A 57,671-nucleotide genomic window follows, 5' to 3' on the forward strand; every position below is an offset into this window, starting at 1 on the left:
GAAGGCGGCAAGCCGTATTTCCAGCGCAAGTCGTCATTCAGGCTGCCGTCGTTCCAGTCCGAAAGGTTAAACGGCGGATTGGCGAGGATAAAGTCCGCTTTCAGCGTCTTGTGCAGGTCGTTGTAGAACGTATCAGCGTTGTAAGCGCCGAGGTCGGCTTCAATCCCGCGAATGGCGAGGTTCATCAAAGCCATCTTGCGGGTGGTCGGGTTGGCGTCCTGCCCGAAGACGGATAGGTTGTTGATATTGCCGGAGTGATGCCCCACGAAATCGGCGGATTGTATGAACATACCACCGGAACCGCAGCACGGGTCATACACGCGCCCCTTGAACGGCTGAAGCACCTCGACGAGCGTCCGCACCACGCAAGATGGAGTATAGAACTCCCCGGCGCGCTTGCCTTCCTGCTCGGCAAACTTGGCAAGGCAGTATTCGTAGGCACGGCCGAGGATGTCCTTGCTGTCGCCATGCTCTATCATCTGAATGTTGGTAAAGAGGTCAACCACGTTTCCAAGGCGGCGTTTGTCCAACTCGTCGCGAGCGTAGTTTTTCGGCAGGATGTCCTTCAAGCGCTTGTTCTCTTTTTCAATCGCCCGCATCGCATCGTCGATGACTGTGCCGATTTCCTCTTTGTGCGCCGCTTCGGAGATGACGCTCCACCGCGCCGAAGGCGGCACGAAAAACACGTTCACCTCGGCGTAGGCGTCCTTGTCCTCCACGTCGTCGTTATCGGCGAGCAGTTCTTGGTATCGAGCCTCAAACTTGTCCGAAATGTACTTCAGGAAGATAAGCCCCAGCACAACGTGCTTATACTCTGCCGCGTCCATATTGCCGCGCAGAATGTCGGCCGCCGCCCAGATTTGCTGCTCGAAGCCTACCTCCGCTGTGTTGTTCCCACTGTTTACTGCCATATAATTTGCCTCCTTCTTGTTCATCGCCCGTGTTCTCTCGACCGTCTTTTGCAAATCCGATATATCAAGTTATGCGCTTGACGCCGTCAAAGCGCTCTATACCGCAGGCATCATCAATGACAAAAGCGGAGACAAATTCGATCCGAAAGGCAATTCGACCCGCGCCGAGGCGGCGGCAAAAGAGGACTGAGCATACTGTGGATACAGCGGATCCGGATTCGGGTTCGGCAAGTACTTTGATCAAGAGCCGCATCCTCATCACAAGGATGCGGCTCTTGGCCTACTGAATGAAGCACCCCGCAGCAGAGACTGCGGAGTATCACCCGTAAGTTACGGAGACTGTGCAGCAGAGCTGCAACGTCAGTTCCAAATTGGTCTTTGCAGATTCTTCTGCAAAAAATGCCTATCCAGAATGCCTATTCAGGAATGCTGCGAGTTGCTCTTTGCTCACGCCGGCGCTCAGTTTGGATTTTAGCGTTTCCTCTCTCATGCGATATGACGGCACGGCGGAAAAGCCATATGTATCCCAAGCAAGGCGATTGTTTTCCGATAGCATATTCTCATACTGGTTGCTGGAGAGAACTCTATATAGCTCATTGCTATCCAGCAATCCGTCTGCTATATCCATTATGACGCGAATATCTTCTATATCCGCGCGGTCTGTCAGCGCAGCATTGTACATCCTCTGGTGATATTTCTCCACATCCGCACCATGCTCCAATGCGAAGAACATTCCACGGGCACAGAGATCGCTGTGTCGTCCGTATTGTTCGGGGCGGGGGTGTGCCTCACACGGGCGCCATTCGATTGCAATGTCAGGAAATTGTGGCAGTAGTTCCACCAGATATTCATGCCCCTGCAAACAATACGGGCAGACGTAATCAAAAAATACTTCCAGCTTGGGCACAATTATTCACCTCTCCGATTGTATGATTTTGCTTTCTTATAGTCATATTGTATGATGCTTCCCGCTGATGGTTAAGGCTGTCCACTTTGCCTTAACCGCTTGCTAGGGTGAACCCTAATACCCCTCGGAAAACTCATGTTGAGTTTTCCGTTAAGCCCACTTCGCGGTCTGCTGTTATAACACAATGTCACCATCATCAAACGGGTCGCCGCATTCCGGGCAAAACTTTGGCGGTTGAGTTTTATCGTCAGGTTCCCATCCGCATTTGTCGCACCGATATTGCGGTAGGCCGGCGGGTTTGGCGTTGCCACACTCCATGCAGAACTTGCCCTTGTTCTCCGTACTGCAAGCGCAAATCCAGAAGTTGGTATCGACCGTTTCAGCTTCCACAGCTACCACTTCTTCGGCTATCATGCTCTCTGTCTCAATAACAATAGAGACTTCATATTCGGCGAACGCTTCCGGCGACATACGCGCCAAACTTGACAATTGTTTTTGTAGCCTGTGTGCCATTGGTTTGAATGTTGCAAGCGTAAGCCCTCCGGAGAGAACACCTCCGATTATGGGCACAGCTTTCGATACTCCTTTGGCAAAGGTCGCTTTAACCATCCTTTGACCCAGCATCGCCGCAATTTTTTTGACAATCGGATAATACCAAGTCTTGGTCAAGGCTTTAGCGGCAACCTTTTTGGCGACAGCCTTCATAGCGGTTTCGCCGAACAGTTTAGCGACGACTTTGTTGGCAACACCTACACCGGACATTACACCGATGAAGAGAATGAGCTGCGACTCCGTAGCGGCATCAAGCTCGGAGGATTCGGCAAACATCTCACTCCAACCGTATATGTACGCCAGTTCCTGTGCGACACGGATTACAAAGCCATAAAACTGCGCCAAGTCAGCCGGGATAGTCGCCGCCATAGCGAGCCCGCCGGGAATTCCAGCCGCCGTTGAAATGGCAGTCACTTTGGCGGTTTCCGCGTTGATCATAGCGTTCGCCAGACTATCCAATGCTGCAATCGGAACATCAGCGTGAAGCGTTCCCTCTGCGATAGCTGTTTGCAGTTGTTCCGGCGTGCATAGCTTGCCGAGATTTTTTGTCAAAAAGTCGGTACGGTCAATGCGGATAAGCGGAAGCTTCGCCGCACTCTCGACGAGCGAGGTGAATAAGATTTCTTGCGCCATAGCAACCTCCTGTTTGTGTAAGTTTCATCATCAGGCCATGCTCATAATGTGCGCCGGAATCCTCCCTCGCTCGCAATTACTTGACCGGTAATCCATTTCGCGTAGTCGCTGTGAAAAAAGAGAGCCAAGTCCGCAGCATCATCGGGCGTCCCTACCTGCCGGCAGGAAAGAGTTTTCTCGCAAACTCGTATTCTTCACCAAATGAATATGACGTACAAACGCCTTGAATCCACGCCAAAGTATTACTTCGGATGTTCGCCTGAATTACGCTAGGAAAAGCATAAATCCGAACGCCTCTCCGATGATTTTAATATCGGCAGGGTTCGGATTATACGCTGTTGGTGCGGTCGGCGGGACTTGAACCCGCACACCCTTGTCGAGTACTAGCACCTCAAGCTAGCGCGTATGCCATTCCGCCACGACCGCAAGAAGTCACATGCTTTATCAGTATAGCAACTGTTGCCACAGAAGTCAAGCGTACAGGCGGGATTTAAGCAATTTTTTCTTGGCGCCGGCGTCGTGACTGTGCATCGCCACAAATTGGTATCTTATTTCGATGCGCTTTGCGCACACTAGGGTCATGTGTTTGATCACGTGTACTGAATCCTGCATCTATCAGCAGGAGGGCGCCTGCCGTCTGGAACGGGCCGCCTCTGTGGGCCAGGCCGGCAGGGGCTGCGTCCACTTTGTCGGGCGCGCCAAACCGGCAAAACTGCCGCCGCGCGGGGGAGACGCCTAAACAACCCGGTTGCGCCCGCCTTGCTTCGCCTGATACAGGTTGTGGTCGACTCGCTTGATAAGCGTCTCCATGTCGTCGTCCGACTCCATGGCGGCCACGCCGGCGCTCACCGTGATGCGAATGGGCGCGCCCTCATAGACAAAGGAATGTTCCTCGACTTTCTCACGCACGCTCTCGACCATCTCACGGCAGTCCTCCAGGGGCGCTCCCGGCAGGCACAGCAGGAACTCTTCGCCGCCGTAACGCGCCACCCAGTCGGACTGCCGCTTGATATGCGCCTGAACCAGCTGCGCAAATTCGCGGAGGACATAGTCTCCGCAGAGGTGTCCATGGGTGTCATTGATGGACTTGAAAAGATCGATGTCAAACAGGGCTATCGAAAGCGGGCACGAAATGGCCTTGCTGGCGTTAATCGAGATGGGCAGATGTTCGTCGATGTATCGTTTGTTCAAAATCCCCGTGAGGCCATCCGTCTGTGAGAGGGTGTTGAGCTCGGAGATGATGAATTCCACATTTTTATTGATCGTGTCGTCGTAGTAGTCGACCGTCATGCTCTGGGTGATGTCTTTGATCATCTCCACAATGTAGCGCTTGCCGTCCATCAGCAACGGTACGGAGAGGACCAGCAAAATAATGCCCTTGTGATACTCCAGCTTCACCGCCGTCTCGCCCGTGTAGTACGCGCGAATGGATGTGCAGTTTTTGCAACGCTCATTACAGTCAAAAATATCCGTACAGCTGACGTGCGTGTTCACGAATCCGTCAGGCATGAGTTCCATGACCTCACACTTTTCCGCGTCCACAAGCCGGAGCAGATCAAACAGCTCACTGTAGGCGCCGCCGCGCATCAAAACATTTTCTATCTCGTTGCGATTGATCGCTTCCATCGACGGTCCCCCTCTCTCTATCAACCTGCACTCACTCGGCCCCGGGCCGCTTGCCGACCGCCGCGGACCGGAACTCCGCGCGCGAGGTACGCACCTCGGAGAGCGCCTCGGAGAGCGCCTCTTCCGTGCGTTTTAATGTGTTGTCCACATACTCGTTGGCCGCACGCCGCATCTCCTTGGCCTTGGTCTCGGCCACCAAAATGATATCGTTCGCCTTCTGCCGCGCAACCACCAGGACCTCTTCCTGGCTGACGAGCTGCCGCGCGCGTTCCTCCGCCTGCCGTTTGAGAGCCTCGGCCTCCCGCTTCGCGGCGCTGATGATGTCGTTGCGCCCCTCTACGATGGAACGCGCCTGCTTTAAGTCCGTGGGCAGAATAGCGTTGATCTCGTCCACCAAACCGAGCAGTTTGTCTTTGTCCAGAATACAGCGATCCGAGCCGAACGGCAGCGAGAAGGCGTTTTGCACCATCTCGTAGAGCATGCCGAGAAGCTCTTCCACTCCGCCTGCCATGGTTGATGTCCTCCTTTATCCTCTTCTCAGTTTGCACGCGACATCGCCGCAGATCTCGGGCGGGACAAAGTGTGAGATGTCGCCGCCGAGCGAGCCAATTTCCTTGACAATGCTGGAACTTAGATACTGGTGCGTCTCCCCGGTGGTCAGAAACACCGTGTCGAGATGTGGATTGAGCTTGCGGTTCAGCAGCGCCATCTGAAACTCCAATTCGAAGTCCGACACGGCGCGCAGCCCCTTGACCAACACCCGCGCACCACGGGCGGCGGCGTACTCGGCGAGGAGAATCGGCGAAGTGTCGATCTCCACATTGGGGAGAACCTGCGTCACACGGCGCAGCAGCGCCACCCGCTCCTCGGCGGAAAACAGTACGCTCTTGCGCGGATTCTGCATGACTGCCACGACCAGCCGCTCAAAGATGCCGGCCGCACGCACGATGATGTCGAGATGTCCATTGGTCACCGGGTCGAAACTGCCCGGATAGATCGCCAGACTCATAGCCGATCCTTTCTCAGCGCCGCGGCGCTGCGTTTTCTCCGTCAGACAAAGACGCCGCCGGGCATCTCTTTTTGGTAGAGCGTGACCGCTTTGGCACCGTACCGGTACGTACGCCCGCACCGGTACGGCACGGGCAGCGCCGGCGGTTCAAAGCTGCGGTCCGCCTCACAAATTATTATACCACCAGGGTTCACAATGTCAAATAGGACAATGGCATCCAGCGCCTTCGGCAGCAGGCGGGCATTGTAAGGCGGGTCGAGAAACACGATGTCGAAGGGTTCCGGGCGCGTGGACAGATAACCCAGTGCGTCTGCGGGGACAAGGACGGCGGCGGCGTGCAACCCCGTGTGCCGCAGGTTTTCTTGGGTGACAGTCAGCGAGGCGCGGCTGCTGTCCACAAACACTGCCGCGCGCGCGCCCCGGCTGAGCGCCTCAATACCAAGCTGGCCGCTGCCGGAAAAGAGATCCAGCACGCGGCGGCCCTCGATGTCGAACTGGATGACGCTGAAGATGGCCTCTTTCACCCGCTGCGACGTGGGGCGCACTGTGTCGCCCGGCACGGTACGCAGGTTCCGGCCGCGCGCGCGGCCCGTGATGACTCGCATGGCGTTCCTCCTGTGACGGTCTGCACCCCGGCGACGCGCCCGGCGGGGTCGCGTCACGCGTCGGGCACGTTCGGTATCTTCGGCATCTCCGGCGCGCCCAGCGCCTCCGGAGACGGGTGAAAACGTATATAGACGGCCTGCGCCACCGGTTTGGGCAGCACGGCCGCAAGTTCTTCCGGGCTCGCCGCCCGGATATGCCGGATCAGCTTGAAATGGCGCAGCAACGCAGCCCGGCGCGCCGGTCCCAGGCCCGGGATACTGTCGAGCCCGGAGCGGATTGACTGCTTGCCGCGGCGCACGTGGTGGTAAGTGACGGCAAAGCGGTGTGTCTCCTCCTGGATACGCCCGATGAGCGAAAACAGCGCTGGGATCGCTTGGATCCCCACTTCCCGTCCCTCCGGCGAAATCAGCGCCCGGGTGCGGTGCCGGTCGTCTTTGACCATACCGTAAACCGGGATGTCCAATCCGCACGCCGCAAGGACGGACAACGCCACCGCCGCGTGCGCCTGTCCCCCGTCGATGAGGAGCAAATCGGGCGCCTCCGCAAAGCCTTTGTCTCCCGCCTTCAGGCGGGCAAACCGGCGGATCAGCATCTCGCGCATGGCGTCATAATCGTCCGACGCGCCGCTCGCCCGGATCAAAAAACGGCGGTAGTCTTTTTTGCGCGGCGCCGTATCGGTGAAGACCACCATGGCGCCCACCGTGTCTCGTCCGCCGGTATGCGAGATGTCGTAGGCCTCCAGACGGCGAGGCTGGTAGGCAAGACCGAGCATGCGCTGCAGGGCCGTCGTGAGCGCACTGACGCGCTCCTCGGCAGTCGTCAGCCGGACGGCCTCCTCACGGGCGTTGTTCTCCGCCATCTCGACAAGCCGGCGCTTCTCACCCCGCTTCGGCACGACGAGTTCCACCCGATACCCGGCCAAACCGCCCAGCCACGCGGCGACGGCCTCGCCGTCCTCCAGCGTGCAGGGCAGCAGAATCTGGCGAGGAAAGGCGCGGCGCGGCAGATAAAACTGTTTGACAAACGAGGAAACGGTGTCGCATGCCTCCCCGGAGAGTTCCTGCCCCACGACGGTCACATCGCGGTCGAAGAGCGCCCCGTCGATGAAGTGCAATACGGCCAGGCAGGTCTTGGCCTCGGTGGCGCAGACGCCGATCACATCGGTGTCCGCCATACTGCCCGAGACGACTTTCTGACGGGCGCCTAGGCGGACAATCCCATTCAGTCGGTCGCGGAGCTGGGCCGCCTTTTCAAAGAGCAACGCCTCGGCGGCGCGCTCCATCTCCGCGCGCAGTTCGTCCGCCACGGCGAGATACTTTCCCTCCAACACGGAGACGGCCTGCCTCACGGCAGCCCGCATCTCCTCCGGAGCGACGCCGCCCCGGCAGGGGGCGAGACAGCAGCCCATGTGGTACTGCAGGCACGGCCTCTCGCGGCCGATGTCCCGCGGGAACTGCCGTCGACAGACAGGCAACCGAAACACGCCGCACACCGCTTCGACGACGCGCTGCGTGGTCTGCCGGCCGCCGTAGGGCCCGAAATAGCGCGCGCCGTCGTTCTTCCACTTGTTCGCCAAGGTGAAACGCGGGTACGTCTCCTGCGCCGACAGACGAATGAACGGATACCCCTTGTCGTCTTTCAGCAGGATGTTGTACCGGGGCTGGTGGCGCTTGATCAGGGAGCATTCGAGCACCAGCGCCTCAAATTCACTGTCCGCCACAATGGTGTCGAAGTCGTCCACCTGCGACACCATGGCGGCCGTCTTGGCACTGTGAGCCGCCGAGTCCTGAAAATATTGGCTGACGCGGTGTTTCAGCATCTTGGCCTTGCCGATGTAAAGGATCTCGGCACTCGCGTTCATCATGATGTAGACGCCGGGGCAAAGCGGCAGCGAAAGCGCCTTTTGTTTTAGGCTTTGGAGTTTGGTCATGGGGCGTCCCTCCCGCCGCATAACAAAAAGCGCCGCCGGGCGGCGGTGCTCTGTGTCGTTTTGGCGCTACACCTCTGCGAAATTGGAGGAAATGAGTTCCTCCAGCGCGTCCACCGCGTCCTCTTCATCGGCGCCGTCGGCCATGATGTTGATCTGCGTCCCCCGAATGATACCCAAGGACAACACACCAAGCAAACTCTTGGCGTTGACGCGGCGCTCCTCTTTTTCCACCCAGATGCTGCTTTTGTACTCATTGGCCTTCTGTATAAAAAAAGTAGCGGGCCGGGCGTGCAGCCCCACCTGATTGTTGACCGTCACTTCACGGGAAACCATCGTACCATCTCCCTCACTGGCGTGATCCGTCTTTTTACGATATTACTTATACTTACTATACCAATCGCAACGGGATAAGTCAACTATTTTTTGAGAGCACACGGATACAGATGCGCATTTAGGCGTCGGAGCCCTATTCATTTCAGTTCGACAATCGTCACGCCCTGCTCCCCCTCCCCATAACGACCCGGCCGGAAAGCGGCCACCTGACGGCAACCGCGCAATGCCGTCTGGACAGCTTTGCGCAGTACCCCGGTGCCTTTTCCGTGGATGATGGTCACGGTGTGCAACCCAGCCAGCACCGCCTGATCGAGAAAGCGGTCCAGCTCCAGCAACGCCTCGTCGGCCGCCTGCCCCCGCAGATCCAGTTCTCGCGCGGCGGCCTCCAGTCTAGGGCCGACGGGCGAAGATGCACCCGGCGCGATCGGCGCCGGACGCCGGTCTCGGTCCGTCTCCCACGTGACTTTGGGCGCGTCCACGAGACGTACTTCGTCCTCTCGGACTGTCACTTTCAAAAGGCCGGCCTGCAACGTGAGCATCTGCCCCTGCCGGGCCAGTACGACAGCCCGCGTGCCCACCTTCGGCAGTTCCACCGTGTCTCCCGGCACGACGGGGCGCGCGGGCTTCTCCGCCGCCGGCGCCTCGTCCGGCCGGCCATCGGAGACCGCCTCGTCCGCCTCGCGCAGGCGGCGGCGGAGCGCGGCGCGCGCATCATTGTACTCCTGCGCCTGCATGGCTCCGTCGGCGCGCGTCTTCAGCTCCTTGGCCTCCCGCAGCACCTCGTCGGCCGCCAAACGCGCCTGCTCTATGATGAGACGCGCCTCCGCGCGGGCGCGGTCCGCCGTCTTCTCTTGTGTGCGCTCCGCGAGAGCGCGGGCCTCCCGGCTCCGACGCAGGTGTTCCTCCGCCGCCAGGCGGTCTGCGTCCGCCTGCTGTCTGGCGTGCTCCATGGCCTGGCGCTCGGCCTCAAGCTTGGCCAGCACCTCTTCGAAGGAGGCGTCCTTCGCCCCCACCTGCGCGCCGGCGCGCGCGATGATCTCCTCGGGCAGGCCGAGCCGGCGGGAGATGGCGAAGGCATTGGAGCGCCCGGGTACGCCAATGAGCAGCCGGTAGGTCGGCCGCAGCGTCTCCACATCGAATTCGCAGGAGGCGTTTTCCACTCCCTTCGTGCTCAGCGCGAACGCCTTCAGTTCGGCGTAGTGCGTCGTGGCGGCCACGCGCGCGCCGAGCATGCGGGCGTGCTGAATGATCGCCACGGCCAGCGCCGCGCCTTCCACCGGGTCCGTACCCGCGCCGAGTTCATCGAACAGCACCAGCGTAGACGGACCGGCCCGGTCCAGAATCGACACGATGTTCGTCATGTGCGACGAAAACGTCGAGAGCGACTGCTCGATGCTCTGCTCGTCACCGATGTCGGCCAGCACCGCATCGAAACGCGACAGCACGCTGCCCTCCAGTGCCGGGACATGCAGCCCACAGGCGGCCATGAGCGTGAAAAGACCTAGAGTCTTGAGCGTCACCGTCTTGCCACCGGTGTTCGGACCCGTGATGATCAACGTGTCGAAAGTCTGCCCCAGCCGCACCGAGACGGGTACCACCTGCCCGCGGGCGATAAGCGGGTGTCTCGCTTCGCATAGCGAGATCTCACCCGTCTCGTTCAGCGCCGGCCTGACAGCATCCATCTGCAGCGAGAGCTTGCCCTTCGCGAAGATCAGGTCCAGCGCCACCAGTGCGTCATAATCGTTCTCCATGTCGTCGGCGTGTTCCGCCGCCTGTGCCGAGAGCTCCGCCAAAATACGCTCGATCTCGGCCTTCTCCTTGGCGGCCAGTTCCCGGAGCTCGTTGCTCATCTGCACGACGGGCAGCGGCTCGATGAAGAAGGTGGCGCCGGATGCCGACACGTCGTGGACAAGCCCCGGCACTTCCCCGCGGGACTCGCTCTTTACCGGGATGACATAGCGATCCGACCGGATTGTGATGATGGGCTCCTGCAGATGCCGCGCGTACAAAGAGGAAGAGATGATGCGCTGCAGCGTCTCCCGCGCACGCGCGCTCACCGCGCGCATGTGACGGCGGATGTCGGAGAGCGCGGGAGACGCAATATCGGCGATCTCCTCCTCGCTCAGAATCACCGTCGTGATGCGCTCTTCCAGATACTTGTTCGCCTTCAGAACAGCAAACAGGTGGTCGATGTCTGTCTTCACATGCCCATCTTGGCTGCCGTAGTCTTTCACGGTGCGCGCCGTGTGCAGCAGGGAGGCGATGTCCAACAGCTCCCGGGGTGTCAATACGCCCCCCAACCCCGCCCGGCGCAGGGAGAGACCCACCGCACGGACGCCGGAAAAGACAGGGCTGCCACGCAGCCCGATGAGGGTGTGCGCGGCGTCGGTCTCCCGCTGGCGGCGCTCGGCCTCCCAGAGGCTGTCCGCCGGCCTGAGCGCATGGGCCGCCTCGCGGGCCGCCTCGCAGACGGCCTCTCCGGCAAGCAGCGCCAGCACGGCCGGCAGTTCTAGTGTTTTGTAAGATTTTTCCACCAAAGCGTCCGCCATCGTCTGTCCTTTCGGTTTGGCGCCTGAACGGGCGCCTATTTACCATTGTTTTGTAATTTTTTGTAAAAGTGCAACGTGTGAAACCCGCGTTCGAGTTGGGCGAGCACGAAAGCCTCTGCGGCGGCCGAGAGAGCGGCCAGCGCGTCGGCGGACAAGGCAAAAGCAAACAACCGCTTGGCGTCGCCGTGCACAATGTGCCGCAGGGCCTGCCAGGCGTCCGTGCCGAGGGGCAGCGACAGCCCTCCCTCCAGCCCGGCACGGCAGGCGGCACAATGCACGCTCCCCTGGCTCAAGTGGAGGCAAGGTTCCGCAGGGGGCGCACGCCCGCAGACGGGGCACGCCTCTACCGCCGGCTGAAAACCGCAGACCGACATCATTCGAAACTCTGTCGCCGGTTTGATAAGCGCCGGCGGCTTTTTGAAATGAGCCAGCGCATGACAGGCGTTGAGGATCAGGTTTAGCAGCGCCGGGTCCGCCACTTCCCCGGCAAGCGTCTCGCAGAGTTCCGCCAGATACGCGGCCAAAGACAGCCGCTCGATGTCCGCGCGCAACGCATGGAACGAGTCGATGATCTCGGCATCGTCGAGCGTACAGCGCCCCCTGTGTTCAAAGAGCGTCATATGCGCGTAGACAAAGGGTTGCGCAGCCGCCATCAACGGGCCGCCGCTGCGGCGCGCGCCGCGCGCCGCCACCGTGCGCTTGCCCTCCGCGCGGGTGAGTACAGTGAGGATCTTGTCGCTTTCCCGGTAGAGCGCTTCACGCAGTACGAATCCCTCCGTCTGCCAGTGCATCCCTCACATCCCCCGGTCTCGGATCCCGGCGCCCCGTGTGTCGTTCATCGCGCTACAGATCGAAACCGAGGTCCCGGATCTGACTCGGTTTGTCGCGCCAATCGGTCTTGACCTTGACCCAGGACTGGAAGTGGACAGACCCGCCGTACATCTCCTCCAACTCGGCCCGCGCCTCCTGTCCCACTTGTTTCAGCATCGCGCCGCGCCGGCCGATCAAAATGCCCTTGTGCGACTCGCGCTCGCAGATGATCGTCACACCGACGTCCACAAGGCCGTTTTCCCGTTCGCGGAGCGTATCCGTCACGACGGCCACCCCATGGGGCACCTCCTGCTCGAGGTGGTTGAGCAACTTTTCCCGCACGATCTCCGCGATCAGCATCCGATCCGGCTGGTCAGTGACCTGCCCCTCCGGGTAGAGCGCCGGCCCCTCCGGGAGCAGCGGCGCCAGCTCGTCAAAAAGAAACGCCACGCCGTCCCCGGCGCGCGCGGAGAGCGGGATGACGGCAACCCAGGGCAGGGCCGATCGATAGACCTCGATGACGGCCAGCAGCGCATCCTTCTTCACGGTGTCGATCTTGTTGATGACCAGCACGGCGGGCGGTGCCTCCCCGGCGCGTGCGCGGACGATCTGCTCGATAAGCAGCGTCTCCGGCGTGCCGATGCGGGCCACCGGCTCCACCATGAGAACGACGACGTCTACGCCAAGAGCCGTCTCCCGGACAAGCCGCACCATGTGTTCCCCCAAACGGTTGCGCGGCCTGTGAAAACCGGGGGTATCTAAAAAGACGAATTGGCACGCCTCGCGCACTGCTACCGCCGTGATGCGGTGCCGGGTGGTCTGCGGCTTGTCGGTGACAATGGCAACCTTTTCCCCCGCCAGACGGTTGAGCAGCGTCGACTTGCCCACATTGGGCCGCCCTACCAGCGCAATGAGGCCGGATTTTTGTATCTCCATCACATATCCTCTCGCAGAAGTTTGGGTTTGACGGGGCATAAACTTTATTTGCGAAACAGCCGCCGCCCCGCGATGAACATCGCGGCCAGCAGCAACGGCGCGCCCAGCGCCACCCATCCGTAGATGTCGGCGCTGAACGCGGCCCAGATCCGCGCCAGTACGGGCCGGCGCAAAAAGACGGCCAGCCCCACGGCTACGGAACACAGGGCAGTCACCAACACGCCGCCGGCGGCCATGTCTTTGCAGTCGCGGATTTTATCGTCCCACACACTTGACACACGGTTCGCGAGCTGTTCCAACGCACAGTTGCTCATCTCGGCGCCAAGCGTCGCGGCAAAGCAAACGAAACAGACCACCCAGGCCCATGTTTCCAGCCGGCCAAGCAAACCGAACAGCAACACAAAGAGTGCCGCTGAAAAATGGATGCGCAGGGTGATATTGGTGCTAAGGGCACGGGCGATGCCGTGAAACGCGTCGGAAAACCGACGGATCACGGTGTGACCCCGCGCGTAAGGCCGAGGGAGATGAGCACCGCTTCGGCGTGCTCCCGCATCGTATGCTCCTCCTTGGGGCCGCCCTCATGGTCATACCCCAGCAAGTGAAGGGTGGCATGCACGATCAGAAACGCCACTTCTCTGTCAAAGGTGTGGCCGTACTCCTCGGCCTGGGCCCGCGCCGCCGGGAGCGACAGCGCGATGTCCCCCAAGGGCAGCCGGCCGGTATCCGGGTCCACGGGCAGATCGGTCGCCTCCGGCATCTCCCCCGGTGTGAGTGTAAGCAGCGGAAAGGACAGCACGTCGGTCGGCACATCTTTGCCACGGTGCTCCCGGTTGAGCGCGCGAATGCCCTCCTCATCCATATAAAGGACATTGACTTCACAGAGGACAGGGACCTTTTCCATGGTCAGCGTAGCGCGCACACAGCGTTTGACAAGCGACGTCAACGACCGCCCGCCCGTGTGAGGCCGCTCGGCGCGTACCCATACGGCATGGTTCATCGTTTCATTCTCCTCTTCTTTATGGTCAAGCTTTCCAGCTTGTTTTCGTAGGCCTCGTAGGCCTTGATGATGCGCTGCACCAGCACGTGGCGCACAACATCCCGGGCGCTCAGCTCGCAGATGGCGATGTCCTCCACGCCCCGCAAGATGCGAAGAGCCTCTTTGAGCCCAGATACTTTCTCCCGCGGCAGATCAATCTGCGTCACATCCCCGGTGATAACCACGCGGGAATTGAAACCGATCCGGGTGAGGAACATCTTCATCTGCTCGCGCGACGTGTTTTGCGCCTCGTCCAGAATGATGAAGGAATCGTCCAGCGTGCGCCCGCGCATGTAGGCGAGCGGCGCCACTTCGATGTTACCGCGCTCCAGATATTTCTGGTAGGTTTCGCTGCCCAGCATGTCGAAGAGCGCGTCGTAGAGGGGACGGAGATAGGGATCCACTTTGTTTTGCAGGTCCCCAGGCAGAAAGCCCAGTTTCTCACCGGCTTCCACGGCGGGCCGGGTAAGGATGATGCGGTTGACCTCCTTCTGCCGGAAGGCTGTCACCGCCATGGCCACAGCCAGGTACGTCTTGCCCGTACCGGCCGGCCCTACGGAGAGCGTCACCGTGCTTTTAGCTATGGCGTCCACATACTTCTTCTGGCCTATCGTCTTGGCCTTGACCGGTTTGCCCTTGGCCGTCACACAGACAACATCGCGGGCCAGCGCGGAGATCTTGTCTCCAATCCGATCCTCCCCGCCGTCGTCCACCAGTCCCAGCACATAGCGCACATTTTGCGCGGTCACCGCCTCGCCGTGGGCAGAGAGCGACAGGAGCCCCTCGATGACCTTGACCGCCTTGATAACCTGTTCGTCCTCACCGCTCACCTTGAGTTCCGTGTCTCGATTGACGACGCGCACGCCCAGCGTCTGCTCAACGATTCTCATATTTTCATCGAAAGAACCGAAGAGATTGATGAGGTGTTCCAGCCTGTCGACATGAATCGTTTGTTCGATCATCACTTGTCCCTTCCACGGCGGCCGGCCCGCGCTACCCCAGCGGAACCTGTACGGCCACCTGTTCCTCGCACTCGGCCAGCAGACGCACCGTGAGTGCCGTCGCACTCTCCGTTTCGGCAAAACCCGCTTTGAGGACGACGCCCTCCCCGCCGAGCGCCGCCGCCAACCTCCGCTTCAGCGCCTCCCGCAGCAGGGCTGCCGCCACCGCCCCGTCGCGGGGAACTGTCCGCGTCGTATACTCGCGGGCGGTCTCCGTGACGAGAGAAACCGGCAGCGCTCCTCCAAAGGGAAGCTTCAGCGTGCTGGTTTTAATTACTTTATCACATTTCTCAAAGAATTTGAAGCCCAAAACAGAAATTTTTGTGCGATAACCGGCGATAACCAACGTACGTTGTTTTGAGACTCGGCCCGTATACTGTTTTTCCGCCGTTTGCAGCGGCGTCACGGCCGTCATATCGCGCCAGACGCGAGCAAACACGCGGGCCCGCGCATGCAAAAAACGGACGCCCACCTGCCGGGAATCGACGACTCCGCTGACGAGGAGCTGGCCGCGCGTCACCGTCTGCCCCGGCGCCACCTGAGGCGTCCCCGCCAGCGTCTCCACGCGCGTGACGACGCCGTCGCAGGCGGCCACGACATTGCAAGGGACGTCGAGCGCTCGGATCTCGGGTTTCGGCGCGCGTTCGCGCACCTCGACGACGGCGCGGCTGCCGCGAATGTTGACCGTCAGCCACGACAGCTCGCCAATGCGCAGCAGCATCTCATTTTTCACAGTCTCGATGTCGACAGAGGGGCCGTAGACCCCGGGTTTGACCCCCAGCTCGGCCAAATGATGCAAGATCGCGTCCGCCCCGACCGTCCGGTTGCCCCGGACCTCAAACTCCCAGACAAAGCGTGACAAAAAGAGGAGCGCCGCGACGCCGGCCAGCGCGCCGGCGAGCAGCACGGAGCGCTTTTTGAGCCGCCGCCACAACACCGGTGCGCCCCGGCGCCCCAGAAGCGTCAGAGTACACAGCGCTTGCCCGGCGCACGCCTGCGCACGCCGGTAACCGGAGAGATGCATGCGGGCGCGGAGCCGGACGTCGTCCTGCCGTCTCAAATCCCAAAACGCGACGCCCTGCTGCGAGCAGAGATTGAAGAATCGCTCCGGAAATGTCCCCTCGATCTCCACCTCCACCTGTCCGCGCAGGTAATTGACGATGTCCATCACACGCGTTCCCTCCCCCCAGCAGCCATCAAGTGTCAAATGAACTTTTAACGCCCTGTTAAAAGACAAATTCCACGCTGCGGATGACGCCGTCCAGGGCCAGTTCGACGGCGTTCATGGCGCGCAGCTCCAACTGCTGCCCCCGCACGCGGACGACAACCTGCCCGCCATTTATGTCGATGGCCTCCCCGCCATACGCCAAAATGCCCCTGTGGTTTTCCATCAGCAGCCGGCGGCAGCCCAGGATCTCCACGCGCGGCAACCCGGCTACGACGTCGACCGGCAGGTCTAGGAGATTGGCGGTCCGCTCCCACAGTTTCTGTTTCGGCGCGCGCGCCTCCGGGCCGCTCGGCATAGCTTCCCCTCCCGTTTCCCGCGTTTTCGCCCGCCGTAGCGGGCCCTCTCCCCTATTTCTATGCCCCCGCCGAAAACATCATGCGCCGCCCGGCCGCATAGGTTAAGACAGGGGGCGGCCCGCCGCCCATGGAGATCCTTTGAGAGGGGGATGGGATGATACGCCGGCATCTGCGAGAGATGATCACAGGCGTCTGTCTGCTGTGCGCTCTGGTTGGGTTTCTTTCCTTTCCAACCCAGGCCGCCGACGGCGCGCGGGAGGGGCTGACACTGTGTCTGGATGTCATCGTGCCGTCCCTGTTTCCGTTTTTTGTGCTCTCGGCCCTGCTCATCGAGCTGGGCCTGGCCGACTGTCTGGGGCGCGCGCTGGAGCGGGTCATGCGTCCTGTGTTCAATCTGCCGGGGGTCTGCGGCGCGGCCGTGGCGCTGGGTTTTTTAGGCGGCTATCCGGTGGGCGCGCGCACTGCCATGGCCCTGTATGAGAGGGGGCTGTGCAGCCGGCCGGAGACAGAGCGACTGCTGAGCTTTTGCAACAACTCCGGGCCGGCTTTCATCTTTGGGGCCGTGGGAGCCGGTCTCTTTACGAGCGGCCGCGCCGGGCTTCTGCTCTATCTGGCCCACGCGCTGGCCTCGCTGACCGTCGGCGTCCTGTTTCGTTTTTATCGGCGCGACGCCACGGCGACCGCGCGCGCTGCACATCGGCCCGCCGCGCCATGCGCGCGTTTGCCGCTGGCCTTTGTGCGCTCGGTCTCCTCCTCGTTTCGGGCGGTACTCGGCCTGTGCGCCTTTGTCGTCTTTTTCGCGGTGGCCGTGCGGATGCTGTTCCTGTTCGGCGTTATCCCCGCCGCCGCGCGGGGTCTCGGCCGGCTCCTCGCGCCGCTCGGGCTGCGGGCCGACACGGCGGAACAACTGATCACGGGACTTCTTGAGATCACCTCCGGTCTCTGGCGCCTAGAAGGTTCCGCGGCTTCGATCGGCAGCCGGATTGCACTGGCGGCCTTTCTCCTCGGCTGGGCCGGTCTTTCGGTCCACTGTCAGGTGCTCTCCTTCATTGGAGAGAGCGGCCTGCGCACCTGGACCTATTTTGCGGGCAAAGCCCTGCACGCCTGCCTTTCCGCCCTCTACGCCCATCTGATGATCGGTCTGTTCGGTTTTGAGGCCCCGGTGTCCGCCTATCTGACCGAGCAGATGGACGCCCTGGCGCGCCTAAAATTTCACGGCGCGCTCCGCCCCACCCTCATCGCCGCCGCCGGCATCTGGCTCGGCTTTCTCGCCGTGGCCTGGCGCCTCTCCGCCCGCCGGCACCGGCATCCGGTGGTATAGTAAAGCGGCCCTACCGCAAGGCAACGTCATAAGAAGTGCTTACAAACGCAATTCCAGCGCCCTCACAATATCATGTCAGGGAGTACATGTCAACACTCTTTCCACAAAATTTTTTGAAGCATGTGGATTTTTTGTAGAAAAAATGCCCAGATTTCCACAAATTGGGCATTGCACAACAAAATAAATGGTTCACCGCAAATCGGTTCACCGTGGGCAACAGGCTGCCGCGGCAGAGGATACCAATTTCGTGTGGGGGTCTGTGCAACTCACACAAAAATAGCGGCTTTGACGTTGACTTCAAAGCCGCCGTTTTTGTTGCGCCGCACTCGGTCATGCTTGCCGGCTGTCCAGCCAATATCAGCCCTTGCCGTCAGCGGCTGACAGCACTTGTACGGATTCGCCCGTCGCGGCGGAAGCGCGTCCCCTTTACGCCATTTCACATTTACACTTGACAAAAGTGAAATTTTGTGATACAATTGTGAAAATGTGAAACAAAGGTGATATTCGTGCATGAAAACAACAATACCGAATTTAAGCGGGCATACACCGACGATATAAAAAAGGCGGTGATGGCCTTTGCCAACTCGGAGGGCGGCGTGATTTACGTCGGGCGTGACGATAGTGGGAATCGCTGCCCCTTAATCGACATGGACGGAACGCTGACACAGATCACCAACAGCATACGCGATGGACTGCTGCCCGACGTAACCATGTTTGTCCGGTACGAAGTGAGCGAGGGCGACATTGTTATCACCGTACAGGAGGGAACGCACAAGCCATATTTCCTGCGGGAAAAAGGCTTGAAGCCCTCAGGCGTGTATGTGCGTCATGGTGCGTCTTCAGTTCCCGCGAGTTTTGAGCAAATCCGAGAAATGATTAAGCTGACGGACGGCGACAGATTTGAAGCCGCCCGCTCTTTGACGCAGGATTTGACCTTTCAGGCGGCTGCAGAGGAATTTACGCGGCGCGGCGTGGCATTCGGCGAGAGTCAGATGCGGACGCTGGGCATGGTGGGCACGGATGGGCTGTATACCAATTTAGGTTTGCTGTTGTCTGACCAATGCACCCACAGCGTCAAATTTGCCGTGTTCAACGGCACAAAAAAGAGTGAGTTTAAGACCCGTAAAGAAGTTGACGGCTCTGTTCTGAAACAAATGCGCTCGGCATTCGACTTTCTCGCTCTCTCCAACAACCTCGCGGCCACCTTTGCCGGCCTTGACCGCATTGAACAGTACGACTACCCGGAGGAAGCCATCCGCGAAGGGATACTCAACGCGATCATTCATCGGGATTACGCCTTTTCCGGCAGTATCATCGTCAATCTGTACGATGACCGCATAGAGTTCGTATCGCTGGGCGGTCTCATGTCCGGACTGCAGGTGGAGGATTTGTTCCTGGGCGTGTCTCAACCTCGCAACGAGAAGCTGGCCAATGTTTTTTATCGCTTGAGACATATCGAGGCATATGGTACGGGCCTGCGGCGCATTTTGCAAAATTACGACGATTTTGAGGTGAAGCCCGAGATCACCGTGACCCACGGCGCATTTATGCTGACTCTGCCGAATATGAATTACGCCCGTCCACTCCGCTCCAAACAACGACAAAAACCACAACACAAGGTCGTATTGGACTATTTGAAAAGCCATGCATTTATCACGAACGAGATCGTACAGGAACTTCTCTTTGTAAAACAGACGCGGGCCTACCAAGTGATCCGCGAGATGGCGGATGAGGACCTGATCGTCAAGTGCAGTCCGAGTCGGGACGATAACGAATATGTTTTGAAATACGCTTATCTTGATAACCCGTGAAATTCAACGGACAATAGACGCGTTTTTGCCGCTACGACTCCACCGTCAGATACGGACCGGCGGATTTGTGCATCAGACGTTTGGTGCCTTTGCTGTCGAAGGCGATCTCCAGCAGGGCGTCTCCGCCCATCGGCTGGGACGAGAGAACCATGCCGCGGCCAAAGACCGTATGGACGACCATCTGCCCCACTTGCAGCGGCGCCGGCGGCGCAGCGGCCGCTGCCGGGCGGGGCCTTGCCGATCCTGCGGCCGCTGCGGATTTTGGCCGGCCCCGGAAACCGGCGCCGCTCCGCGCGCCGGCGCCCTTGCCTGCGCCCGCCGCGCCGTCCGACAGGGCGTGCACCGGCAGCTCTTTGACAAACCGGGACACCGGGTTGTGCGCCGTCTGCCCGAAGAGCATCCGCTCATACGCGCAGGTGATGTACAGTTCCTCCCGCGCCCGCGTCATCGCCACATAGCACAACCGCCGTTCCTCCTCAATGGATTTTTCATCCTCCTGGCTCTGCCGGCCGGGGAAGAGACCCTCCTCGACCCCCGTCACAAAGACCACCGGGAACTCCAGCCCCTTGGCGGCGTGCATCGTCATCATAACCACCGCGTCGGCATCGGCGTCGTAACGCTCGATGTCGGTGAAGAGCGCCACCTCGTCTAAAAAGCCCCCCAGCGTCGGCGTCTCCGCGTTTTCCTCGTACTGCGCCACATTGGATTGCAGCTCCCACACGTTCTCAAGGCGGCCCGCCGCCTCTATCTCCCCTCGGTCGGCCCGCTCGGTGAGCTGCGCCGCGTAGCCGGTGCGCTCGACGACTAATTTGTAAAAATCTGCCATCTTCAGGGTGGGCAGCGCTGCCGCGAGCATGCCGATCAGCGACGTGAAGCCCCCAATCGCCCGCGCCGCCCGGCTCAGCTCCGGATACTCGGCGGCCTCCTGCAGCACTGAGAAAAGCGGCCGGTTGTCCCGGCGAGCCAGATAGTCGGCCATCTCCACCGTCTTGTCGCCGATGCCACGCGCCGGTACGTTGAGAATGCGCTTCAGCCGCACCTCGTCGTCCCGGTTGTGGATGACGCAGAGATACGCCAGTATGTCCTTGATTTCGGCTCTGTCGAAGAAGCGGACGCCGCCGATGATGCGGTAGGGAACGCCGTTTCGCCTGAACGCATCCTCCATGCGGTTCGACAAGGCGTTGAGCCGGTAGAGTACGCAAAAATCCTTAAAAGGCCGCCCGCGTTTGACACCCTCCAAAATACGGCCGGCCACATAGGAGGCCTCGTCGCCGTCGCTGTAGGCGCTGTGGACGGTGACCGGCTTGCCGGAAGGGTTGTCTGTCCAGAGCGTCTTCCCCTTGCGGCCCCGGTTGTGAGCAATCAGATGATTTGCCGCCGTCAAAATAGCGCCCGTGGAGCGGTAGTTCTGCTCCAGGCGGATGACCATGGCGTCCGGATATTGCGTTTCAAACTGCAAGATGTTTTCGATCGTCGCGCCGCGGAACCGGTAGATGCTCTGGTCGTCATCCCCCACGACACAGAGGTTCCGCGTCCCGCCGGCGAGCATCGACGTCAGCAGATACTGCAGGTGGTTCGTGTCCTGGTACTCGTCCACCAGCACGTACTGAAACTGGCGCTGATAATGCATACGAACCTCCTCAAAGTCCCGCAGCAATGTGACCGTATGCAGGATGAGATCGTCGAAGTCCAGCGCGTTGGCCGCGCGCAGGCGCTGCTGATAGACCCGGTAAACCTGGGCTATCTGCCCGTCGCGGAAGTCGCCGGTCGCGCGCGCCTCGTACACCGACGGGGTAAGCATCTCGTTCTTGGCCCGGCTGATGACGCCGAGTACGGCCTTCGGCGCGAGCCGGCTGTCCGACGGGAACAGCTCGCCCAAAATCAGCTTGATCACCCGTGCCGCGTCGTCGGCGTCGTAAATCGTAAACGAACGGGTAAACCCGAGACGTTCGATCTCTCGGCGCAAAATCCGCACGCAGGCGGAGTGAAACGTCGAGGCCCATACGTCGCGGCTCCGGAGACCGAGCAGCCGTTCCAACCGCTCCTTCAGTTCCCCCGCCGCTTTGTTTGTGAATGTGATGGCAATGACCGCCCAAGGCGGCGTGCCGTTGCGGATGATCTGCGCAATCCGCTCGGTGAGCACAGTAGTCTTGCCGCTGCCCGCGCCCGCGAGCACAAGGAGCGGCCCCTCCGTATGCAGCACCGCCGCCCGCTGTTTGTCATTCAACCGCGCCAAAGCCGCCTGCCCCGCTTCACTCCGCCCAATGTCCTCTGTCAACACAACTCTCTCCTCATCTTATCTCAAGTCGCCAAGAGGCTGTCGGTTTGACAGCCTCTTGCATCACAACAATGTCAGTCCCGCCCGCGGCGGGCGAAACCATCATAGGTCCCCCTATAAATTGCGCACAAAATAGTAGAGCGCGAGCAGCGCAAGGCCGATGAGGACGGCGATGGCCACGCGCAACGGCGAGACGGGCGCCTTACCTCCCACCTTGCCGGTCTGACCGTTGATCATAAACTGATATGTCTTGCCCCCGTACTGGAAGGACGAGAGCCACACGGGCAGCAACAGGTATTTGTAGGTGACGCTGCGATAACTCGTCTCCAGCCGCTCCACCGAGACCCGCGAGGCGTTTTTTCGGACGCGGACCTCCTCTCGGATGTGCCCCGTGAGCACGTTCCGGATGGCGTCCATCGCCCGCTTCCAAGCGTCTTTCAACCCGATGGAATATCGCTCGGCCACAAAGCCGGCCACAAATTCCGGCCGATAGGCCATATTGTCCTCGGTGTTAAACGGCTCGATCCGCGAGAGCAGCCCTGGCTCGTGCCGGTCCGTCGCGATCACCAACTGGTCGTTGATGAACTCCTCGTGCACGCCCGACATCTGGTACCAGTCGGTGATCACCTTGGAGTTTCCATCCTTGCGCACCACCCGGTCGATGCCGTAGCGGCCGGCATAGCGGGAGGTCGTGTTGGCGTCGAATGTCCAGTAGGGCAGGTACACGCCCGTGAAGGACTCTGGCTTTGCCTTCTCCTTGGCCGCCTTGGGGCAGAAAATCTTTTTGCGGATCCACCCCACAAACAGGGATCCGGCCCGCTGGATGTCGACGCGAAACGGCACGACGCCGTTCGGCGCCAGCGTGTTTTTTCCTTTCTCCTCCATCACCTGGTTTGAGCCGCAGTACGGACACTCGTTTGAGATCACCAGCGCATCGTACACCGACTCCGCGCCGCAGTTTTTGCAGATGACCGCTTTGATCTCCCGACCCCAGTCGCAGTTGCCCGTCTGCTCCGCCGAAGCGAAGTCCAGCTCCGCGGCCCGCGTCTGCTGATCGGGGGCGTATGTGATGGCCTGCCGATGCTCACAGAAAGGACAGTGCAGCCCGCCCGTCGCGGGATCATAATCCATGGTGCCGCCGCAGGCCGGGCACTTTTTGTCGGTCTCATCCAAGGTTTTGGCACGAGCCGCCTCCGGGTGCATATAGCTGTAGTCGTTGTCCGCCATGTTCCCTCACCTCCTGACGTCGTTCTCGTCAAAGACATCGCCGCACTCGGGACAGAACTTCGGCGCCTTAAAAGGATCCTCCGGTTCCCAGCCGCATTTGTCGCAACGGTAGGTCGGCGCGCCCGCCGGCTTTCGCGCGCCGCACTCTGCGCAGAACTTTCCCTTGTTTACGGTGCCGCAGACACAGGTCCAGCCATCCGCCGCCGGGGCTGGTTTGGGCGCGCCGCACTCGCGGCAGAATTTGCCTTGGTTGTCCGTGGTCCCGCAGACGCAGGCCCAGCCCGCCGCGTCGGCCGCCGGTGCGGGCGCCTGAGGCGGCGTTTGGGCAGTGGGAGGCGCCGCGTAGCCCTGCGGCGCGGGCGGCGTCTGGGCAGGTGGTGGTGCATAACCCTGCTGCATGGGCGGCGCTTGGATGGGCGGCGGCGCATAGCCCTGCGCAGGCGCCGGCGGATACCCGGGCTGGGGAGGGTACCCCGGCGGGGGCTGCGGCGCACCGGACGCCGGCGGATACCCGGGCGGAGGCTGCTGCTGCCCCATTGCAAACAGGTTCTGCGGGCTGGCTCCGCCGACGGACTGGGCCATGTTCATGCCGGCAAAGGCCAGCAGCGGACCCTGCGCCTCGTTCTTCGCGGCGTCCTGCATCGCTTGGGCCTGCGCGCTCACAAGGTGTGCCGCCGCCATCGTCGGGTCGCGAAACGCCGCGTTCCTTTGCAGCGTCTTGATCATCTGCTCGTCTTCCTCGGAGGCCGTCACGGAGTCGACGCCGAAAGAGACGACGGAGAGACCGCGCAGCAGGCTCCACTTCTGCGAGAGTATCTCGTTCAGCGCGTTGGCGATGTCCATCGTGTGGGCCGGCAGCTCACTGTAGCGAACTTCCATGGCGGAGATCTTCGCAAACGCCGGCTGCAGGGCCGTCATCAGCTCCGTCTTCAGTTGGCTATCGATCTTCACGCGCCGGAAAATCTCCTGCACGTTGCCGCAGACGTTGGCATAAAAGAGCAGCGGGTTTGTGATCCGGTAGGAATATTCCCCGTGGCAGCGGATCGAGATGTCGACGTCCAGTCCGATGTTGCGATCCACCACACGGAACGGAATGGGGTTTGGCGTGCCGTATTTGTTGCCCATCAGTTCCTTTGTGTTGAGAAAGTAGACGCGCTGGTCCTTGCCCGTGTCGCCTCCGAAAGTGAAGCGCTTGCCAACCGTCTTAAATGTCTCAACAAGGTTTGTCCCAAAGCTGCCGCCCCCCAGGAGGCTGGGTTCGGAGGAGGCATCCCAGACAAATTCGCCCGCCTCGGCGCACAGCTCCACGACTTTCCCCTGGTCGGTAATGAGCATGCACTGCCCCTCGTTGACCGCGATGATCGAACCGTTCGAGATAATGTTGTCCTCGCCCTTCACATTGACGCCGCGCCCTGTGGTTCTCTTCTTCCCCTTGACGGCCAGCACGTCCGCCTCCATGGACTCACAGTAGAAGTATTCGCGCCATTGATCGGCCATCACGCCACCCAACGCACCCAGACCCGCTTTCAACAGTCCCATGATACCCACTCCTTACCATTAGATCTTCATCTTGATCTCTTTTCTTGTTCTCTTTATCTCTATTATTTATTGTCGAATCTCTATTTTACAATTGTTTCTAAAAATGACTCGATGCGGTCCATCGCCTCCGTGAGCTGCCGCATGGAAGTGGCGTAGCAGCAGCGGACAAAACCGGAGCCTGAGTCGCCAAAGGCCTCGCCGGGCACGGTGGCCACTTTCTTTTCGCGCAGCAGCCGCTCGCAAAACGCGTCGGAGGTGAGTCCGGAGCCCCGGATGTCGGGGAAGACATAAAAAGCCCCCAGCGGTTCGAAACAGGGCAACCCCATGCCGCGCAGCCGGTCCAGGACAAAGCGGCGGCGGGTGTCGTACTCCTCGCGCATGGCTGTGATGTTTCCGTCTCCGTTTCGCAGTGCCTCGATGGCGGCGTACTGGCTGGTCGTGGGCGCGCTCATGATGGCGTACTGGTGAATTTTGACCATCGTTTGGATGACGTTCTCCGGGCCGCAGGCATACCCCATGCGCCAGCCGGTCATGGCGTGCGACTTTGAAAGGCCGTTTATGACCACCGTCCGCTCGTACATGTCGGGGATCTGCGCTAGCGAGACGTGCCGCACCCCGTAGGTGAGCTCGGCGTAGATCTCGTCGGAGAGCACCATGATCTCCGTGCCCCGCAGCACCTCGGCGACGGCTTCGAGGTCGGGCCATGCCATGATGCCGCCCGTCGGGTTGTTCGGGAACGGCAGCACGAGCAGACGAGTCTTCGGCGTGATGGCGCCGCGCAGCTGTGCGGCGGTCAGACGAAACTCATTTTCCGCCGTTGTCTCTATATAGACCGGCCGCGCCCCCACGAGGGTGGCGATGGGCCCGTAACAGACAAACGACGGCTGGGGAATCAGCACCTCGTCGCCCGGGTCCAGGACGGCGCGCATCAGCAAATCGATCCCCTCGCTGCCGCCCACCGTGACCAGCGTCTGGCGTGCGACCTCGTAGGAAAGACCGTAGTGCCGCCGCATGTAGCGGGCGATCTCCGTCCGCAACTCACTCAGGCCGGCATTTGGCGTGTACTTGGTAAACCCTTTTTCGAGGGAATAGATGCCCATGTCGCGCACGGGCCACGGCGTGACGAAATCCGGCTCCCCGATGCCGAGTGAGATGGCCTCCGGCATGGTCTCCAAGATGTCGAAGAATTTGCGGATGCCGGACGGTTTCAAGGCCATGGCCCGGTCGCCCATCTTCCACTGAAATCCGCTCACAGCAGCCTCATCCTCTCCTGTTGTTCTTCGCGGTCCGCGAACACGGCACCCTGCTCCTTATATTTTCTCAGCAGAAAATGCGTGGCCGTGCCCGTGACCGCCTCCAGCGGCGCCAGCTTTTCCGCCACAAAAAGCGCCACCTCTTTCATTGTGCGGCCCGTAATCAGCACGGACAAATCGTACCCGCCCGACATGAGATAGAGGCTCTCCACCTCGTCATATTGGTAGATCCGCTCCGCCACGCGGTCGAAACCCTCGCCGCGCTGGGGGGTGGTTTTCACATCGATGAGCGCCGTCACGGTTTCGATCCCGACCTTCTCCCAGTCGACGACGGCTTTGTAGCCCAAGATCACGCCTTTCTCCTCGTAATCGCGCACCGCCGCCGTCACCGCCTCGGCCGTGACGCCGAGCATGGCGGCAATTTGCGTATGGGTAAGCGCGCAGTCCTTGGCAAGCAGCCTGAGTATTTCTGTCACATGACACGCCTCCTACATGGTTCAGGTATCAAAAACTCTGTTCCATTATATCCGGTACGGTCCTCTAAGTCAATGAGAAGCACCGGATTTCGCCGCTCCCGACCGGGCATTTTTGGGGAAAACCGTATGCTGCGTGAAAAACCGTCCCCCTTTGGCAGAATCGGGATAAAGGTCGCGGGGGGAACAAACGATACAAAGATAGAGGGCGACGGCCGCAGGCGCCGCACGCCCCCCGCCGGGAAACGCCCGCGGACAATATCAATCCTCACGAAAACTGTCAAAACAAACCCTTGTATCTTGTCAATGTTTTTTCCCTTTTACCCTGGCTTTTTGGAGCTCATATGTTATAATGATTTCTGTTCGAAAACTCTGTCCGAAGACAGGGAAAGGGCGCGCTTGTTTTATGGAATACATGGAACTCTTAAACAAGATCATCGAAGCTGAGCAGCTCGCCCAGCAGATTGCCAGCGAGGCCAAGGCCAAGCGTGACCGGCTGCCGGATGACCTGCGCACACAGTGGGAGGAATTGCACGCCAAATACCTTGAGCGCGCGGAGCGCCGAGTGGAAGCCGTGGCGGCCCAAGAATCGGTGCTGGCCGACGAGCAGATCGGGCAGCTCGACGCGGCGCTCTCCGCCGACCTCGCACAGGTAGACGCCTTCTTCCGCGAGCACCGCGAAGAGATGACGGGCCGCCTGTTCCAGCTGGTGATCGGCCAATGTTAGGGCAGCTCATCGACTACAGCGCGGTGGCTACAAAGGTACGCGCCATGTACAGCCGGCGCCTGATGCCGGAGGATTATCTCAAGATCGCTTCCTTCAAACGGGTGTCGGAGGTTGTGGCCTACCTGCGAAACCACCCCGGCTGGCGCGGCGCGCTGTCCGGCAGCCAAGAGGAGACCCGTCGCAGTCCCCTCGAAGCCGCTCTGCGGCATTATCTGCTGGAGGAGTCCCTCAGTATCCTGCACTATATCAGCCGGGAGGACCGCTTCCTCAGCAACAACCGTGTGCTGCTCACCGAGATGGAACAGATCATGCTGTTTCTTCGCTATGCGCGTGCCGGGCGGGCCGACGAGTATCACTTCGACGCGCCGCCCTTCTTCGACCGCCACAGCCGCATCCATTACAGCATGCTCTCAAAGGCAGCCACCTATGAAGACATGCTGGCGGCCGTGCGGGAGACGAACTTCTACACGCCGCTGGCCCGCCTGCCGCTCACCGAGGAGGGGTTCCCCAACTACACCACGGTCGAGACAGTCATGCGCAGCCACTACTACCGCGCGCTCCTCGACATGATCGGCGCGCGGTACCACGGCAAGACGCTGGCGGTGCTGAATGAGTCGGTGGGCGTCGAGGTGGACATGATCAACATCATGACCCTCATGCGCGTGCGTCGGTACTTCTCTCACCAGCTCGGGGACGTGCTGTCCATGCTGATCCCGGCGCATTACAAACTCACGCCCGCCTTCATTCGGGAGATGTATACGGCCGCCACGGAGGAGGATGCGTGGGGACTTTTGTGTGCCTCGCCATACGGCAAATTCTTTTCCTCTCACGTCTACACGCATATAGAGGAATATTATTATCAGTTCCTCTATGAATTCAATCGCCGCGCCCTGAGCGGCGCTTCGCCCTCCGTGTACACGCCGCTCGCCTATCTCAGCCTGCGGCAGGTAGAACTCAAAAACCTGATCAATGTCATCGAATGCGTGCGGTACGGCCTACAGCTCTCACAGGCCCCCTCCGTGTTGTTCGGTGTGTCCTGACGCCGCCTCTCGCGCACGCGGCGCCGCGCGCCCTGTCCCCAATTCGAACGAGGTTTGGTTCAGAAGATTGGTATGAAAAAGAAATTTCTTTTTCTGGGGAAGTGAAGCTTGTGGCTGTTGTCCCGATGAAACTTGTGACCATCGCCGGACCGCTGAGTGAATTTGACTCGGTGGTGTATTCGTGCATTATTAATCAACAATTTCACCCGGAATCCACGACCAATGTGATCAAAAATATCAAGTTTTTGTATCCCTTCGAACAGCAGAACCCCTATGCCGACCTGCTGCGGCAAGCAGAGTCTCTGGCGGACCGAATGGCGATCGAGCTCGCCTACCGTCCGTTTGAAAGCATGAATTTCAGCCCGGACAAATCCTTCGTGTTCCTCAAAGACTTAGAGGCGCGCTACCAGACGCTGATCGACGAGCGTGCCGCCCTTACGCAGCGGATCACCGACAACGAGCGCATTCGCATGCAGCTCCAGCATATCACAGACGTAAACGTTCCCTTACAGGACTTTTTCACCGTGACCTACGTCAAATTCCGTTTCGGCCGGATGCCGCGCGAGACTTACAACAATTTCATCGCCCATCTGATGGAGCGCAACGACCTGTTCTTCTTCCTCACGAGCCTCGAACGGGACTGGGTGTACGGCATGTACATGACCACGCGCGCCAATGCGGAAAAAGCGGACTCCTTGATGGGCTCCCTCCAATTTCAGCGCATCCGCATCTCCAGCCGCGTCCAAGGCACCGGCGAGGAAGCCTTCCGGGAGGTCACGATCGACACCGAGCGGGCGGAGTACCGTCTGGAGGAGATCAAAAGCGAGCTGCGGATTTTGGCGGATACGGAGAAGGAAAATTTCCTGCGCTGTTATTCTTACGCGCGCTTTATGAACGACAGCTTCAACATCCGCCGTTACGCCGCCCACACAGAGGAGAGTTTTTACCTCCTCGGCTGGGTACCGGAGCCGGATTACGCGGCCTTCAACGCGCAGTTTGAAAAGCAGCGTTCGCTCACCGTCGTTGTCGTGGCGGACGACCCCGACGCGGTGGTCGAGTACACCCCGCCCATCAAACTCAAAAACCCACGCATCTTCCGGCCGTTTGAGCCGTACCTCGCGATGTACGGTCTGCCATCCTACAACGAGATCGACCCGACGCCCCTAATGGCCGTCCTCTACACACTGCTGTTTGGCATCATGTTCGGCGACGCGGGCCAGGGCGCGCTGCTGGTCGTCGCGGGGCTCCTCATGAAATTTGTCAAAAAGATGTGGCTCGGGCCCATCGTCTGCTATGCAGGGGTCTCGTCTATCTTCTTCGGCCTCTTCGTCTACGGGAGTGTGTTCGGGTTCGAACACTGGCTGCCCGGCTTTAAAATTCTGGAGTCCGCCGAAAACAACCGGCTGGGGCTGCAAATGGCCATCTATCTGGGCGTCGCCTTGTTGACCGTCTCGTTCATCACGAACATTGTAAATGGCATCCGACAAAAAAGTCCGCTCAAGATTCTGCTCGGGCCGAACGCGCTGGCCGGGCTCATCCTCTATCTCGCCATCCAGGCGATCGTCCTGCCCATCTTGGGCTTTGCGGAAAACCTCTTCCCCACGGGGCTGCTCGTCGGACTCGCCGCGCTTCCGCTCGTCCTCATTTTCCTGCGGGAACCGCTTGCGCACCTCATCAAACATCGGTCGCTCTGGAAACCGCCGGGCGTCGTCGACTATGTGCTGGAGAACGTGTTTGAGCTCATCGAGATCCTGCTCTCCTATGTCACAAACACCATCTCCTTCCTGCGCGTAGGCGCATACGCCATCAGCCACGCCTCGATGATGTCGGTCGTCTTTATGCTGGCCGGCGCCCACGACGGACAGGGCGGCAACCTCGTCGTCATCCTGCTGGGCAACCTCGTCGTCATGGGCATCGAAGGGCTCCTCGTCGGTATTCAAGTGTTGCGTCTCCACTTTTACGAGATCTTCAGCCGCTTCTACGCCGCCGAGGGCCGTCCGTACAGCCCGATCATCATCGATTATCACGCCCACCACAGCTGATCCGTTTCCCAGCGCGACTTTATGAATTTAGGAGGGTTTTCAATGTTTCCAATGCAAATTGTGTCTGTGTCGGTCCTGGTCGCAATGATTGCGGTGTCCCTGTATCTCATCTACCGCCGCAAAGCGGCCGGCAAGCCGGTAAAACACGCTCTTGTGACGCACATCGTCTCCTTCTTTGCTATGAGCGTGCTCTTCGCGGCCTCCGGCATCGCAGGGCAGACGCTGGCCGCGGCCGTACCGGGCGCAGCGGAAACCGCCGCGCGGGCGCTGGACTCGCAGGCCGGCCTTGGCATGATCGCCGCGGCGCTGGCCGTGGGCGTCTCCGGCGTCGGCAGCGGCATCGCCGTGGCGGCCTCCGGCGCGGCGGCGCTCGGCGCTATCTCGGAAAACGACAAGACATTCGGCAAGGCGCTCATCTTCGTCGCCTTGGCGGAAGGCATCGCGCTGTATGGTCTGATCATCGCCTTCTCGATCCTGAACAAGTTCTGAGACCCGTTCGCGGGGCCGCCCGCCGAAAAGGAGATGCCGTATGCGTTTCTTTGTGATAGCAGACAATTCCGACACCCTGACCGGGTTCCGTCTGGCCGGCATCGATGGGACACGCGCCTCCTCCACGGAGGAAATCAAAGAGGCCGTATCCAAAGTCATCGCAAATCCGGACATCGGCGTTTTGCTGATCACCGAAAAGCTGGCCCGCGAGATCCCGGACCTCATCTACGACCTCAAGCTCAAACTGACGAACACCCTGGTGGTGGAGATCCCGGACCGGCACGGCACCGGCCGCTCGGCCGATTCCATCACGCGCTACATCCGCGAGGCCATCGGCATTCGGGTCTGAGGCCCGCCGCGACGCCTGTATAAGAGGAGGATACCCATGGCCAGTTTGGAGGAAAAGCTGGATCTCTTTACCAAAGCCATCACCTCGGACGCCGAGGCCGACAGCCGGGCGATCCTGGAGGAGGTGCGCAGGGAACGCGAGAATTCCCTCTCCTCCGCCGAGAATGAGGCGCTGAACAACGCCTACCAATACATCAAGAACAAAGTGGCCTCGCTCCACACGGAAAACGGTCGCCGCGTCTCCCGCAAGATGATGGAGTGCAAACGGACGCTCTACGCCCGCCGGGAGGAACTGTCCCGCGAGATCCTGCGGGACGTGACGGCGCACGTCATCGAGTACACGAAGACACCGGCCTACGCCGAGCAGCTGACGGCACTGATGATGGATGCGTTTTCCGTCTTTAAAGGTCTGCCCACGACGATCTCGCTGCGCGCCGAAGACGGAGCGCTCGTGCCGTTGCTCACCAAGGCGGCGGGGGGGCAGCCCGTCACATTTGAGCAGGGACACTTTCATCTGGGCGGGCTGATCGCCGAATGCCGCGAGCGGCAGCAACAGATCAACCAGACCTTCGACGCGAACCTTGAGGAGTGGAAGACACGCTTCTTTGTCGAGCTTAATATGCCCGCCGAGGAAATCCAGAGCGCCTGACGCGGGCTCGGCGTTCCCCCGTTTTTTGCGGCAAACGCAGGGCGCGCGGCGTCCAAACACAAGACACCCAAACGCCCCTTGAAGGGAGATTGCAATATGCCCTATACGGTTTACGGCGTCAACGGCCCGGTGGTCACCGTGCGCGGCGGACGCGAATACAACATGATGGATACCGTATACGTCGGACATGAGCGCCTGGTAGGCGAAGTGGTCGGCCTGCGCGGGAAGGACATCATTGTCCAGGTATATGAAGACACCACCGGCCTCGCGCCGGGGCATCCCGTCGAGTCGACCGGCATGCCGATGTCGATCCAACTCGGTCCGGGCCTGGTCGGCAACATCTTCGACGGCATCGCCCGGCCTCTGCGCGCCATTGAGTCCCGCACCGGCTTCTTCATGGGCCGCGGCATCAACGTGCCGTCGCTGGACGCCGACAAGAAGTGGGAGATCGAGATCAAGGTGGCCGCCGGCGACACGGTCTCGGGCGGCCAGGTGTTCGCCGAATGTCAGGAGACGGGTATCATCCGCCACCGTGCGATGGTACCGCCCGACGTATCCGGCGTCATCAAAACCGTGAAGCCCTCGGGCGCATATACGGTGATGGACGTCATCGCCGAGATCGAGACCGAGTCCGGCGCGCGCGTGCCGCTGACGCTGTCGCAGCAATGGCCCATCCGCCGGCCGCGGCCGGTGTCGCAGCGTCACGCCATCGACCGGCCGCTCATCACGGGCCAGCGCATCATCGACACCCTTTTCCCCATCGCCAAGGGCGGCTGCGCCGCCATCCCGGGACCGTTCGGCGCCGGCAAAACCATCACACAGCACCAGCTCGCCAAGTGGTCGGACGCCGACATCATCGTCTATCTGGGTTGCGGCGAACGCGGCAACGAGATGACACAGGTGCTGGAGGAGTTTTCTGAGCTGACGGACCCGAAGTCGGGACGTCCGCTGATGGAGCGCACCGTGCTGATCGCAAACACTTCCAACATGCCGGTGGCCGCCCGCGAGGCGTCGATCTACACCGGCATGACGGTGGCCGAATATTTTCGCGACATGGGCTACCATGTCGCCATCATGGCCGACTCGACGTCCCGCTGGGCGGAGGCGCTGCGCGAGATCGCCGGCCGCTTGGAGGAGATGCCCGCCGAGGAAGGCTTCCCCGCCTACCTGCCCTCCCGTCTCGCCGAGTTCTACGAACGCGCCGGGTACATGGTGACACTGGACGGCGGAGAGGGGTCCGTCACGGTCATCGGGGCCGTCAGTCCGCAGGGCGGCGACTTCTCCGAGCCGGTCACCCAGAACACAAAACGCTTCATCCGCTGTTTCTGGGCACTCGACCGACAGCTCGCTTACGCGCGCCACTTTCCCGCCATCAACTGGATCACCTCTTATTCAGAATATACATCAGAGCTCACAGCCTGGTACGAGGAGCGCCTGGGCCGCAAATTCGCCGAGCAGCGCACGCGGGTGTCGCGGCTCTTGCAGGAGGAGTCCCAGCTAAACGAAATCGTCAAATTGATAGGCTCCGACATCCTGCCGGAGGACCAGAAGCTCGTCATCGAGGTCGCGCGCGTCGTGCGTCTCGGCTTCTTGCAGCAAAACGCCTACCACGACACGGACACTTACGTGCCCATCGAAAAACAGATGGGGATGCTCGGCGTCATGCTGGAACTCTTTGACGAGGCGCGCACCCTCATCGAACGCAACATCCCGCTCTCTCAACTCGCGGCCACCGGCATCTTCGAGCGGCTCATCCGCATGAAGTACGACATGCCGAACGACAACCTCGACATGTTAAACGATTATGTGGCCGATATCCGCGCCTGCGTGTCCCGCGTGTTCATCGACAACAACATTGACCCGGGCGGCGAATCTTAACAGACGAGGTGGCTTTGTCATGCGCATGGAATACATCGGGCTCTCGGAAATTGCCGGCCCGCTGATCATCTTGGAGGGCGTACGGGACGCCTCTTATGAGGAAATGGTGGAGATCACCCTGACAAACGGTGAGAACCGGACGGGGCGCGTCATCATGATCAAGGGCGACCGCGTGGTCGTGCAGGTCTTTGAGGGCACGCGCGGACTGTCTCTGGAAAACGCCCGCACCCGTTTCATGGGCCACCCGATGGAACTGGCCCTCTCGAAAGACATGCTGGGCCGCATCTTCGACGGCGGCGGCCGTCCGATCGACGGTCTGGGCGCACTCTTCCCCGATGAGCGCCGCGACATCAACGGCTCTGCGATCAATCCCGTGTCCCGCCTCTACCCGCGCGCCTGCATCCAGACGGGCATCTCGGCCATCGACGGCATGTCCACGCTGATCCGCGGGCAAAAGCTGCCCATCTTCACGGGCGCCGGACTGCCCCACAACGAGCTGGCCGCCCAGATGGTGCGCCAGGCGCGCGTCACCAGTGAGACCGGGGACAATGTGGAATTCGCCATCGTCTTTGCCGCTATGGGCATCAAAAACGACACGGCCGACTTCTTCAAGCGCGACTTTGAGGAGTCGGGTGCGCTGCAGCGCGTGGTTATGTTCATGAACCTGGCCTCCGACCCCATCATCGAGCGCATCCTCACGCCGCGCTGCGCGCTGACCGCCGCAGAATACCTGGCCTTTGTCCACGGCTACCATGTGCTGGTCATCATGACCGACATCGCCTCCTACTGCGAGGCGCTGCGCGAATTTTCCTCGTCCAAGGGCGAGATCCCGAGCCGCAAGGGCTACCCGAGCTACCTCTACTCAGACCTCGCATCCCTGTATGAGCGGGCCGGCATGATCCAGGGGCAAGGCGGCTCCGTGACGCAGGTGCCGGTGCTCTCGATGCCAAACGACGACATCACGCACCCCATCCCCGATCTCACGGGGTACATCACCGAGGGGCAGATCGTGCTCGACCGCTCGCTGGACCAGGGGGGGATGTTCCCGCCCATCGCCGTATTGCCCTCGCTCTCCCGCCTGATGAAGGACGGCATCGGCAAGGGCTACACCCGGGAGGACCATCCGGCGCTCTCGAACCAACTCTTCTCCTCTTATGCGCGCGTCCAGGAGGCGCGGGCACTGGCCTCTGTCATCGGGGAGGACGAGCTCTCCGAGATCGACAAAAAATACATGGCGTTCGGGCGAATGTTTGAAGACCGTTTCATCCGGCAGGGCATGGCGGAAAACCGTTCGATGGAACAGTCGCTGGACATCGGCTGGGAGGTCCTCTCGGTGCTCCCGAAGGAGGAGCTTGACCGCGTGGACACCGTGCTGCTCTCCAAATACTTCAAAGAGGACGCCGCTCTCGCCCTGCGCGGCGGGATTTGATCCTCTCCCCTCTCCCGCGGCGGCCGTTTCGGCCGATTCCTGTGAAAGGCGACGGTGTTCATGCCGAATGTGATACCGACCAAAGGCAACCTAATGGCCATCAAGCGCTCCCTCTCGCTGGCGCGGCTCGGTTTCGATCTCATGGATCGGAAGCGGAACATCCTCATCCGGGAGATGATGAGCCTCATCGACCGCGCGACCGAGATCCAAGGCCGGATCGACAGCGTGTTCAGAGACGCGTACGCCTCCCTGCAGCAGGCCAACATCACGCTGGGCAACTGTGCGGATATCGCCCAGTGCGTCTCCCTCGACGAGTCGCTGCAGATCCACCACCGTTCCGTCATGGGCGTGGAGATTCCACGCGTGTCGATGGAGGAAAAATCTTTCTCAAACCCCTACGGTTTTGCCTTTACAAATTCCATGCTCGACAACGCGACGCTCCAGTTCATCCGGGTCAAACAGCTCATCTGCGAGCTCGCCGAGGTGGAGACTTCGATCTACCGGCTGGCGTTCGCTATCAAGAAGACACAAAAACGCGCCAACGCGCTGAACAATATCATCATTCCGGGCTTTACGGCGGATGTGGCCGCCATCACCGACGCGCTGGAGGAAAAGGACCGGGAGGAATTCGTACGGCTGAAGGTCATTAAGGCACAGTCGGGCTGAGGCCCGCGCACTGTTTCGCATCTCTCGCTCCGCCCACACGCTGGGCGGAGCTTTTTGTGTCCCGCACGCGCACGCGCCGCCCAGGTGCGGGCGGCGCGTGCGATTTTTCGATTGTCGGTTTCCATAATCCGCACCGTAACCGGATTTCCAAAAAGTTATACCCATTGTCCACCAAGTTATCCACAGGCTGAAACACTCGTTCCGCCATAGGGTGGAGCGTTTATACCCATATTATTCCAACTTTGAGAACGCACCTTTGCATTGCGCCAAAATCGCCCGCCGATTTACATAACGTCTTCATACTGCCGCGGCCATACTGCGTTTTCAATTTTGAAGCCAAAAACGTCCTCACCCCGTCACGGAGGCGCTGGCGTATCCGTTCAGATCCATGCCGGCCGTACGACCCGCTTTCCATTCGTAGAAGGCCTGGGCGGCAATCATGGCGGCGTTGTCGCCGCAGAGCGCAGGCGGCGGCACATAGAGGGTGCGGCTCGCGGCGACCAGTGCCGCTCTCAATGCCGCCCGAAGGCGGCCGTTGGCGGCCACGCCGCCGGACAGGACGACGGCCGCACGCCCCAGGACCTCGGCGGCCCGTGCCGTGCGGCCCGCCAAAATCTCGGTCACAGCGCACGTAAAGGAAGCCGCCAGGCCGGCCCGATCCAGCGGTTCGCCCTTCTGGGCCGCCCGGTTGACCACATGCAGCACGGCGGTCTTCAGTCCGGAAAAGGACATGTCAAGCGGGTTATCCCCGGCCTTTGGGCGCGGCAGCCGGTAGGCGTCGTCGCGCCCCGACGCGGCCAGGGCCTCCAGCGCCGCGCCGCCCGGGTATGGGAGGCCCAACACGCGCGCCACCTTGTCGAAGGCCTCTCCCACCGCGTCGTCACAGGTAGAGCCCATCACGCCGATGTCGGTGTAGTCCCGCACATCCAGCAGCAGCGTGTGCCCGCCCGACGCCACCAGCGCGGCGAAGGGCGGCGCCAGAGCCGGGTACGCCAAGTAACTGGCGGCCAAGTGTCCCCGGATGTGATGCACCGGGATCAGCGGCTTTTGCAACGCCAGGGCCACGCCCTTGGCAAAATTCACCCCCACCAGCAGCGCGCCGATAAGCCCCGGCGCGTAGGTAACGGCCACCGCGTCGATCTCCGCCCGCGCAAGCCCGGCCTCGCGTAGCGCCTGTTCGGCCAGAGGCGCCATCGCCTCCATGTGCCGCCTTGAGGCGATCTCCGGCACCACACCGCCGTACAGCGCGTGCATATCGGCCTGCGAAAGCACGACATTTGCCCGCACCGTGCGCCCGTCCGTCACGACGGCCGCCGCCGTCTCGTCGCACGAGGTCTCAAACGCCAATATGTTCATGTTCTCCCTCACAGATACTTTGTCATCAGCAGCGCGTCCTCGCGGGGAACCCGGTAGTACTGCCGCCGGACACCCACGGGGACAAAGCCGTGTTTTTCATACAGCGCGACGGCCGGCGCGTTGCTCACGCGCACCTCCAACGTCAAAAAGGCGAGGGAAAGCGTGCGTGCGTGCGCGATCAGCGCCGTCAACAGGGCGCCGGCCACACCCCGCCGGCGAAAGGCGGGTGCGGTGGCCACATTGGTGATATAGCCCTCGTCCAGGACGCCGTGCATACCGGCATACCCGGCCAGCGCGCCGTCCTGTTCGGCGACGAGATAGAAAGCCTGAGGATTTTCTATCTCCCCCTCCAACATGCGCCGCGACCAAGGCTGTGAAAAACAGGCCCGTTCGATCAGAACCACGTCTGCCACGTGGCGCGGCTCCATGCGCCCGAGTACAAAACTCAACAGGACTCCCGTTCCCTTCCCATTTGCCGCGCGAGCTTCTCCACGGTCTGGTAGATCTGCCGGCAGACAGCGGTGTATTCCTCATCCGTGCCACCGAAGGGATCCGGGATGTCGGCGGCGCTCAGCATCGTCAGACGGTCAGCCTGGGCCGGGAACATGAGCTCCAGCACGTCCAGATGTCCGCGCGTCAAGCAATAGACCCGGTCGGCGGCGGACAGCAGTTCCTCGGCGACCGGCTGGGCCCGGTGCGGAGAGATGTCGGCCCCGTAGTGGGCGGCGGCTCGCACCGCCGCCGGCGTGGCGGGCAGCGGCGCAAACACGGAGATACCGCAAGAGGCCGCCCGAACGGGTAGCCCCTCCCGCGCGGCGACCACATTGAACAGCCCCGCCGCCATCGGGCTCCGGCATGTGTTGCCGGTACACACAAACAGGATCTGTTTCTCCATAGCCGGAAAACCCTCCACCATATTATACTGTTCTGCGGCACAATCACTCGTCTTTCAGCCGCCTTTGGCAGCCAGCCAGTTTTCCCCCACGTGCGATTCGGCGCGCAGGGGCGGATTGAGTGGACAGACGCCCTCCATCTCCTCGGTGAGAAGCCGGGCCACCTGCGGCCCCTCCTCGCGCGGACACTCCACAATCAGCTCGTCGTGCACCTGGAGAATCAGCCGGGCGCGCAGACCCTCCGCACGCAGCCGCCGGTGGACAGCTACCATCGCCAACTTGATGATATCGGCCGCCGTCCCCTGGATTGGCGTGTTCAGCGCCATCCGCTCGCCGAAGGCGCGCACGTTGCGGTTCGCGGCGGCCAGTTCCGGCAGCCATCGGCGGCGGCCGAACAGCGTCGTCACAAAACCGTCCCGCCGGGCGCGCTCCACGATGTCGCGCATGTAGGCCTTGACGCCGGCGTAGTTCTCAAGATAGCTGTCGATATACCGCCGGGCCTCGGCTTGGCTGACGCCGATATCGTCAGCCAGCGAGAAGGCCGAAATGCCGTAGACGATGCCGAAATTCACAGCCTTGGCGTGGCGGCGCATCAGCGGCGTCACCGCGCCGGCGGGCACGCCGAACACCTGCGAGGCCGTTACCGTGTGGATGTCTGCCCCCTCCTCGAAGGCCCGGCGCATCGTGGCGTCTTCGGCGATGTGCGCCAACACCCGCAGTTCGATCTGCGAGTAGTCCGCATCCACCAGCACCCAGCCGTCCTCCGGCACAAACATGCCGCGCAGCGCCCCGCCCAACTCGTGTCGGACAGGGATATTCTGCAGATTCGGTTCGGTGGAAGAGAGCCGCCCCGTCGCCGTGGCCGTCATCTGAAAACTCGTGTGGACACGTCCGTCCGGGCCGGCCACCGCGAGCAATCCGTCCACATAGGTCGACTTCAGCTTGCTGAGCTGCCGGTACTCCATGATCGCGTCGATGATCGGGTGGTAAGGCCGCAGTTTGCGCAGCACTTCCACATCGGTGGAAGGCCCCGTCTTGGTCTTCTTGAGCGGCGGCAGGCCGAGCCTGACAAAGAGGATCTCCCCCAACTGCTTGGGGGAGTTGATATTAAAGTTCTCTCCCGCCGCCTCATAAATGCGCGCCTCGCAGTCCGCGAGCCATCCGGCCAACTCTGCGCCGAAGGCGGCGATCCGGTCGCGGTCGACCTTGCACCCCACCCGCTCCATGTCGGCCAGCACGGCGCACAGCGGCAGCTCGATGGTCTCGAAAACCGGCAGCAGCCCTTCCCGCGCGAGTGCCGCCCGCTGCCGCGCCGCCAGCGCGTGAAGGCAGCCGGCACGCGCGCCATCGTCCGCCGGCAAGGCGCCAAATTCCGCCTGGAGCAGCGCCGTGAGCGGATATTTCCCGACGGCGGGGGCAAGCAGATAGGCGGCGAGCGCCGTGTCCGTCACAAAGCCTCCGGCCTCCGGCCGCACACCCAAAATCGCCTTGACCTGGTGTGCGGCCTTGGGAACGTCGGGCGCGCAGAGCGCGCCCAGACACCGCTCGTAGGCCGCCGGGTCGCTGCCCATGCGACGCAGCACGGCGGTCTCCGTCCCTGTGCAGACGGCCACCCCCGCCCAGTCCTCAAGCACCAGCAGCGCCGTGACCTCCGCGGAGCGGCAGGCGGCGGCCAGCGCCTCCATCTCCGCCGGCGCCGTCACCTCGCGCGTCGGCGGGGGCGCGTGCGCGCCAGTGCTGAGTGCTGAGTGCTGAGTGCTGAGTGCCGGGGCGGCGGGCAGCCCCCACTTTTCCGCCAGCTTACGAAACTCAAGCTTTGCCAGCAGCGCGGCCAGCGCCTCCGCATCGAAGGGGACGCGCCGATTTTCCTCCGGCGCAAACGGCAGCGGCACAAAGCGGTCGATGAGCGCGAGCGTTCGGCTGAGCAGGGCGATGTCCCGGTTGCTTGTGAGTTTGTCTTTCAGCGTCTGCCGCAAATCCGACGCCGCCAGATTTTCGTAGAGCGCCGCCAGAGAGCCGAAGCGATGCATCAGCGTCAGCGCCGTCTTCTCCCCCACGCCGGGCACGCCGGGGATGTTGTCCGACGCGTCCCCCATCAGCGCCTTCAGGTCTATGAGCTGGTCCGGCGTCAGGCCGTATTCGGCCCGGACAGCCTGTTCGTCATAGGGCGTTGTGGCCGTGCGCCCCATGCGCGAGGACACATGCAACACCTGCACACGCGGCCCGATGAGCTGGAAGCTGTCGCGGTCGCCGGTGACGATGTCGCAGCCCCACCCTGCTTCGTCACACAGACGGCTGATGGTGCCGATAAGGTCGTCCGCCTCGTACCCCGCCAGCTCGTAACGCCGTACACGCATCGCGTCCAACAGCGCCCGGCACAGCGGGAGCTGGGAGGCCAACTCCTCCGGCATCGGTTTGCGCGTGGCCTTGTACCCGTCGTAGAGCTTGTGGCGAAAGGTGGGCACAGGCAGATCAAAGGTGACGCACAGCGCCTCGGGCGCATAGTCGCTCAGCAATTTTTGTAAAATATTTACAAATCCCATCAGCGCGCCAGTCGGTTGTCCGTCGCCGGTAGACAGCGGCGTCTTGACGCCGTAAAACGCGCGGTTTAGCAGACTGTTGCCGTCGAGCACCATGAGCCTCATCCGCGTCCCTCCTCGCATCTTCGCTGCATTTTTTGTTGCACCTGACGAAAAAATCGGCTCGGCCTTCGGCAGACGCACTTCTGACACTTGAACCATGGATAAAGCATCTCCCCCGCCGGAAGACGGGGGAGACGGAATTGCTACGTATACATGGTTATGCCAGAGCGGTCTTGACCTGGTTGGCGATGGCCGCGAACGCCGGTTTGTCGTGGATCGCCATCTCGCTCAGTACCTTGCGGTTCAAATTGATGTTCAGCTTCTTTAGGCCGTACATAAACCGGGAATAGTTGAGCCCATTTGCCTTCGCGCCGGCCGAGATGCGGACGATCCACAGACGGCGAAAATCGCGTTTGCGCAAACGGCGGCCAATATACGCATATTGCAGCGATTTCATCACGGCCTGGTTGGCCGTGCGGAAATTTTTGGACTTGGCACCCCAATACCCTTTGGCGAGTTTTAAGATCTTCTTTCTGCGTCTGCGCGTAGTGACCGCGCCCTTGATGCGAGCCATAAACTTGTTCCTCCCTGTTCGAGTGTGCCGAGAGACCCGCGCCCCTTACAGATAGGGGACGAGACTCTTGATGTTCGCCTCATTTGTCTTATCGGCGTAGGCGCCCTTGCGCAGACCGCGCTTGCGTTTTGTGCTCTTTTTGGTCAAAATATGGCTTTTATAGGCGTGATGACGCTTCACTTTGCCATTTTTAGTGAGCTTAAATCGCTTCTTGGCCCCCGTATGGGTTTTGAGCTTTGGCATGGATCTTTCTCCTTCCGGTGAAATTCGAGTGCGTCGCAACATCTAAAGGTCGTCATTTTAGTACCTTGTTGCCGCGAAGCGGCAACAAAAAACAAGAATTTGGGTTGTGGGTTGCAGGTGCAACCCACGTTAGGTGTTACGGCGTACTAAGGTGTCTTCCGCTCGGGCGTCGGCGCGCCGTCGGGCTCAGCGGATTTGGCGGCCGCGACGGACTTGGCGGCCGGCTTCGCCGCCAAGAACATGGACATACTTCGGCCCTCCAACTTTGGGGGCCGTTCTATTGTCGCCACGTCGCTGCATGCTTCGGCAAACTTCAAAAGCTGCTGCTCACCGATAGAGGTATGCGCCATCTGCCGGCCGCGGAAACGCACGGACACCTTGAGCTTGTTCCCCTCCTGCAGAAAGCGGATCCCGTTTTTCAGCTTGAAGGTGAAATCGTGCACGTCAATCCCCGAGGACAGACGGATTTCCTTCATCTCAACAGTGTGCTGACTTTTGCGCGCTTCTTTTTCTTTTTTGGACTGTTCAAACCGAAACTTGCCGTAGTCCATGATGCGACACACCGGCGGCGTGGCCGTGGGCGCGATCTTTACAAGGTCCATGTCTTTTTCGAGCGCAATAGACAGCGCGTCACGTGTGAGCATGACGCCAAGCTGCGTCCCGTCCGCGCCGATCAGACGGACCTCGCGGTCTCTGATGGCCTCGTTGAGCTGATGATCCATGTTGCCGATACCGAAACACCTCCAGGAAAAATAAAACGCGGGCGACAACGCCCGCGCAGACATCTTCGAACACCCCACGCCGCGCGCGGAGCAAAACCCGATGTGAACCGGCCGTCGAAGACGGACGGTGAGAGCGGTGCGGCCCTTCTTTCTTTTCCAGCTTATTATAGCAGGCCCCTTTGGCGGGTGTCAAGCATTTTTTTGCCTGGGTGCTTTCAAACGATCTTATGAAGTCATAAAAAGCACTATTTTTATCAAAAAATAACAAATCGAAGTCCTTGTTTTTCCAAAATTTTTGTGATAAAAATATAAACGATGTATGGGATGGCAAACGGAAGTCGTGTAATTCCGAGGCCTTTGGGCTGCAAACGTTCCGGGCGGTTTGGCACTGTCGCCTTTCAAGGAAAGCGTCCGCTTGATGTGCAGAGAAAGCGGCCGCCGGCAGGGCCCTGTGTGCAGACAGCTCCGCGCGGGAATGATTACCGGGCCGGGTCACGGCAATCCGACTTGCGGGTATGTGCCTGTACAAATCGACGTATGGAGGTGCGAAAATGCTGCGAAAATTCACCGTCTTTTTCCTCTGCTTCCTGCTTGTTTTTTCTCTGTTCCCCGTAACGACCACCGTCTTGGCCGCGGACGGACCGGACACATCTCGGCCGGGGCTTCGCGCGGACTATTACATTGCCGATTATGTGGGCAGTGACAAGCTGTTTTCCTCCTATTTGACGACGGCCATCGACCCAAATATCAACTTTACGGATATTTTATCCACGCTGACCGCGCGATGCGGCCGTTCGGAATATGTGGCCGTGCGTTGGACCGGCTGGGTCCTGTGCCCGGGTACAGGCACCAAAACCGTGACCGTTCAGACGTCTACAGACGACACCTGCCGGGTGTGGATAGGCGACACAAAGGTCGTCGATTGGTGGACCGGCTCATGGGATTCCGGCAATACTTCTTACGGACACAACCTGACGACCGTCACGCTGGAAGGGGGCCAATGGTACCCGTTCAAGATGGAATACTGCCAAGGTTACGGCGGGGCTTTTGCGCGGATTCGCTGGACGACGACCGGCGGTTCCGGCAATGTCACAAATACGGTGATCCCGGCGGCGAATTTCTGCTTGGACAGCGGCTTCCCCAACCCGCCCGCAATGACTTCAATAGACACATCCGACATCCAATCCGGCACAATCCGTCTGACCGTCAACGACTTCAGACCCTCCACAAAGCTGGTCGTCTACCGGGACGGCGACACGTATAAACAAAATCCGGTCGACACAATCACCGGCCCGGCGATTGCGGAAAACACACTCACCTACGCATTGCCCGCCGGGTTCAAAGCCGGAGGCTATTATTTCGTCGCGGCAGACGGCGATGTGGAAGTCAGAGGCCCCAGTTTTTCGTACATAGACCTGCGAGAAATACCGAGACCCGAATACCCGCGCCCCGACTACGCAAGGGATTACGCGTGGGAAACGCTGAACGGCGCGTGGGATTTCTTCAACAACAGAAGCAACGTGTCGGACACGGATTTTGCGAAAGACGGGATCCCAGCACAGTACAAATCGACCATCATGGTGCCGTTCCCTTGGCAGTCGCCGGCCTCCGGCATATATGACACGACGCACCCGGGGACAGCCGCGAACAGGTATGCTTGGTATCGAAGGAGCATCACCCCTTCCTCCGAAAAATACGGAGACGGGAAGCGCGTTTACCTGCGATTTGGCGCGGTGGACGCCAACTGCTGGGTTTACGTCAACGGCACGGAGGTGGGCAGCCACGTCGGCGGCTACACCCCGTTTGAATTCGACATCACCGACTACGTGACGCTGGACGCGGAAAATTCCGTCGCGGTGCGGGTCATCGACGGAGGCAACTGGGGGAACCAGAGCTCTTTTGTCGCGCTGATAGGCAAACAGGGCACCAACGCCCCTGTCGGCTACACGGCGACGTCCGGCATTTGGCAGTCGGTGATCTTAGAGGGGCGTCATTCCAAAACCCAGCTGGGGTATGTCCACGTGGATCCTCTGGTCAACAACGGGGCCGCCGTCGTCGACGAGAACCTAAACGATTTGACCCACGGCGTCGTTCCGAAGGACGGCGCGGCGAAATTCTTGCTGAAAGTCGTGGGCGGCGCGGGCAAAACGGTTGATTTCATCTACCATTTTGAGAGCAAGATCTGGGACGATGCGCAGGGCGCCTATGTCCCGACCTCGCCGTCCTCGGCGGTTTCCGGGACGAAGCAAATCGTCGTCCCGGCCGGCGAAGACGTTTATCTGCCCGACGCGTTTGTCGTCCCGGTTCCGGATCAGCAGCTGTGGTATCCGGACGCCCCGGTTCTCTACGTCGGCGCCGTCAAGCTGGTGGAAGGCGCGAGTGTGCTGGACGAAGTGACAATGCATTTCGGCCAGCGCTCGATCCAGAATGCCTACTGGGAAACGAGCCCGGCCGCCGGCAACGATCGGTATCAGTACACCCTGCTGAACAACAAGCCGATTTTCATGGCGGGGCTGCTCGACCAAGGCTTCTGGGAAGAAGGGCTTTATACGGCTCCCTCCGAAGCGGCGCTCAAGTTTGACATCACCGAGATGCGCGCCAACGGCTTCAACATGATCCGGAAGCACATCAAGATTGAGGACCCGCTGCAATACCTTTGGGCCGACAGGCTGGGCATGATGTTTTGGCAGGATATGCCCGAAGCCACACAGATGAACGGTTCCGCCAGCAATCCCAACCCGGCCGGGCGCGCCCTGTACGAGAGTTCGCTTGATGAACTGATCGAGAGGGACTACAACAGCCCGTCGAGAGTCGCATATATCTTGTTTAACGAGACGTGGGGTGTGAGCAATTCCAGTGCCAACGACGCGGCCTGGATTGCCTCGCTTTATAACCGGGTGAAAGGCAAGGACACGTCGGGCCGGATCGTCGAAGATATGTCGCCGTGCAACCGAGACCATCTCCAGCCCACGGACCTCCACACGTTCCACATGTATCCCGGCAGCTGGTCCGGCGCCAGGAGCGAGTTTTTGGGTTACTTAAACAACCTGTACATCGGCTCCACGTACAACATGGCGCGCTGGGGCGCCGCCTCCACCTACACCCAGGACGGCGATCCCTTCTTCAACTCCGAGTACGGCGGCGTGCCGTCCAACGGCGGCGACAACGATATCTCATGGTGCTTCAAGTATCAGACCGACATCCAAAGGCTGGGCCAAAAGCTGCAAGGCTATGTCTATACGGAGCCTTTCGACGTCCAGTACGAGCGCAACGGTTTCCTGAAATACGACAGATCGCGCAAGGAAATGGGCTACGGTGATCTGGCGTACGGAGGCGACATGTCGCCCGCGTACCTGAACGCGCAGGAATATGTGGGCGTGGACGGGAACCCCATGGTCACACTTGCGCCCGGAGATCGATACAGCGCCACATTTGGCATGATCCGCTGGTCCGACGACACAAAATACCAAGGTCCGTTCACGCTGAAATGGCGTGTTGACGGCACAGACCGGTTCGGCAATCAGATCAGCACGGATTTGGTCGACGGGTTCCGCGGCGCACAGTCGATCACGTACGCCCCATATCTGTACGAGACCGTACCGTTTGCGTTCACCGTACCGGTCATGAGTCGTTTCCGGAGATTCGCCGGTACCGTCACCGTTTGGATCGAAGACGGCCGTCAAGAGACGATAGCGAAGAACTTTGTCAACTTCAAGGTCGTCGCGCCGGGCGCCACCGAGGCCGCCGAGAAGATCGCGGACAACGCGTTTGTGCTGCGCCAGACGACGCCGGTGTCCAACACAAATACCGGTTCGGTGGCCGGACTCAAAACAGGCGCTCTGACCTACGAATATACCGTACCGGACGACTTCGACGCGGATGATCTCACATCGCTCAGGCTGGTCGCCGAATTGGCCGCCGTCCAGAAGCTCAGCACAAACGGCAATTCGACCCACCGGCCGCAGACGGCGGAAAACTACGAGACGCCGTCCGACGTCGCCGTGACGATCAACGGAATCCCTGTGAGCGGCCGCATATTCTTGCCCGACGGTCCCAACGACATGCGCGCCATCTTAAACCTCAACGCCGCCTCACCCAGCGCGTCCGCGAGCGGCAGCGCCAACGGCGGCTACGGCTATCTTGTCAACATCGACCTTGACAGGGACACCGTCGCACTGCTGAAACAGCAGCTCAAAACAGATCCCAAGCTGACCGTTGTATACGAGGTCAAAAACGACGCCGCGCACAAAAACGGGGTGCGCGCATACACCGAAAGCAACGGGCGCTACGCCGTGAGTCCCAGCGTCGTGCTCAACCCGCCCGACCTTTACCACAAGAGCGGCCCGGCGTCTGCGGAGCCCCTCGCATTTGACGCCCCGCTTCCGAGTGCGAACTACACCGTCGAGGCCCTTGTGACCGGACCCGAAGCCCAAATCGAGGCCGGCTACGCCATCGCGGTGCACGACACTTCCGTGACGGTGACTGGGAGCGGCGTCCATCAGACGGCCACCGTCGACGCGGCGATTCGCAAAATCAGAGTGACGTTCTTCGAGGAGCAGATCCGCGTGTACGCAAACGACGACCCGCAGCCCGTCATAGACGTCTACGGCGACGCATTTGCGGACACCGACGTGACCGTTTCCGGCTCCTTGGCGGATGTACGGGTCATGCCCGAGACGTTCTCGGATCTGCCCGCCTATTTCCTGTCCGCGGCGTATGGCGGCGGCAAGATAAAAGCCAGTTTCGTAAACCAGGGCCATGAAAATACCCCCGTCTACTTGATCGCCGCCGTCTACAACGGCGACGGCAAACTCGTCAAGATCGAGACGGGCGACCCGCTGGATGTGCATACGAACCAGGTATTTGTCAAAGAATTCGATTTAAACATAAGCGAGTACGCGGGATGCACATTCAAGACGTTTGCCTGGCGGGCGGATTCTTATCTCCCCTTGGCCGATACCGCTTCACCCGCCGTGAAGATCGAACGCATTGTCAGCAACTCCACCTCGTCGCCCGCGGGCGAATCGGTCGAAAATCTCATCGACAACAACACGGCGACCAAATTGTTCACAAACGACGTGCCGCTCATCGTCGACATCGAATACTCCACCCCGGTCACGATTGATTCCTTCAGGGTCGGCATTGCCAACGACACCGCCAGTTACACCGGACGCAACCCGCGGGCGTTTACGATTGCCGGGTCAGACGACGGGGTCAATTACGACGAGCCCTTCTACACCACGAGCAACGCCGGCCTGCCCACGACCAACTTCGCCTTGGCGCACTTCTCTCTGGCCGCTCCGGCAACCTATCAGTACTACAGGCTGCGGATCACGTCAAACGTCTCCGGCACCGGCATGCAATTCTCCGAATTCAACCTGATCGGAGACTTCAATCGCGGCGATTTCAGTTAGCAATCAGGCAAACGCCCCATGAGAAGAGGCCTGCGGCGTCCTGTTTTTCAGGACACCGCGGGTCTTTTCCCCATGGAAGAACACAGCTCCCGATACCCCACCGTCACTGCGCCGCGAAGGTCACCGTCACTTTGAAGAGATCCCCATCGATGTCCACGTCGAGCCGGCCGCCGCAGAGGCGGGCGAAGCTCTCCGCGATCGAGAGGCCCAGGCCGCTGCCCTCCGTCGTGCGGGACGCGTCGCCGCGGGCGAAACGCTGTAAAATCTCCTCTTTGGTAAAATTCATCTCGTATCCCGCCGTGTTGCGGAGGAGTATGCGGGCGCTGTCCGTCCCCGCCTCCAAGTCCACGTACACCCGGGTGCCCGGTTGCGCGTACTTGAGCGCGTTGTCCAGCAGGTTTTGCAGTACGCGGTAGAGCTTACGGCCGTCGGCGTAAAGCTCCACCGGGTGCTCCGGCAGCCGGAGCCGCAGTATCAGGGACGACGCGTCGATGCGGTCGCGCATGTCCGCCACCGTCTGCTCTACCAGCTTTTTGAGGTCCAGCGTCTCCAGTTCGAGTGCGATGTCGCCGCTCGTGCTCTTCGAGAGGTCGAACAGGTCAACCAGGAGATGTCTCAGCCGCTCGGCCTTCTCCGCCAGTACGGACACATAATCCCGCGCGGTGTCGGAGAGAGTCTCCTCCCGCGAGAGCAGCTCGATGTACCCTATCAGGGAGGTGAGCGGCGTCTTCAGGTCGTGGGAGACATTGGTGACAAGCGCCGTCTTCATCTTCTCCGCCCTCAGCTGCTCCGCCAGGCTCGCGTCGAACCCCCGAGTGATCTCCCGGTAGGTCCGCCGATTGGCCAGCACGTACCAAACGGTGCCCGGCAGCATGAGTGCGAGAAAGACGAGCACATAGCCGGTCCTCCAAGTCTCTCCCACCACCACTACCAGCAGACCGAGTATCGTGCCGAGGCAGATATAGACAAGCTGCCGCCTGAAGAGCCGCTTGGTCGGCGGATGCCCGGCCCAGGGCCGCCAAGAGACGAGCGCCCGGAGGAAGCGGCTGGCCCCGCGCAGGATCCGGCCGATCAGACTGTGGGTGAAAAATCGGCCGTCCTTGGCCTGCCGGACCAGGGACAGAAACACCGCCAGCCAGGGAACGGAGACCCCCACCCCCGCCGCGCCGACTGTCCATGGGATCACGATCTCTTCGTAATAGGACCCCGTCGAAAATCCGCCGCTGTACGCGATTGACACAATCAATGTGAACAGCAGCGGCAGACCCGCGCACAGCAGCGTCAGATGACATTCGCCCCAGACTCGGTCGAGAAAAAACCGGCGCGTCCCGCTGTCGGCCGTCCGGCCGGCGCCGATGCACAGGAGGATCAACAGGAGCAACAGCAGGAGACCCAGTGCCGCCAACACGTACAGGTACGGCAGGATCAAGGCGCGGCCGATGCCCCACGCCTGCTGCTTTTCCGCAACCTGCGTCTCGTCCAGCGTGAGATAGACGTCGTATTTGGGCGACGGCGTCGGCCAACCTGCGCCCGCTTTCAGCGAACGCTGCAGCGCCGTCCCGAAATCCCACTGCTCATTTTCGTAGATAATATGGTATGCAGACCGCGGAAACACCGACGCGCCGTTCGGGATAAAGCCCACGCTCCGCGCATCGGACGCCACGTAGTAGTCCCGTACCAAGCTGCCCGGATACAGCAATCCCTGCGGCAGAGACGGTGTCCGCTGAAAGATCTCATAGGCCGTCTGTATCGCCTCCGTCAGCATATCCATCCGCGTATCGGCCGACAACTCGCCAAAGGAGGGCCAAAACGATATCTCCATGGTGAGATCTCCCGGCAGCGACACCTCTGGCAAGCTTATCATCTGCGGCAGCAGCATTTTTATGGACCATTTCTCTCGCCGGTAGGAAACCAAGATATCGTCCTCGTAGTGCCAGTTATGGCTGCGCACTTGCCTGCTCTCATCCGCGACGCTGAAGGCGTGTACAAACAGCGTCTCCAAATCTGTGTCCTCGAAGTATATGGGCGGGTCACTTTGAAACGGCTGCGTAGCGCGGTAGACCGCGTCGCCCACCTCACGCCTGAAAATCTGGCTGTCCAGATAGGTCGGCACCACCAGACTCTCAAATTGGATATTCCGCTGTCGCATGAGCAGCGTACAGAAGTACACCTCGACGCACAGCGCCGTCACCGCGGCCACCGCACCGAGGAAGAGCAGCGCGCGAACCGCGCGCCGGCTAAGGACGCTTTTCAGGGTGTTTTTCCATCTTGTAGCCAATGCCCCACACCACCTTTAAATAGTCCGGTTCGCGCGGGTTGATCTCGATCTTCTCGCGGATGCGCCGGATATGCACCATGACCGTGTTCTCCACCGAGTAGGACGGTTCGTGCCAGACCCGCTCGTAGATCTTCTCCGCGGAAAACACGACGCCGGCGTTTTGCATGAGCAGCGACACGATCTTGTACTCGGTGGCGGTGAGCCGCACACTCTCTCCGTCCACCAACAGCTGCTTGGCCTCCGTGTCGAGGATCAATCGGCCGTTCACAATCCGGGACGACCGGTAGCGGCTCTCGATGTCGCCCAGGGTCGTGTATCGCCGCAGCAGGCTCTTCACCCGGGCCACCAGTTCCTGCGGGTGAAAGGGCTTGGCCACATAGTCGTCCGCGCCCATTGAGAGGCCCAGAATCTTGTCGCTGTCCTCGCTCTTGGCGGAGAGGATGATGATCGGGATGTTGTCGTCCTCACGGATCCGCATCGTGGCGGAGAGACCGTCCAGCCGCGGCATCATCACATCCAGCACGATCAGCCGGATCTCCTCGCGCGAAAGGATCTCAAGCGCCTCCCGCCCGTCCGAGGCCGTATATACCTCGTACCCCTCCTGCGCGAGCAGCACCCGTATGGCCCGCGTGATCTCACGATCGTCGTCCACCACCAAAATGGTCTCCCGACCCATCGGACTTCCCCTCCTCTTTTCGCACGCCCTCGCCAACCGTCTCTCAGCGTAACAGGAATTTCTTACGGCAGACCCGACAATTTTCTTACGATTTTCTTACGAAAATAACGTGTCCCGCAAAAGTAAAAAGCCCTTGAAATCAAGGACTTTTCACCGCGGCGCCAGCCGCCTATTTGGTGGGGGAGGACGGATTCGAACCATCGAAGCGATCACGCAACAGATTTACAGTCTGCCCCCTTTGGCCACTCGGGAACTCCCCCCTGTCGGTTCCCCCGCAAAGACTCCGGGCGCACCGCCCGGAAGGTGGATGGAGCTGGTGACCGGAATCGAACCAGCAACCTGCTGATTACAAATCAGCTGCTCTGCCGATTGAGCTACACCAGCCTGTCGCGTCGCAACGGCAAAGCGCGAAGACTCAGTAATGGTTATTGTAGCAGAAATCCGTCCTTCTTGTCAAGGGCCGTCCCGTATTTTATTTTTTATTTTCGCTTTCGCCAGGCGGGCGTCCGGACCCGCCCACATGCCGCCACACATAGGGCAGCGTATATTTCACGGCCAGACCCACGAGCAGTCCCGTGACCGCGCCCGACACAAGCAGGACCGGCAGATAAGAAAACACGTAGGCGCTGCCTAGCACGGCGCAGGCGGCCAGCAGCTGCCCCAGATTGTGGAAGACCGCGCCCGTGATGCTGACGCCGACCGGGCTGATATTAAGTGCTGAGTGCTGAGTGCTGAGTGCTGAGTGCGGGGGACGGGGGGCTGCGTGCGAGGTGACGAGTGCGCGGGAGACGCGCAAAAGCGCGTACATGACGAAGAAACTGAGCAGAGACCCGCTGATGCTGTAAAAGAACGATACAAACGTGCCGGCCAGCAGCGCCGTCATCACGCACTTGAGAACGACGAGCGTCAGCACGTCCCGAAACGAAAACAGGTAAATCGCGAGCAGGATCAGAGCGTTGGGCAGCCCCAGCCGTACGCCGGGGATCATCACGTCCATCGGGATGGCCCGTTCCACGATGCCCAGGATCAGAGCCAGGGTCAACATCATGGCAAGCAGCGCAAAGCGCCGTACGGCCGAAAGCCCTTCCTTCGGATCAGCCGACAACGACATCCACCTCCCCTTCCGCACGCCCCGTGAGCTTGACGAGCACCCGGTGGGGCAGACAGGCGATGACGCCGCCGGACACGGAGACGCGCCCCGTGTGTACACAGGTGAGATTGCCGCAGTTGGCCTCCACCACCCGCACGCCATCCGGCTCGACGCGCAGCAGGTTCCAGCCGCCGTCCCCGGTCTCGATCCGCCGCTCGGTGACGGACCCGTCGAGGGGAATGCGCTCCACCAGCCGTCCATCGAGATAGACCTCCGCCGTCAGCGCGCCAGTGTCGCCGCCGTCCCGGGCAAAGACTAGGAAGAGCGCGCCGGCCAATACCAGTACGCCGACCAGAATGAGAACGTCGGCTTTTTTCATGGCGCGTTCACCCACACATAGCGCTCGTCGGCGACCGCAAAGACGTCCGCGAGACCCGGCGTCGTGTGGATCGTTCGGTCCGACGCAATCAGCACGCCCTCCACGCCGTCCAACGTGTCGAGCAGCGCCAGGGCGCCGTCGAGTCCCAGCACAAAACAGGCGGTGGAGAGCGCGTCGGCCCGGGTGGAATCGTCGCAGACGATCGTGGCGGAGAGCAATCCCGTCTCGGCCGGGCGGCCGGTGGCGGGGTCCATGATGTGGTGGTAAACGGCGCCGTCCTCCGCGACGAAGTAGCGCTCGTACCCGCCGGAGGTGACGACGGTGCCGTCGTACAGAGAGAGAACGCACGCGTACCCGTCCTCGCCGGGCGCCGGTTTGCGGATTCCGACCCGCCAGGGTTTTCCCTCCGGGTGGCCGCCGCGCAGCACCACATTGCCGCCGAAGTCCAAGATAGCGTGCGTCACACCGGCCTCGCCCAACAATCGGTTCGCCTCGTCGGCCGCATAGCCTTTGGCGATCCCACCCAAGTCCAGGCCCATACCGGCTTCGGGAAGATACACGGTGCGGTTCGCCTCATCCAGCGCCACCCGGCGGTAGTCGACCAGAGCGCGGACGCGCGCGACGTCGGCCTCAACCGGCACGGCGGCCGTCTCCGTACCGATGCCCCACAGCGCCACCAACGGTTCGATCGTGGGGTCAAACGCGCCGCCTGAGAGCTCCGCGATCTCCAACGCCCGCGCGAGGAGCCCGTAAGTGTCCTCCGACACCGGCGTCGGCGCCTGCCCGGCTGCGGCGCGGACAGCGCCGATCTCGCTGCCGGGGGTGTGGGCCGTCATGGTGTTTTGAATGACCTCGCCGCGCGCGCGGACCGCCGCCAGCGCCGCGTCGGCCTCTTTCTCGCTCATCTTGTCATACAAAGACACCGTGACGACGGTGCCGAACAGATCGTCCCATGTCACGGACACCGGCGTTCGCGCGGCAGACCCGCAGCCGGCCGTCACGGCCGCCAGCATAGCCGCCAGCGCGACACCCACCGCTCTCCTGTTTCGTCTCCAGTTCATATGCATCCCCATATCCATCCAACCTGTACGGCCGCCCTATCGGCCCAACCGCACAATAATACCTCGTTGCCGCGAAGCGGCAACACAAAACAAGAATTTAGGTTGTGGGTTGCAGATGCAACCCACGTTATTGTATCACACCCTCACCGCGCTGGAAAGTAAAAGTTTGAACTTTCGTACTTTTTGCGCGCGCACCCGAAAGAGGCAGGCCAAAGAGCGGGGGTTCTTTTCGGCGGACCCTCAGATCCGCCGATCGAGGCGCTCGACCTTGGCCTGCCGGAGCGCCGCAAAGCGCCCCGCGTCGATGGCGTCGCGGATCTCGGTCATCAGCCGGTTGTAAAAAAACAAGTTGTGCAGCACGGAAAGGCGCAGGGCCAAGAGCTCCCCCGCTTTGAACAGATGCCGCAAGTAGGCGCGGCTGAAGTGCCGGCAAAGCGGGCAGCCGCAGGCGCCGTCGACGGGCGCGGCGTCTCGGGCGTATTTTTCGTTTTTAATGTTCAGGCAACCTTCTTCGGTGTAGAGATGCCCGTGCCGCGCGTTGCGGGCAGGCAGCACGCAATCGAAGAAATCCATGCCGCGCGCCACCGCCTCCAGGAGATTGCCCGGCGTGCCCACCCCCATCAGGTACCGGGGCCGGTCCTCCGGCATGTGCGGCTCGACCAGGGAGATGATGCGGTACATCTCCTCGGTGCTCTCCCCCACCGCCAACCCGCCGATGGCGTAGCCGGGCAGCGCCAGCGCGGCGATCTCCCGCATGTGCGCGACCCGCAGGTCGTCGTATGTCCCGCCCTGGTTGATGCCAAAGAGCGCCTGGTTCAGGTTTTGCGCTCCGCCCTCGGTCGTCGTCAACCGCCGCTGCCATTCGTCCCGGCAGCGCACAAGCCAGCGCGCGGTGCGGGTGCAGGACGCCTCCACATAGTCGCGCGGCGCGGGATTTGAGACGCACTCGTCGAAAGCCATCGCAATGTCCGCGCCCAAAGACGCCTGGATAGCCACGGATTCCTCCGGCCCAAGGAAGAGCCGCCGCCCGTCGATGTGCGAAGCGAACCAGACGCCCTCCTCCGTGACGCGCCGCAGCGAGGCCAGCGAGAACACCTGAAACCCGCCGCTGTCGGTGAGTATGGGGCCGGACCAGCGCATGAATCCGTGCAACCCACCCAGAGCCCGGACAGTCTCCTCCCCGGGGCGCAGGTGCAGGTGGTAAGTGTTACAGAGCGCAACCTGACAACCGACGTCCGCCAGGTCGAACGACGACAGCCCGCCCTTGATGGCGGCCTGTGTGGCCACATTCATAAAGACCGGCGTTTGGATCTCCCCGTGGACCGTCCGGTATACGCCGCGCCGCGCGCGGCCCTCCGTCTTCAGCAAAACAAACGACATAGACAACCCGGGGCCGTCTTTTTAGACCCCGCCTCCGTTCTATTTGGCCGCCAATCCTGCCGCCCACTGGACGACGACGTAGATGACGGGCTGATGCAGCAGATAGATAAGCAGCGTACGCCGGCCGACGGCCGGCAGCACGGGCACGCGCCACGTGTAAAACCACGCGGGGAAACGCCGCTCCCGGATGTACGCGCCCAGCCAGACGCCCAGCAGATACAGGAAGAACCACGGGATGAGCGGGAAATAGTCGTAGGCGCGAAACCCCCGATACAAAACGCCGAACATGTACAGATATGGGAACCGCGAGGCGCCCGCGGCATAGAGCGGGAACCACAGATACCCCGCGACAAAGAGTGCGGAAAAAAGCACGGGCTGCCACCCGCGCGGAATGCGGTCCACCCAGACGGCGGGAGGGCCGCAGATCACCATGCAAACGCCCAAGCAATGCAAAATACCGAACGGGATCGGGACGTTCACAAACCCGGCGGCAAGCGACACCAGCAGCGCGCACCCGAGGACCTGCAGTCCGCGCCGCCGATTGTCCCGCGAGAAGCGAGCCGACACGCCGGCCAGCAGAATGAAAACGCCGGCAAAGAAGGGCTGCAGCACAGACAGCAGCGGGTTGAAGAGCAGACTATACGGCAAAAATCCCGCCGTCACGAGGTCGTACCCGGCGTGGTACGCCACCATCAGCAAGATCGACAAACCCCGCACGGCGTCGATGAGCTCGATGCGCGGCGCGGGGGCGCGGAGCCCGGGGTCAGACATTGAACCGGAACAGCACGACGTCGCCGTCTCGCATGACGTACTCCTTACCCTCCGAGCGCACGAGACCGCGCTCCCGCGCGGCGGCCATGGCGCCGGCGGCCATCAGGTCGTCGAAGGCGATCACCTCGGCGCGGATGAACCCGCGCTCGAAATCGGAGTGGATGACGCCCGCGGCTTGGGGGGCTCTGGTCCCCTTCCGGATGGTCCACGCACGCACCTCCGGCGGCCCGGCGGTGAGGTAGGAGATGAACCCCAGCAGTGTGTAGGAGGCGCGCACCAGCCTGTCGAGGCCGGCTTCTTCCAGCCCCAACTCGGACAGGAAGAGCGCCCGCTCCTCCTCCGGCAGTTCCGCAATATCCTGCTCCCATTTCGCGCAGATTGGAAGCACCTGCGCGCCTTCGCGCGCGGCGATTTCCTCCACGGCCCGCAGGTAGAGACTGTCCGCCCGGCCGACAAACCCGGTCTCGTCCATGTTGGCACAGTAGATGACAGGTTTGCCCGACAGCAGCGGCACCGAGGCCGTCAGCGCGCGTTCGCCCTCGTCCTCGCTGACAAACGAGCGGGCGGACCGGCCGGCGTCCAGGTGGTCCGACAGGCGCTTGAAGAGCGCCGCCTCCGCGAGGTATTTTCGGTCCCCTTTTGCCAGCTTGCCGGCTTTGTCGATCCGGCGGCCCACGAGCTCGATGTCCGAGAGGATGAGTTCCATGTTGATGATGTCGATGTCGCGAGCCGGGTCGGCGCCGCCTTCGACGTGGATGATGTTGTCGTCGTCAAAACAGCGCACGACATGGACGACCGCGTCCACCTCGCGGATGTGCGTCAGGAACTGGTTGCCCAACCCCTCGCCCCGCGACGCGCCGCGCACGAGCCCGGCGATGTCCACAAACTCGACGACCGCGGGGGTAATTTTCTGCGGGTTGTGCATACGCGCCAGCGCGGTTAGCCGCTCATCCGGGACAGAGACCATCCCCACATTGGGTTCGATCGTGCAAAACGGATAGTTGGCCGACTCGGCGCCCGCACGGGTGATCGCGTTGAACAGCGTACTTTTGCCCACATTGGGCAAGCCGACAATGCCTAATTTCATGGCGGCAACCACGCCCGGCTCGCATGTCAGACGCATCTCTGGTTCAAGTGTCAAAGCCTCTTTCGACACGCGAGCCGTCTTTCCCTTCCCGTCGGAGTCCGACGTCAGATTTCGACCTCCAGGCCGTCGTAGGCGACGCCGATGCCGTAGAGACGCAGACGCTCCTCCATGGGCCGGTGCAGGAATCCGGAGGTGTGCGAGAAATGGGTGGCCAGATAGCGCGTGCGCGCGGTGGAGCTCTTTTGCTGGAACAACCGGCGCTTGACGGTCACATTGTCTTCCAGCGTCATGTGGTTGGGCGTGTCGGAATGGATGGGGTTTGTGCAGTCCATACTGACCATATGCACCGAACGACCCACCAAAAAGTCCCATGTCTCTTCGGGGAAGAAGCCGGTATCGTTGGCGTAGAGCAGCACCTTGCCCTCCGATTCGATCAGATAGATAAAGGCGCCCGGGCAGTGGCGGGCCTGCAGCGGCGTGACAGTATATTTGCCGAAGGTGGCGGGCGTGAACAGTTTGAGCTCCGTGAACTCCATCAGCGGTTCCAAACGCGCCAGCTCGTCGGCGCCCAGCACCCGTTCCATGCGGTCCCAGACATCGTAACTGCCATAGACGTAGAGTTTTTTCCGTTCCGCGTGCAGGCAATAGGGCGCGCGCAGGTTAGAGAGTTCCGCCGCGTAGAAGTGGTCCGCGTGCGTGTGCGTCACCAAAAGATACTCAATTCCACCCATTTCCAGCTTCCACTCGGCGGCCTGCGAGAGCAGATCCGGCGGCAGATCCACAAGCAAGGCGCCGTCGATGAGCATCGACGACCGGCGGCGCACGTTTCGCCCGCCCTGCGCGCGCGACTCGCGGCAGGCGGGGCACTGACAAAATACGCCGGGAAATCCCTCCGCGGCGCCTGTACCAAGATATCGAATGTGCATGATAACCCTCCGAGCATTGCAATTGACAACAAAGCATTGACAATTTACATTTATTACCATATTTCGGACACAAACACGGGCGGCGCAGGCCATATCGGGTCTTCCGCGCCGTGACAGGCCGGAGAAGGCCGGATTTTCCGTGTGTTATGACTTAAACTAGAATTTAATTTTACCGTATCTTATGATTTCTGTCAACCTAGCTTCGGCAAAAATGTCCACACGGTGGAACACAAACGGGGTCTGGGCGTAGTCTGCACGCAAAACACTTGCCAGAGCGCCGCGCGCCATGTATAATGTAGGGGCATGGAGGAATAGCGAAGTGGTCATAACGCGGCGGTCTTGAAAACCGTTTGGGCGCAAGCCTACGGGGGTTCGAATCCCTCTTCCTCCGCCACCCATAAGTCAAGCCCCCAACAAACTTTTTAAAAAAATTCTTTCGGGAGGCTTGACTTATGTTTTTCTGTTGCGGCGACGCGAGGGCAAGAACGACCGCTTAGACTGTCACAAGAAAGGCAGGAGAATGATATGACTTGTTTCCATTGTAAAAGCGACACAGAGCAAAAGTTTAAGACCCACGCCGTCACGCTTGACAAGTGTGTTATTATCATCAAGAATGTTCCCACTGTGGTCTGCGAGCAATGCGGCGAGGCATATTTTACGGATGATGTCATGCAAAGTCTGGAGGCCATTATTGACCGACTGGAGT

Annotated in this window: 52 protein-coding genes, 4 tRNA genes and 1 pseudogene (1 of these 57 running past the window's edge); 15 read left to right on the plus strand and 42 right to left on the minus strand. The window is 61.0% G+C overall.

The genetic code is table 11. The features are described from left to right. A partial coding sequence (locus LBK75_02170; protein ID MDR1157102.1) for a type I restriction-modification system subunit M occupies positions 1-911 on the minus strand: 911 nt, incomplete at its 3' end. Positions 912-927: 16 nt separating this feature from the next. On the opposite strand from LBK75_02170, the gene LBK75_02175 reads away from it, so the two are divergent. Next, positions 928-1,101 (plus strand): S-layer homology domain-containing protein, encoded by a 174-nt coding sequence (locus tag LBK75_02175; GenBank protein ID MDR1157103.1) that lies wholly within the window; start codon positions 928-930, stop codon positions 1,099-1,101. Positions 1,102-1,314: 213 nt separating this feature from the next. Here the strand turns inward: LBK75_02175 and LBK75_02180 are convergent, their stop codons facing one another. The 18 genes and pseudogenes from LBK75_02180 to LBK75_02265 all read right to left on the minus strand — a co-directional run bounded on the left by LBK75_02180 (position 1,315) and on the right by LBK75_02265 (position 16,362). After that, complete coding sequence (locus LBK75_02180; GenBank protein MDR1157104.1) at positions 1,315-1,818, minus strand: DsbA family protein; 504 nt, start codon at positions 1,816-1,818, stop codon at positions 1,315-1,317. Positions 1,819-1,992: 174 nt separating this feature from the next. Then, positions 1,993-2,178, minus strand: a pseudogene (locus LBK75_02185) (SPFH domain-containing protein). 866 nt (positions 2,179-3,044) lie between these two features. Continuing rightward, positions 3,045-3,194, minus strand: coding sequence for an SDR family oxidoreductase (locus tag LBK75_02190; protein MDR1157105.1), 150 nt, complete (start codon positions 3,192-3,194; stop codon positions 3,045-3,047). A 148-nt stretch (positions 3,195-3,342) separates the two neighbouring features. After that, a tRNA-Leu gene (locus LBK75_02195) sits at positions 3,343-3,429 on the minus strand. Between the two features lie 309 nt (positions 3,430-3,738). After that, positions 3,739-4,629 carry a GGDEF domain-containing protein gene (locus LBK75_02200; GenBank protein MDR1157106.1) on the minus strand — a complete coding sequence of 297 codons (891 nt, stop codon included), beginning with the start codon at positions 4,627-4,629 and terminating at the stop codon, positions 3,739-3,741. 31 nt (positions 4,630-4,660) lie between these two features. Beyond that, on the minus strand, positions 4,661-5,140 hold the full coding sequence (locus LBK75_02205; GenBank protein ID MDR1157107.1) for a hypothetical protein: 480 nt from the start codon (positions 5,138-5,140) through the stop codon (positions 4,661-4,663). 15 nt (positions 5,141-5,155) lie between these two features. Beyond that, positions 5,156-5,638, minus strand: coding sequence for a pantetheine-phosphate adenylyltransferase (gene coaD / locus LBK75_02210; protein ID MDR1157108.1), 483 nt, complete (start codon positions 5,636-5,638; stop codon positions 5,156-5,158). Between the two features lie 41 nt (positions 5,639-5,679). After that, a complete protein-coding gene (rsmD, locus tag LBK75_02215; GenBank protein ID MDR1157109.1) occupies positions 5,680-6,243 on the minus strand; it encodes a 16S rRNA (guanine(966)-N(2))-methyltransferase RsmD in 564 nt (187 codons plus the stop codon). Positions 6,244-6,296: 53 nt separating this feature from the next. Continuing rightward, positions 6,297-8,174 carry an excinuclease ABC subunit UvrC gene (gene uvrC / locus LBK75_02220; protein ID MDR1157110.1) on the minus strand — a complete coding sequence of 626 codons (1,878 nt, stop codon included), beginning with the start codon at positions 8,172-8,174 and terminating at the stop codon, positions 6,297-6,299. A gap of 66 nt (positions 8,175-8,240) precedes the next feature. Next, positions 8,241-8,507, minus strand: coding sequence for an HPr family phosphocarrier protein (locus tag LBK75_02225; GenBank protein ID MDR1157111.1), 267 nt, complete (start codon positions 8,505-8,507; stop codon positions 8,241-8,243). 137 nt (positions 8,508-8,644) lie between these two features. After that, entirely contained in the window at positions 8,645-11,056 is a 2,412-nt protein-coding gene (locus tag LBK75_02230) for an endonuclease MutS2 (GenBank protein ID MDR1157112.1), read from the minus strand. Between the two features lie 35 nt (positions 11,057-11,091). Continuing rightward, the gene (gene recO / locus LBK75_02235; GenBank protein ID MDR1157113.1) at positions 11,092-11,847 is read right to left on the minus strand and encodes a DNA repair protein RecO; all 756 of its coding nucleotides are present in this window, start codon (positions 11,845-11,847) and stop codon (positions 11,092-11,094) included. Positions 11,848-11,899: 52 nt separating this feature from the next. Further along, complete coding sequence (gene era / locus LBK75_02240; protein MDR1157114.1) at positions 11,900-12,802, minus strand: GTPase Era; 903 nt, start codon at positions 12,800-12,802, stop codon at positions 11,900-11,902. Between the two features lie 44 nt (positions 12,803-12,846). Continuing rightward, entirely contained in the window at positions 12,847-13,296 is a 450-nt protein-coding gene (locus tag LBK75_02245; GenBank protein ID MDR1157115.1) for a diacylglycerol kinase family protein, read from the minus strand. Further along, positions 13,293-13,799 carry an rRNA maturation RNase YbeY gene (gene ybeY, locus LBK75_02250; protein MDR1157116.1) on the minus strand — a complete coding sequence of 169 codons (507 nt, stop codon included), beginning with the start codon at positions 13,797-13,799 and terminating at the stop codon, positions 13,293-13,295. The genes LBK75_02245 and ybeY overlap by 4 nt, the downstream gene beginning before the upstream one ends. Then, positions 13,796-14,800 (minus strand): PhoH family protein, encoded by a 1,005-nt coding sequence (locus tag LBK75_02255; protein MDR1157117.1) that lies wholly within the window; start codon positions 14,798-14,800, stop codon positions 13,796-13,798. The genes ybeY and LBK75_02255 overlap by 4 nt, the downstream gene beginning before the upstream one ends. Before the next feature lie 31 nt (positions 14,801-14,831). Then, entirely contained in the window at positions 14,832-16,007 is a 1,176-nt protein-coding gene (yqfD, locus tag LBK75_02260) for a sporulation protein YqfD (protein MDR1157118.1), read from the minus strand. Between the two features lie 58 nt (positions 16,008-16,065). Further along, on the minus strand, positions 16,066-16,362 hold the full coding sequence (locus tag LBK75_02265; protein ID MDR1157119.1) for a sporulation protein: 297 nt from the start codon (positions 16,360-16,362) through the stop codon (positions 16,066-16,068). A 155-nt stretch (positions 16,363-16,517) separates the two neighbouring features. Between LBK75_02265 and LBK75_02270 the strand changes: the two genes are divergently transcribed. Further along, a complete protein-coding gene (locus LBK75_02270) occupies positions 16,518-17,684 on the plus strand; it encodes a sporulation protein (GenBank protein ID MDR1157120.1) in 1,167 nt (388 codons plus the stop codon). A 506-nt stretch (positions 17,685-18,190) separates the two neighbouring features. Beyond that, complete coding sequence (locus LBK75_02275) at positions 18,191-19,495, plus strand: putative DNA binding domain-containing protein (protein MDR1157121.1); 1,305 nt, start codon at positions 18,191-18,193, stop codon at positions 19,493-19,495. Positions 19,496-19,526: 31 nt separating this feature from the next. On the opposite strand, the gene LBK75_02280 is transcribed toward LBK75_02275, so the two are convergent. The 5 genes from LBK75_02280 to LBK75_02300 form a co-directional block, all read right to left on the minus strand. Then, the gene (locus LBK75_02280) at positions 19,527-21,776 is read right to left on the minus strand and encodes a UvrD-helicase domain-containing protein (protein ID MDR1157122.1); all 2,250 of its coding nucleotides are present in this window, start codon (positions 21,774-21,776) and stop codon (positions 19,527-19,529) included. A 111-nt stretch (positions 21,777-21,887) separates the two neighbouring features. Then, a complete protein-coding gene (locus LBK75_02285) occupies positions 21,888-23,000 on the minus strand; it encodes a hypothetical protein (protein ID MDR1157123.1) in 1,113 nt (370 codons plus the stop codon). Between the two features lie 6 nt (positions 23,001-23,006). Next, positions 23,007-24,539: an SPFH domain-containing protein gene (locus tag LBK75_02290; protein ID MDR1157124.1), complete on the minus strand. Its 1,533-nt coding sequence runs from the start codon at positions 24,537-24,539 to the stop codon at positions 23,007-23,009. Between the two features lie 80 nt (positions 24,540-24,619). Beyond that, complete coding sequence (locus LBK75_02295) at positions 24,620-25,771, minus strand: aminotransferase class I/II-fold pyridoxal phosphate-dependent enzyme (protein MDR1157125.1); 1,152 nt, start codon at positions 25,769-25,771, stop codon at positions 24,620-24,622. 17 nt (positions 25,772-25,788) lie between these two features. Continuing rightward, complete coding sequence (locus LBK75_02300) at positions 25,789-26,268, minus strand: Lrp/AsnC family transcriptional regulator (GenBank protein ID MDR1157126.1); 480 nt, start codon at positions 26,266-26,268, stop codon at positions 25,789-25,791. Between the two features lie 349 nt (positions 26,269-26,617). On the opposite strand from LBK75_02300, the gene LBK75_02305 reads away from it, so the two are divergent. The 9 genes from LBK75_02305 (at position 26,618) to LBK75_02345 (ending at position 35,533) form a co-directional block, all read left to right on the plus strand. After that, a complete protein-coding gene (locus tag LBK75_02305; GenBank protein ID MDR1157127.1) occupies positions 26,618-26,992 on the plus strand; it encodes a hypothetical protein in 375 nt (124 codons plus the stop codon). After that, positions 26,986-28,032: a V-type ATPase subunit gene (locus LBK75_02310; protein ID MDR1157128.1), complete on the plus strand. Its 1,047-nt coding sequence runs from the start codon at positions 26,986-26,988 to the stop codon at positions 28,030-28,032. The genes LBK75_02305 and LBK75_02310 overlap by 7 nt, the downstream gene beginning before the upstream one ends. Before the next feature lie 110 nt (positions 28,033-28,142). Then, on the plus strand, positions 28,143-30,074 hold the full coding sequence (locus LBK75_02315) for an ATPase V (protein ID MDR1157129.1): 1,932 nt from the start codon (positions 28,143-28,145) through the stop codon (positions 30,072-30,074). 42 nt (positions 30,075-30,116) lie between these two features. After that, a complete protein-coding gene (locus LBK75_02320) occupies positions 30,117-30,563 on the plus strand; it encodes an ATP synthase subunit C (GenBank protein ID MDR1157130.1) in 447 nt (148 codons plus the stop codon). A 40-nt stretch (positions 30,564-30,603) separates the two neighbouring features. Further along, positions 30,604-30,912 carry a V-type ATP synthase subunit F gene (locus tag LBK75_02325; protein MDR1157131.1) on the plus strand — a complete coding sequence of 103 codons (309 nt, stop codon included), beginning with the start codon at positions 30,604-30,606 and terminating at the stop codon, positions 30,910-30,912. Between the two features lie 36 nt (positions 30,913-30,948). Next, positions 30,949-31,560: a hypothetical protein gene (locus tag LBK75_02330; protein ID MDR1157132.1), complete on the plus strand. Its 612-nt coding sequence runs from the start codon at positions 30,949-30,951 to the stop codon at positions 31,558-31,560. A 96-nt stretch (positions 31,561-31,656) separates the two neighbouring features. After that, positions 31,657-33,438 carry a V-type ATP synthase subunit A gene (locus LBK75_02335; GenBank protein ID MDR1157133.1) on the plus strand — a complete coding sequence of 594 codons (1,782 nt, stop codon included), beginning with the start codon at positions 31,657-31,659 and terminating at the stop codon, positions 33,436-33,438. 19 nt (positions 33,439-33,457) lie between these two features. Next, positions 33,458-34,867, plus strand: coding sequence for a V-type ATP synthase subunit B (locus LBK75_02340; protein MDR1157134.1), 1,410 nt, complete (start codon positions 33,458-33,460; stop codon positions 34,865-34,867). A gap of 60 nt (positions 34,868-34,927) precedes the next feature. Next, entirely contained in the window at positions 34,928-35,533 is a 606-nt protein-coding gene (locus tag LBK75_02345; protein ID MDR1157135.1) for a V-type ATP synthase subunit D, read from the plus strand. Between the two features lie 348 nt (positions 35,534-35,881). Here the strand turns inward: LBK75_02345 and tsaD are convergent, their stop codons facing one another. From tsaD to infC, 7 genes are all read right to left on the minus strand, one after another. Next, positions 35,882-36,889 (minus strand): tRNA (adenosine(37)-N6)-threonylcarbamoyltransferase complex transferase subunit TsaD, encoded by a 1,008-nt coding sequence (gene tsaD / locus LBK75_02350; GenBank protein ID MDR1157136.1) that lies wholly within the window; start codon positions 36,887-36,889, stop codon positions 35,882-35,884. Positions 36,890-36,897: 8 nt separating this feature from the next. After that, complete coding sequence (gene rimI / locus LBK75_02355; GenBank protein MDR1157137.1) at positions 36,898-37,302, minus strand: ribosomal protein S18-alanine N-acetyltransferase; 405 nt, start codon at positions 37,300-37,302, stop codon at positions 36,898-36,900. A 32-nt stretch (positions 37,303-37,334) separates the two neighbouring features. After that, the gene (locus LBK75_02360) at positions 37,335-37,784 is read right to left on the minus strand and encodes a hypothetical protein (GenBank protein ID MDR1157138.1); all 450 of its coding nucleotides are present in this window, start codon (positions 37,782-37,784) and stop codon (positions 37,335-37,337) included. Between the two features lie 54 nt (positions 37,785-37,838). Then, positions 37,839-40,427: a DNA polymerase I gene (gene polA, locus LBK75_02365; GenBank protein ID MDR1157139.1), complete on the minus strand. Its 2,589-nt coding sequence runs from the start codon at positions 40,425-40,427 to the stop codon at positions 37,839-37,841. Positions 40,428-40,581: 154 nt separating this feature from the next. Continuing rightward, positions 40,582-40,938, minus strand: a complete 357-nt coding sequence (gene rplT, locus LBK75_02370) for a 50S ribosomal protein L20 (GenBank protein MDR1157140.1) — start codon at positions 40,936-40,938, stop codon at positions 40,582-40,584. A gap of 45 nt (positions 40,939-40,983) precedes the next feature. Then, a complete protein-coding gene (gene rpmI / locus LBK75_02375) occupies positions 40,984-41,181 on the minus strand; it encodes a 50S ribosomal protein L35 (protein ID MDR1157141.1) in 198 nt (65 codons plus the stop codon). A 146-nt stretch (positions 41,182-41,327) separates the two neighbouring features. Beyond that, positions 41,328-41,903 carry a translation initiation factor IF-3 gene (gene infC / locus LBK75_02380; GenBank protein ID MDR1157142.1) on the minus strand — a complete coding sequence of 192 codons (576 nt, stop codon included), beginning with the start codon at positions 41,901-41,903 and terminating at the stop codon, positions 41,328-41,330. 551 nt (positions 41,904-42,454) lie between these two features. Between infC and LBK75_02385 the strand changes: the two genes are divergently transcribed. After that, a complete protein-coding gene (locus LBK75_02385; GenBank protein ID MDR1157143.1) occupies positions 42,455-47,317 on the plus strand; it encodes a hypothetical protein in 4,863 nt (1,620 codons plus the stop codon). A 103-nt stretch (positions 47,318-47,420) separates the two neighbouring features. On the opposite strand, the gene LBK75_02390 is transcribed toward LBK75_02385, so the two are convergent. From LBK75_02390 to LBK75_02440, 11 genes are all read right to left on the minus strand, one after another. After that, positions 47,421-49,595, minus strand: coding sequence for a HAMP domain-containing histidine kinase (locus LBK75_02390; protein ID MDR1157144.1), 2,175 nt, complete (start codon positions 49,593-49,595; stop codon positions 47,421-47,423). Next, the gene (locus LBK75_02395) at positions 49,555-50,271 is read right to left on the minus strand and encodes a response regulator transcription factor (protein ID MDR1157145.1); all 717 of its coding nucleotides are present in this window, start codon (positions 50,269-50,271) and stop codon (positions 49,555-49,557) included. Before LBK75_02395 ends, LBK75_02390 begins: the two co-directional genes overlap by 41 nt. Before the next feature lie 174 nt (positions 50,272-50,445). Next, positions 50,446-50,531, minus strand: a tRNA-Tyr gene (locus tag LBK75_02400). Positions 50,532-50,579: 48 nt separating this feature from the next. Beyond that, positions 50,580-50,655: transfer RNA gene (locus tag LBK75_02405), tRNA-Thr, on the minus strand. 88 nt (positions 50,656-50,743) lie between these two features. Then, positions 50,744-51,376, minus strand: a complete 633-nt coding sequence (locus tag LBK75_02410; protein ID MDR1157146.1) for a Gx transporter family protein — start codon at positions 51,374-51,376, stop codon at positions 50,744-50,746. After that, entirely contained in the window at positions 51,366-51,740 is a 375-nt protein-coding gene (locus LBK75_02415; protein MDR1157147.1) for a NusG domain II-containing protein, read from the minus strand. Before LBK75_02415 ends, LBK75_02410 begins: the two co-directional genes overlap by 11 nt. Further along, positions 51,737-52,801, minus strand: a complete 1,065-nt coding sequence (locus tag LBK75_02420; protein ID MDR1157148.1) for an FAD:protein FMN transferase — start codon at positions 52,799-52,801, stop codon at positions 51,737-51,739. Before LBK75_02420 ends, LBK75_02415 begins: the two co-directional genes overlap by 4 nt. A gap of 240 nt (positions 52,802-53,041) precedes the next feature. After that, entirely contained in the window at positions 53,042-54,181 is a 1,140-nt protein-coding gene (tgt, locus tag LBK75_02425) for a tRNA guanosine(34) transglycosylase Tgt (protein ID MDR1157149.1), read from the minus strand. Between the two features lie 39 nt (positions 54,182-54,220). After that, a complete protein-coding gene (locus LBK75_02430) occupies positions 54,221-54,952 on the minus strand; it encodes a DUF1624 domain-containing protein (GenBank protein MDR1157150.1) in 732 nt (243 codons plus the stop codon). After that, positions 54,945-56,039 carry a redox-regulated ATPase YchF gene (gene ychF / locus LBK75_02435; protein MDR1157151.1) on the minus strand — a complete coding sequence of 365 codons (1,095 nt, stop codon included), beginning with the start codon at positions 56,037-56,039 and terminating at the stop codon, positions 54,945-54,947. The genes LBK75_02430 and ychF overlap by 8 nt, the downstream gene beginning before the upstream one ends. A gap of 104 nt (positions 56,040-56,143) precedes the next feature. Then, positions 56,144-56,965, minus strand: coding sequence for a hypothetical protein (locus LBK75_02440; protein ID MDR1157152.1), 822 nt, complete (start codon positions 56,963-56,965; stop codon positions 56,144-56,146). A gap of 305 nt (positions 56,966-57,270) precedes the next feature. Between LBK75_02440 and LBK75_02445 the strand changes: the two genes are divergently transcribed. After that, positions 57,271-57,359 (plus strand) — tRNA-Ser (locus LBK75_02445). Positions 57,360-57,490: 131 nt separating this feature from the next. After that, a protein-coding gene (locus tag LBK75_02450) for a type II toxin-antitoxin system MqsA family antitoxin (protein MDR1157153.1) crosses the window boundary here: on the plus strand, positions 57,491-57,671 show its 5' portion. The gene runs 47 nt beyond the window's last position; 181 of the gene's 228 nt are visible here — the first part of the coding sequence; the start codon lies at positions 57,491-57,493; its stop codon lies beyond the right edge, outside the window.

This window comes from Oscillospiraceae bacterium (assembly GCA_031265355.1).
In the GTDB taxonomy this organism is placed as follows: Bacteria; Bacillota; Clostridia; order Oscillospirales; family UBA929; genus JAIRTA01.

What these genes read in the sequence shown, in the direction of transcription:
- LBK75_02200 (MDR1157106.1), bottom strand. Translation starts at nt 4,629, where the DNA reads ATGGAAGCGATCAATCGCAACGAGATAGAAAATGTTTTGATGCGCGGC.
- LBK75_02205 (MDR1157107.1), bottom strand. Translation starts at nt 5,140, where the DNA reads ATGGCAGGCGGAGTGGAAGAGCTTCTCGGCATGCTCTACGAGATGGTG.
- coaD (MDR1157108.1), bottom strand. Translation starts at nt 5,638, where the DNA reads ATGAGTCTGGCGATCTATCCGGGCAGTTTCGACCCGGTGACCAATGGA.
- rsmD (MDR1157109.1), bottom strand. Translation starts at nt 6,243, where the DNA reads ATGCGAGTCATCACGGGCCGCGCGCGCGGCCGGAACCTGCGTACCGTG.
- uvrC (MDR1157110.1), bottom strand. Translation starts at nt 8,174, where the DNA reads ATGACCAAACTCCAAAGCCTAAAACAAAAGGCGCTTTCGCTGCCGCTT.
- LBK75_02225 (MDR1157111.1), bottom strand. Translation starts at nt 8,507, where the DNA reads ATGGTTTCCCGTGAAGTGACGGTCAACAATCAGGTGGGGCTGCACGCC.
- LBK75_02230 (MDR1157112.1), bottom strand. Translation starts at nt 11,056, where the DNA reads ATGGCGGACGCTTTGGTGGAAAAATCTTACAAAACACTAGAACTGCCG.
- recO (MDR1157113.1), bottom strand. Translation starts at nt 11,847, where the DNA reads ATGCACTGGCAGACGGAGGGATTCGTACTGCGTGAAGCGCTCTACCGG.
- era (MDR1157114.1), bottom strand. Translation starts at nt 12,802, where the DNA reads ATGGAGATACAAAAATCCGGCCTCATTGCGCTGGTAGGGCGGCCCAAT.
- ybeY (MDR1157116.1), bottom strand. Translation starts at nt 13,799, where the DNA reads ATGAACCATGCCGTATGGGTACGCGCCGAGCGGCCTCACACGGGCGGG.
- LBK75_02255 (MDR1157117.1), bottom strand. Translation starts at nt 14,800, where the DNA reads ATGATCGAACAAACGATTCATGTCGACAGGCTGGAACACCTCATCAAT.
- yqfD (MDR1157118.1), bottom strand. Translation starts at nt 16,007, where the DNA reads ATGGACATCGTCAATTACCTGCGCGGACAGGTGGAGGTGGAGATCGAG.
- LBK75_02265 (MDR1157119.1), bottom strand. Translation starts at nt 16,362, where the DNA reads ATGCCGAGCGGCCCGGAGGCGCGCGCGCCGAAACAGAAACTGTGGGAG.
- LBK75_02270 (MDR1157120.1), top strand. Translation starts at nt 16,518, where the DNA reads ATGATACGCCGGCATCTGCGAGAGATGATCACAGGCGTCTGTCTGCTG.
- LBK75_02285 (MDR1157123.1), bottom strand. Translation starts at nt 23,000, where the DNA reads ATGGCGGACAACGACTACAGCTATATGCACCCGGAGGCGGCTCGTGCC.
- LBK75_02290 (MDR1157124.1), bottom strand. Translation starts at nt 24,539, where the DNA reads ATGGGACTGTTGAAAGCGGGTCTGGGTGCGTTGGGTGGCGTGATGGCC.
- LBK75_02295 (MDR1157125.1), bottom strand. Translation starts at nt 25,771, where the DNA reads ATGGGCGACCGGGCCATGGCCTTGAAACCGTCCGGCATCCGCAAATTC.
- LBK75_02305 (MDR1157127.1), top strand. Translation starts at nt 26,618, where the DNA reads ATGATTTCTGTTCGAAAACTCTGTCCGAAGACAGGGAAAGGGCGCGCT.
- LBK75_02310 (MDR1157128.1), top strand. Translation starts at nt 26,986, where the DNA reads ATGTTAGGGCAGCTCATCGACTACAGCGCGGTGGCTACAAAGGTACGC.
- LBK75_02320 (MDR1157130.1), top strand. Translation starts at nt 30,117, where the DNA reads ATGTTTCCAATGCAAATTGTGTCTGTGTCGGTCCTGGTCGCAATGATT.
- LBK75_02325 (MDR1157131.1), top strand. Translation starts at nt 30,604, where the DNA reads ATGCGTTTCTTTGTGATAGCAGACAATTCCGACACCCTGACCGGGTTC.
- LBK75_02330 (MDR1157132.1), top strand. Translation starts at nt 30,949, where the DNA reads ATGGCCAGTTTGGAGGAAAAGCTGGATCTCTTTACCAAAGCCATCACC.
- LBK75_02335 (MDR1157133.1), top strand. Translation starts at nt 31,657, where the DNA reads ATGCCCTATACGGTTTACGGCGTCAACGGCCCGGTGGTCACCGTGCGC.
- LBK75_02340 (MDR1157134.1), top strand. Translation starts at nt 33,458, where the DNA reads ATGCGCATGGAATACATCGGGCTCTCGGAAATTGCCGGCCCGCTGATC.
- LBK75_02345 (MDR1157135.1), top strand. Translation starts at nt 34,928, where the DNA reads ATGCCGAATGTGATACCGACCAAAGGCAACCTAATGGCCATCAAGCGC.
- tsaD (MDR1157136.1), bottom strand. Translation starts at nt 36,889, where the DNA reads ATGAACATATTGGCGTTTGAGACCTCGTGCGACGAGACGGCGGCGGCC.
- LBK75_02360 (MDR1157138.1), bottom strand. Translation starts at nt 37,784, where the DNA reads ATGGAGAAACAGATCCTGTTTGTGTGTACCGGCAACACATGCCGGAGC.
- polA (MDR1157139.1), bottom strand. Translation starts at nt 40,427, where the DNA reads ATGAGGCTCATGGTGCTCGACGGCAACAGTCTGCTAAACCGCGCGTTT.
- rplT (MDR1157140.1), bottom strand. Translation starts at nt 40,938, where the DNA reads ATGGCTCGCATCAAGGGCGCGGTCACTACGCGCAGACGCAGAAAGAAG.
- rpmI (MDR1157141.1), bottom strand. Translation starts at nt 41,181, where the DNA reads ATGCCAAAGCTCAAAACCCATACGGGGGCCAAGAAGCGATTTAAGCTC.
- infC (MDR1157142.1), bottom strand. Translation starts at nt 41,903, where the DNA reads ATGGATCATCAGCTCAACGAGGCCATCAGAGACCGCGAGGTCCGTCTG.
- LBK75_02385 (MDR1157143.1), top strand. Translation starts at nt 42,455, where the DNA reads ATGCTGCGAAAATTCACCGTCTTTTTCCTCTGCTTCCTGCTTGTTTTT.
- LBK75_02395 (MDR1157145.1), bottom strand. Translation starts at nt 50,271, where the DNA reads ATGGGTCGGGAGACCATTTTGGTGGTGGACGACGATCGTGAGATCACG.
- LBK75_02415 (MDR1157147.1), bottom strand. Translation starts at nt 51,740, where the DNA reads ATGAAAAAAGCCGACGTTCTCATTCTGGTCGGCGTACTGGTATTGGCC.
- LBK75_02420 (MDR1157148.1), bottom strand. Translation starts at nt 52,801, where the DNA reads ATGAACTGGAGACGAAACAGGAGAGCGGTGGGTGTCGCGCTGGCGGCT.
- tgt (MDR1157149.1), bottom strand. Translation starts at nt 54,181, where the DNA reads ATGTCGTTTGTTTTGCTGAAGACGGAGGGCCGCGCGCGGCGCGGCGTA.
- LBK75_02430 (MDR1157150.1), bottom strand. Translation starts at nt 54,952, where the DNA reads ATGTCTGACCCCGGGCTCCGCGCCCCCGCGCCGCGCATCGAGCTCATC.
- ychF (MDR1157151.1), bottom strand. Translation starts at nt 56,039, where the DNA reads ATGAAATTAGGCATTGTCGGCTTGCCCAATGTGGGCAAAAGTACGCTG.
- LBK75_02440 (MDR1157152.1), bottom strand. Translation starts at nt 56,965, where the DNA reads ATGCACATTCGATATCTTGGTACAGGCGCCGCGGAGGGATTTCCCGGC.